At 45.1% G+C, this 50822-nt stretch carries 50 protein-coding genes and 1 pseudogene; 25 read left to right on the top strand and 26 right to left on the bottom strand.

Annotated elements, in window-relative coordinates; all coding sequences use genetic code 11:
* Nucleotides 1-36 precede the first annotated feature (36 nt).
* The 6 genes from AAA952_RS16690 to AAA952_RS16665 form a co-directional block, all read right to left on the bottom strand.
* The gene (locus tag AAA952_RS16690; RefSeq protein ID WP_338258623.1) at nucleotides 37-327 is read right to left on the bottom strand and encodes a hypothetical protein; all 291 of its coding nucleotides are present in this window, start codon (nucleotides 325-327) and stop codon (nucleotides 37-39) included.
* Entirely contained in the window at nucleotides 320-637 is a 318-nt protein-coding gene (locus AAA952_RS16685) for a hypothetical protein (RefSeq protein WP_338258621.1), read from the bottom strand. Before AAA952_RS16685 ends, AAA952_RS16690 begins: the two co-directional genes overlap by 8 nt.
* Nucleotides 638-645: 8 nt before the next feature.
* On the bottom strand, nucleotides 646-1095 hold the full coding sequence (locus AAA952_RS16680) for a hypothetical protein (RefSeq protein WP_338258619.1): 450 nt from the start codon (nucleotides 1093-1095) through the stop codon (nucleotides 646-648).
* A gap of 148 nt (nucleotides 1096-1243) precedes the next feature.
* Nucleotides 1244-1597 carry a hypothetical protein gene (locus tag AAA952_RS16675; protein WP_338258617.1) on the bottom strand — a complete coding sequence of 118 codons (354 nt, stop codon included), beginning with the start codon at nucleotides 1595-1597 and terminating at the stop codon, nucleotides 1244-1246.
* Between the two features lie 192 nt (nucleotides 1598-1789).
* Complete coding sequence (locus AAA952_RS16670; protein ID WP_338258615.1) at nucleotides 1790-2410, bottom strand: hypothetical protein; 621 nt, start codon at nucleotides 2408-2410, stop codon at nucleotides 1790-1792.
* A gap of 672 nt (nucleotides 2411-3082) precedes the next feature.
* A complete protein-coding gene (locus AAA952_RS16665) occupies nucleotides 3083-4561 on the bottom strand; it encodes a DEAD/DEAH box helicase family protein (RefSeq protein ID WP_338258613.1) in 1479 nt (492 codons plus the stop codon).
* A gap of 1174 nt (nucleotides 4562-5735) precedes the next feature.
* Here AAA952_RS16665 and AAA952_RS16660 point away from each other — a divergent pair.
* The 5 genes from AAA952_RS16660 to AAA952_RS16640 all read left to right on the top strand — a co-directional run bounded on the left by AAA952_RS16660 (nucleotide 5736) and on the right by AAA952_RS16640 (nucleotide 9978).
* Nucleotides 5736-6455: a T4 family baseplate hub assembly chaperone gene (locus AAA952_RS16660; RefSeq protein WP_338258611.1), complete on the top strand. Its 720-nt coding sequence runs from the start codon at nucleotides 5736-5738 to the stop codon at nucleotides 6453-6455.
* Nucleotides 6452-7306: a hypothetical protein gene (locus AAA952_RS16655; protein ID WP_338258609.1), complete on the top strand. Its 855-nt coding sequence runs from the start codon at nucleotides 6452-6454 to the stop codon at nucleotides 7304-7306. Before AAA952_RS16660 ends, AAA952_RS16655 begins: the two co-directional genes overlap by 4 nt.
* Before the next feature lie 203 nt (nucleotides 7307-7509).
* On the top strand, nucleotides 7510-8121 hold the full coding sequence (locus AAA952_RS16650; protein ID WP_338258607.1) for a recombinase family protein: 612 nt from the start codon (nucleotides 7510-7512) through the stop codon (nucleotides 8119-8121).
* Nucleotides 8122-8329: 208 nt separating this feature from the next.
* Complete coding sequence (locus tag AAA952_RS16645) at nucleotides 8330-9433, top strand: hypothetical protein (RefSeq protein WP_338258605.1); 1104 nt, start codon at nucleotides 8330-8332, stop codon at nucleotides 9431-9433.
* Nucleotides 9434-9441: 8 nt separating this feature from the next.
* Nucleotides 9442-9978, top strand: a complete 537-nt coding sequence (locus AAA952_RS16640; protein WP_338258603.1) for a hypothetical protein — start codon at nucleotides 9442-9444, stop codon at nucleotides 9976-9978.
* A 117-nt stretch (nucleotides 9979-10095) separates the two neighbouring features.
* On the opposite strand, the gene AAA952_RS16635 is transcribed toward AAA952_RS16640, so the two are convergent.
* Together AAA952_RS16635 and AAA952_RS16630 are read right to left on the bottom strand one after the other, a co-directional pair.
* Nucleotides 10096-11613, bottom strand: coding sequence for a recombinase family protein (locus AAA952_RS16635; protein WP_338258601.1), 1518 nt, complete (start codon nucleotides 11611-11613; stop codon nucleotides 10096-10098).
* A gap of 1 nt (nucleotide 11614) precedes the next feature.
* On the bottom strand, nucleotides 11615-11785 hold the full coding sequence (locus AAA952_RS16630) for a hypothetical protein (protein WP_338258598.1): 171 nt from the start codon (nucleotides 11783-11785) through the stop codon (nucleotides 11615-11617).
* Between the two features lie 186 nt (nucleotides 11786-11971).
* Here AAA952_RS16630 and AAA952_RS16625 point away from each other — a divergent pair.
* The 3 genes and pseudogenes from AAA952_RS16625 to AAA952_RS16615 all read left to right on the top strand — a co-directional run.
* Nucleotides 11972-13315: pseudogene (locus AAA952_RS16625) on the top strand (YifB family Mg chelatase-like AAA ATPase); the annotation flags it as partial.
* A 112-nt stretch (nucleotides 13316-13427) separates the two neighbouring features.
* Nucleotides 13428-14324, top strand: coding sequence for an acyltransferase (locus AAA952_RS16620; protein WP_212600634.1), 897 nt, complete (start codon nucleotides 13428-13430; stop codon nucleotides 14322-14324).
* 13 nt (nucleotides 14325-14337) lie between these two features.
* Nucleotides 14338-15282 (top strand): acyltransferase, encoded by a 945-nt coding sequence (locus AAA952_RS16615; RefSeq protein WP_113941621.1) that lies wholly within the window; start codon nucleotides 14338-14340, stop codon nucleotides 15280-15282.
* Between the two features lie 7 nt (nucleotides 15283-15289).
* On the opposite strand, the gene AAA952_RS16610 is transcribed toward AAA952_RS16615, so the two are convergent.
* Complete coding sequence (locus AAA952_RS16610; RefSeq protein ID WP_263178932.1) at nucleotides 15290-15754, bottom strand: DUF523 domain-containing protein; 465 nt, start codon at nucleotides 15752-15754, stop codon at nucleotides 15290-15292.
* A 329-nt stretch (nucleotides 15755-16083) separates the two neighbouring features.
* On the opposite strand from AAA952_RS16610, the gene AAA952_RS16605 reads away from it, so the two are divergent.
* The 6 genes from AAA952_RS16605 to AAA952_RS16580 all read left to right on the top strand — a co-directional run bounded on the left by AAA952_RS16605 (nucleotide 16084) and on the right by AAA952_RS16580 (nucleotide 28003).
* A complete protein-coding gene (locus AAA952_RS16605; protein ID WP_006084449.1) occupies nucleotides 16084-16851 on the top strand; it encodes a GntR family transcriptional regulator in 768 nt (255 codons plus the stop codon).
* Nucleotides 16852-16903: 52 nt separating this feature from the next.
* The gene (prpB, locus tag AAA952_RS16600; protein ID WP_107946297.1) at nucleotides 16904-17782 is read left to right on the top strand and encodes a methylisocitrate lyase; all 879 of its coding nucleotides are present in this window, start codon (nucleotides 16904-16906) and stop codon (nucleotides 17780-17782) included.
* 167 nt (nucleotides 17783-17949) lie between these two features.
* Nucleotides 17950-19077 carry a bifunctional 2-methylcitrate synthase/citrate synthase gene (gene prpC / locus AAA952_RS16595; RefSeq protein WP_338258591.1) on the top strand — a complete coding sequence of 376 codons (1128 nt, stop codon included), beginning with the start codon at nucleotides 17950-17952 and terminating at the stop codon, nucleotides 19075-19077.
* A gap of 80 nt (nucleotides 19078-19157) precedes the next feature.
* On the top strand, nucleotides 19158-21761 hold the full coding sequence (gene acnD / locus AAA952_RS16590; protein ID WP_338258589.1) for a Fe/S-dependent 2-methylisocitrate dehydratase AcnD: 2604 nt from the start codon (nucleotides 19158-19160) through the stop codon (nucleotides 21759-21761).
* A 139-nt stretch (nucleotides 21762-21900) separates the two neighbouring features.
* On the top strand, nucleotides 21901-23106 hold the full coding sequence (gene prpF / locus AAA952_RS16585) for a 2-methylaconitate cis-trans isomerase PrpF (RefSeq protein ID WP_338258587.1): 1206 nt from the start codon (nucleotides 21901-21903) through the stop codon (nucleotides 23104-23106).
* A gap of 370 nt (nucleotides 23107-23476) precedes the next feature.
* Nucleotides 23477-28003, top strand: a complete 4527-nt coding sequence (locus AAA952_RS16580) for an EAL domain-containing protein (RefSeq protein WP_338258585.1) — start codon at nucleotides 23477-23479, stop codon at nucleotides 28001-28003.
* Between the two features lie 85 nt (nucleotides 28004-28088).
* Here AAA952_RS16580 and AAA952_RS16575 read toward each other — a convergent pair whose 3' ends face one another.
* Nucleotides 28089-29180, bottom strand: coding sequence for a branched-chain amino acid aminotransferase (locus tag AAA952_RS16575; protein WP_287480105.1), 1092 nt, complete (start codon nucleotides 29178-29180; stop codon nucleotides 28089-28091).
* Between the two features lie 229 nt (nucleotides 29181-29409).
* On the opposite strand from AAA952_RS16575, the gene AAA952_RS16570 reads away from it, so the two are divergent.
* On the top strand, nucleotides 29410-29682 hold the full coding sequence (locus AAA952_RS16570; protein ID WP_287480103.1) for a Rho-binding antiterminator: 273 nt from the start codon (nucleotides 29410-29412) through the stop codon (nucleotides 29680-29682).
* 13 nt (nucleotides 29683-29695) lie between these two features.
* Nucleotides 29696-30037: a hypothetical protein gene (locus AAA952_RS16565; protein ID WP_219251781.1), complete on the top strand. Its 342-nt coding sequence runs from the start codon at nucleotides 29696-29698 to the stop codon at nucleotides 30035-30037.
* 162 nt (nucleotides 30038-30199) lie between these two features.
* Here the strand turns inward: AAA952_RS16565 and AAA952_RS16560 are convergent, their stop codons facing one another.
* Nucleotides 30200-30553, bottom strand: coding sequence for a RidA family protein (locus tag AAA952_RS16560; protein ID WP_173248029.1), 354 nt, complete (start codon nucleotides 30551-30553; stop codon nucleotides 30200-30202).
* Between the two features lie 81 nt (nucleotides 30554-30634).
* Nucleotides 30635-32128 (bottom strand): Na+/H+ antiporter NhaC family protein, encoded by a 1494-nt coding sequence (locus AAA952_RS16555; RefSeq protein WP_338258581.1) that lies wholly within the window; start codon nucleotides 32126-32128, stop codon nucleotides 30635-30637.
* A 179-nt stretch (nucleotides 32129-32307) separates the two neighbouring features.
* Here AAA952_RS16555 and AAA952_RS16550 point away from each other — a divergent pair, with 179 nt between their 5' ends.
* On the top strand, nucleotides 32308-32529 hold the full coding sequence (locus AAA952_RS16550) for a cell division protein ZapB (protein ID WP_006083484.1): 222 nt from the start codon (nucleotides 32308-32310) through the stop codon (nucleotides 32527-32529).
* On the opposite strand, the gene AAA952_RS16545 is transcribed toward AAA952_RS16550, so the two are convergent.
* The 7 genes from AAA952_RS16545 to AAA952_RS16515 all read right to left on the bottom strand — a co-directional run bounded on the left by AAA952_RS16545 (nucleotide 32526) and on the right by AAA952_RS16515 (nucleotide 38122).
* Nucleotides 32526-32738, bottom strand: a complete 213-nt coding sequence (locus AAA952_RS16545) for a DUF1107 domain-containing protein (RefSeq protein WP_006083486.1) — start codon at nucleotides 32736-32738, stop codon at nucleotides 32526-32528. The two genes, AAA952_RS16550 and AAA952_RS16545, sit on opposite strands and share 4 nt — an antisense overlap.
* Nucleotides 32739-33243: 505 nt before the next feature.
* Entirely contained in the window at nucleotides 33244-33852 is a 609-nt protein-coding gene (locus AAA952_RS16540) for a thiol:disulfide interchange protein DsbA/DsbL (protein ID WP_113941610.1), read from the bottom strand.
* Between the two features lie 129 nt (nucleotides 33853-33981).
* Complete coding sequence (locus AAA952_RS16535; protein ID WP_113941609.1) at nucleotides 33982-35004, bottom strand: serine/threonine protein kinase; 1023 nt, start codon at nucleotides 35002-35004, stop codon at nucleotides 33982-33984.
* Nucleotides 35005-35006: 2 nt separating this feature from the next.
* Nucleotides 35007-35339, bottom strand: a complete 333-nt coding sequence (locus tag AAA952_RS16530; protein ID WP_173913160.1) for a DUF3630 family protein — start codon at nucleotides 35337-35339, stop codon at nucleotides 35007-35009.
* 13 nt (nucleotides 35340-35352) lie between these two features.
* On the bottom strand, nucleotides 35353-36807 hold the full coding sequence (locus AAA952_RS16525; RefSeq protein WP_263178894.1) for a protein adenylyltransferase SelO: 1455 nt from the start codon (nucleotides 36805-36807) through the stop codon (nucleotides 35353-35355).
* A gap of 9 nt (nucleotides 36808-36816) precedes the next feature.
* Nucleotides 36817-37128: a hypothetical protein gene (locus AAA952_RS16520; RefSeq protein ID WP_113941607.1), complete on the bottom strand. Its 312-nt coding sequence runs from the start codon at nucleotides 37126-37128 to the stop codon at nucleotides 36817-36819.
* Between the two features lie 157 nt (nucleotides 37129-37285).
* Nucleotides 37286-38122 carry a hypothetical protein gene (locus AAA952_RS16515; protein WP_113941606.1) on the bottom strand — a complete coding sequence of 279 codons (837 nt, stop codon included), beginning with the start codon at nucleotides 38120-38122 and terminating at the stop codon, nucleotides 37286-37288.
* A 273-nt stretch (nucleotides 38123-38395) separates the two neighbouring features.
* On the opposite strand from AAA952_RS16515, the gene AAA952_RS16510 reads away from it, so the two are divergent.
* From AAA952_RS16510 to AAA952_RS16495, 4 genes are all read left to right on the top strand, one after another.
* Nucleotides 38396-38755: a DsrE/DsrF/TusD sulfur relay family protein gene (locus AAA952_RS16510; RefSeq protein ID WP_006083495.1), complete on the top strand. Its 360-nt coding sequence runs from the start codon at nucleotides 38396-38398 to the stop codon at nucleotides 38753-38755.
* 147 nt (nucleotides 38756-38902) lie between these two features.
* Complete coding sequence (locus AAA952_RS16505) at nucleotides 38903-39301, top strand: nitrous oxide-stimulated promoter family protein (protein WP_071940633.1); 399 nt, start codon at nucleotides 38903-38905, stop codon at nucleotides 39299-39301.
* 57 nt (nucleotides 39302-39358) lie between these two features.
* Entirely contained in the window at nucleotides 39359-40273 is a 915-nt protein-coding gene (locus AAA952_RS16500) for a hypothetical protein (protein WP_287480085.1), read from the top strand.
* 152 nt (nucleotides 40274-40425) lie between these two features.
* Nucleotides 40426-41010 carry a YSC84-related protein gene (locus AAA952_RS16495; RefSeq protein ID WP_105250489.1) on the top strand — a complete coding sequence of 195 codons (585 nt, stop codon included), beginning with the start codon at nucleotides 40426-40428 and terminating at the stop codon, nucleotides 41008-41010.
* Between the two features lie 147 nt (nucleotides 41011-41157).
* On the opposite strand, the gene AAA952_RS16490 is transcribed toward AAA952_RS16495, so the two are convergent.
* From AAA952_RS16490 to AAA952_RS16460, 7 genes are all read right to left on the bottom strand, one after another.
* Nucleotides 41158-42012 carry a universal stress protein gene (locus AAA952_RS16490; RefSeq protein WP_338258564.1) on the bottom strand — a complete coding sequence of 285 codons (855 nt, stop codon included), beginning with the start codon at nucleotides 42010-42012 and terminating at the stop codon, nucleotides 41158-41160.
* Nucleotides 42013-42043: 31 nt separating this feature from the next.
* Nucleotides 42044-43534, bottom strand: coding sequence for a SulP family inorganic anion transporter (locus tag AAA952_RS16485; RefSeq protein WP_338258562.1), 1491 nt, complete (start codon nucleotides 43532-43534; stop codon nucleotides 42044-42046).
* Nucleotides 43535-43990: 456 nt separating this feature from the next.
* On the bottom strand, nucleotides 43991-45241 hold the full coding sequence (gene arsJ / locus AAA952_RS16480) for an organoarsenical effux MFS transporter ArsJ (RefSeq protein ID WP_338258559.1): 1251 nt from the start codon (nucleotides 45239-45241) through the stop codon (nucleotides 43991-43993).
* A gap of 5 nt (nucleotides 45242-45246) precedes the next feature.
* The gene (locus AAA952_RS16475) at nucleotides 45247-46257 is read right to left on the bottom strand and encodes an ArsJ-associated glyceraldehyde-3-phosphate dehydrogenase (RefSeq protein WP_338258557.1); all 1011 of its coding nucleotides are present in this window, start codon (nucleotides 46255-46257) and stop codon (nucleotides 45247-45249) included.
* 64 nt (nucleotides 46258-46321) lie between these two features.
* Nucleotides 46322-46435: a thioredoxin family protein gene (locus AAA952_RS16470; RefSeq protein ID WP_113941470.1), complete on the bottom strand. Its 114-nt coding sequence runs from the start codon at nucleotides 46433-46435 to the stop codon at nucleotides 46322-46324.
* A gap of 11 nt (nucleotides 46436-46446) precedes the next feature.
* Nucleotides 46447-47445 (bottom strand): permease, encoded by a 999-nt coding sequence (locus AAA952_RS16465; protein ID WP_338258555.1) that lies wholly within the window; start codon nucleotides 47443-47445, stop codon nucleotides 46447-46449.
* Between the two features lie 90 nt (nucleotides 47446-47535).
* A complete protein-coding gene (locus AAA952_RS16460; RefSeq protein WP_105250495.1) occupies nucleotides 47536-47883 on the bottom strand; it encodes a metalloregulator ArsR/SmtB family transcription factor in 348 nt (115 codons plus the stop codon).
* 357 nt (nucleotides 47884-48240) lie between these two features.
* On the opposite strand from AAA952_RS16460, the gene AAA952_RS16455 reads away from it, so the two are divergent.
* The 4 genes from AAA952_RS16455 (at nucleotide 48241) to arsH (ending at nucleotide 50766) form a co-directional block, all read left to right on the top strand.
* On the top strand, nucleotides 48241-49524 hold the full coding sequence (locus AAA952_RS16455; protein WP_338258551.1) for an arsenic transporter: 1284 nt from the start codon (nucleotides 48241-48243) through the stop codon (nucleotides 49522-49524).
* A 78-nt stretch (nucleotides 49525-49602) separates the two neighbouring features.
* Complete coding sequence (locus AAA952_RS22405; protein ID WP_445190388.1) at nucleotides 49603-49746, top strand: hypothetical protein; 144 nt, start codon at nucleotides 49603-49605, stop codon at nucleotides 49744-49746.
* A 34-nt stretch (nucleotides 49747-49780) separates the two neighbouring features.
* Entirely contained in the window at nucleotides 49781-50047 is a 267-nt protein-coding gene (locus tag AAA952_RS22400; RefSeq protein ID WP_445190387.1) for an ArsC/Spx/MgsR family protein, read from the top strand.
* Nucleotides 50044-50766: an arsenical resistance protein ArsH gene (gene arsH / locus AAA952_RS16445; protein WP_338258549.1), complete on the top strand. Its 723-nt coding sequence runs from the start codon at nucleotides 50044-50046 to the stop codon at nucleotides 50764-50766. Before AAA952_RS22400 ends, arsH begins: the two co-directional genes overlap by 4 nt.
* Nucleotides 50767-50822 lie beyond the last annotated feature (56 nt).

Below are 50822 nucleotides of genomic sequence, written 5' to 3'. Positions count from 1 at the left end.
TTAGCACTAAAAAACACTAATCCGCCATGGCTTGCGTTATTGAATGATTGAACGATTTTCATATATATCCCTTTTCCCTAATCTTGCTGCTTCTAGTTCTTGTTCTCGTCTTGCTGCTATAGCGATTTTAACCAACTCGTCTTTGATAATAATCATTATTTCATCGTGGGATAAGCCCGTTAGTGTATTCAGATTTGCGCGTCCACCTTGCTCTAATACCGTTAATAAACACGGTAGTCGTGAGGATTGGCCTTTAATATCTTGTCGGGATAGATAGCAAGCTGATACAAACTCTCTAATGCTGTTCTCTAAGTTAATGTTAACCATTTACTACCTCGAATAATTTAATCTGTTTTAATCGTCTGGCTTCGTTTTTTGCTTCGATTTCGATTCTAAGATTGGTATAAGCATTGATGACAAGTGTTTTCAATTCAGCTGATACGATAGCCATTTTACTAAAACCTTCTTCATTGTCGGGCTGATAGGATATCAATACACTGTCATCTTTAGAGGTAATGGATAAACCATTTTCGGTTAGTAAACAAAACGATAATTGTCTTTGTCTGGTAACACTCTCAACCGTATTGATACCGAGTTGTTTAGCGATTGATCGAATGAAATTAATTGATGATTGCATATGTTCCCTTATAGTACAGTCGCTAAATCAGCAGCATGTTGTTGTTCGATTTTGGTATACATCGATACCAACTTCTCTTTGTATTTATCGAACTCTGGTAAGTCAGCACAAAATTTATAAAATTTACCTAATAGGATTGGCTTAGTAGTAAAAAACTCTAGTGGTGGTGTTGATTTACCATTGAAGAAAACACCTAGTTTTTTGTGGGCATCTAATACCAGTTGATAGTCACAAGGTGCTGTGCGTTCACCGATTGGTCTAGCGATTTCCTTTGCTGCAAACTTTTCACGTTCGATCGATCCAGTCAGCCCTAATAAATCTTTATCTACGAGGTACTTGTCCATTTGAGATAAAACTTTTTTCTCGGTATAAAGTTGTAACTTTCTTGCTCTAATGCGATCGCCGTTTTCAATGTGATATTGTTTAAAATACTCACTGCGGTCTTTGGTAGTTGACATATAATTTCCTGTTTTTATTTTTTTATTATGTTGAGTAATAGTACGGCAATGGTTAAAACGATAAACGATAAGATACCCATATAAACTCCTTTAAATTGCGCTAGGCCTAGACCTTTTATGATATGGTCTAGGTCTAGCGCTTGTTTAATTAACAATCTAACGAGCTTTCGTCGCGCTCATGGATTTCTTCAATCAGCGTTTTGTTAATCGAAATCAGCGTTTTTAGTTGGTTAGATTGGATCAACATCAGGTTAATAAAGTCATCTTGACGTTTATGCATATCTGATAATTTATTTGCTTGCTCAGTGATTTGATACCGTTGATGAGATACTACTTTGTACAAGTTTTTGATCTCTTCTTTTGCAATACGAGCATCAAACATTAGCGATACGATTTGTTCTGATTCACCGCCCATAAACTCTAATGGGATATCAGCTTGTGATTGTTCTGCTGTACCGATAGCAGCTAGGTTAATTTCTTCAATCTTGTTTAATAATGACATTTTATTAATTCCTTGTTGTTTGTTTTGGTTGTGTGGGAGATTGTTCCTCCCACTCATACATGTATTTAGGTAGGTGTTAAATCCAGTTTATTAATTGGTTAAAACCAATTTAGTAAAAGGTCGATATAATCGTGTAGTACCAGTACCAACAATCCCACGCTAGGACAAGTCAGCATTATGTATCGGGTTAATTTACTCATATCGATTACCTGTATTTGGTCGTGCGCCACCCCTGTTTGACTTAATACTAAAATCTATAGCAGTCGGTTGTTTTAGAGTGGTTAAATCAATTGGCATTTCATGGTACTCAACTTTTGACCTAACTCTTAATGCTGTGCCGGTAGGTAAGGTCACTCTTATCATTTTAAAAACAAACCCATCTTGTTCTTTATCTAGAAAAAAGTAAGATTCGATTGCGTTAGTAATGATAGACCCACACAACACGGTTTTTGATTTGCTAATATTATATTTCCTAAATGATGTACTCAGTGTTTCAACTCGTTTTTTTAATGCTGCTGATGTATTGGGGCTTGCATCGGGATTGTTTATTTGCAACAGATGATGGTAAATTTGATTAAATTTCTGATTACGCAATACAACACTAATACCTCTGGACTCGGTGTTGGTGTTGTCGGTTAACCTGATTTGAGCACCAGCAATTACTTTAGCAATGTATTGGACTGTTTGGTTGCTTTCGGTTACTACATCATGCGGTTGGTCGTTGATATTTTCTGTAATAGTGGTTTCGTAATAATCGGATTGTTCAGATAGATATCTAAGTGTATCGATTACGATTTGTTCTAATGGTTTCATTTTCTAAATTCCTTTTGTTTATATAAGGTATTTAGTAGGTGTTGGAGAACGGTTCTCCCACAAAGGTGATAGGTTGCTGGTGGTAATAGTAAGTATGCGGGTGCTGGTGGTGATCCTTATGGTAAAAACGGATTCAGCACAGTTCCCGACTATCAATAGCAATTATCGTCGGTTCCCGACTCACAAATAATCGGATTGATTTTCAATAATAGTATTGATCAACAAGTTGGTGAGCCGTAGGCGAGCAGTGGCGCAGCCACCCATCAATAGTAATCATCCTATTGATAGCAATGATAGGTGGCTACGCCACGATGCTTCGCATCCTCTGATTTTCAATAATACTATTAATAAACAAGTTGGTGAGCCGTAGGCGAGCAGTGGCGCAGCCACCCATCAATAGTAATCATCCTATTGATAGCAATGATAGGTGGCTGCGCCACGATGCTACGCATCCTCTGATTAATTAATTTGTTATCATAATATCAACTTCTTATAACCCCCTTTATAGATCTTGATTTTATGATAAGGATCATTACTATTATTTGTGAGTCGGGAACCGACGATAATTGCTATTATTGGTTAGTTACTGTCGCTGAATCCGTTTTTAACGCAAACCATCCAATAACAAAAATGGATACCAAATTAATGATATCCCTTTTGATCCTTTAATACTTAAACTTTAAAGCAATAATCTTTAGGAAGACGCTTAAAGTTTAGCGCTGATATCAATTTAACCATATGACTTGGTTCTAAATCGTTTGGTTTAAATCCATTATCATTCGTAAACCGTTTGATCAAACTTGCTGATTTTTGATTAGATGTACCCGCTTTAACAAGTAACGCAACTACAGGACAACCTTTGCCTAATTTGTTTGTATTACCAGTTGGAGCACCACCAGCAGTAACAACAGCAGTAACAGCCAATGACCAATCAATAAAACCATTTTCAAATCGATCATTCAAAAACTCTGCACATCTTTGGTCTGGAACAAAGAAAGTTAACTCGCCTGTGTAATCTGGATTGCGGATAGCAGTACGTGTCACTGTTTGGTATACAACATCAAACACATTTTCATAGATATAACTATCAACCAAATAATCTTCTGGTAGTCCTAAAACAGTCGCGCAATGTTTCATAAATGGGATTAACATCGGGTTTGGGTTAGCTGAATATAGTATTGCTGCTTGAGTCTGGTCTTTATAGCAATTTAAACCATGTGATTTTACACTTATCAATTTAAAATGTTTATCCGATGTAACGGTATTATGATGTCTATTGTTAGTTGCAATGATAATACCATCATTTGAGTTTGATTTAACAACATCAAGCATCGAACCAAAGTGTTCATCTAATGCGTCTTTGCTTATAAAATCACGTTCACCTTCAAATTTAAGTAAAGGTACAATACGTACTCTTTGCTTCATAGCATTACCACGGATATTAAGTCTACTTGGGTGTAGGTTTGCTAAATCATAACCACATAATTTAGTAAAATAAGCTATTGCATTACTCTTTTTAAGGTTTGCGCCCATTAAGTGTATATGCTCAAAATTAGCAAAAACATTAGTATCCACATAATAAAGATAACTAAAATAATCGTATTCACCAGCAGGTTGAGTTCTCACATATCCAAAGCATTGATTATTAGCAGATGCCTTGAGCATATCAATCTTTTCTGATGAATACTCTACAGATCCTTCTTCCCTTTGTTTGATTATTTTATTAATTTCATCATCGGTTTTGTCCAGCAACTCAACTAGCAATTCACTATCTGTTTTTGTGGTTTGGATAGAGTTGATGTTGATAATACCTGTAGGTAACTCGTCGATCACCAAGCATCTTTCACCGAACATATTACCATTAGATATCAAACACGCATGGGTAATGATAACGATACGAGTATTTTGTATTTTATTTTGATTGTTGATGATGTACTGAGTAACAGACCCACCGCATGTATCTTCATTTAATACTAGTGCATTTGATATCTGTGCTAGATATTGATTTTGTAGTTTTTTGGTTGGTACTGATATAAGGACATCTAAATCAGCTTGTTCTACTTCAATCAGTCTATTCATTAGATTGATCATTGAAAATGACTTGCCAGATCCAGCGTTATATTCGTGGATAAAAAGTTGCTTGTTATTCATTTTATTTCTCTTTTTTGTAATTATCCATTAAACCAATTGTTGCCGATGGATTAAGGATTAAGGATTAAGGATGGTCGAAAGAAGGATTTCTTTCTTATAAATCTATTTAGTAAAAACCTATTCAATAACTCGGCTTTTACTTTTGCATTTTAATAAGGCCATGACTATTACAATAATTTAAGGATTATATGCAGTCATGGCCTTACTAAAATCATATTAATTTATCATTGAGTCGATATCGTCTCGGCAAAAACAACATCAGTCTAATACCATTCTTAAAAGAGATTAAAAGAAAGTAATAGTACGGTTCCACAATGATAAATTAATATAATCTATTAAAAAAAACTCGTTACCACAACCCATTATGGTAACGAGTAAAAAAATAATGGGGAAATGAATAGTAAACCCATTATCATAAACAACTTAAACCTAACAAAAAACACAAAAATAAACAGCATAATAATAGTCACTCGTAAGCGACTATAAAAGGCAAACCAAAAATGATAAGTAAGCAATTCAAACTGACTATCATTATACTGTCTGTAAATATATTATAACACAGTTAAATCGCTGCCTAAACTAACAGGCTATATTGTGATATCCCCTGTTGCCAAGGGCATCACATATAAACAAGATATTGTCCATTAAACTAATATCACAATATAGTCTCATACCACATAACAATAACCCCTGTTGCCAAGGGCATCGTTTGCAAGGAATTTTGATAACAATGTCCGTATTATCGTTATGTGGTCTGTTTAGTTTAGTGCAAGGCGTCGATATCAAGCGGAGGACTCAACATCAAGCAAAGGGATTGGCAATGGTAATTGGCTTCCCCATACATGTATTTAGCAATGGTCTAAAACCGTGTTTTTGGTGTGTTGATCAAACTATTGCTTAAAATCATAGATTGCGAAGCAATTACGAGCGTAGCGAGTTTAATCAATAACTTAACTGACAATAGCGTAGAAATAGAGTTCTTATAATATATATAATACCTTTATTTCTACGCTCACTTATTGACCAGTATAAAACCAACCTATGATACTCGCTACGCTCGTAATATCGCTGCGCTCAATCACCCTATAGTATACGCCACCAGCAACCCTATCACAGTGTTAAACAATGGTTATCCAACTCTCTAAATACCTTTATAAACAAAAGGAATTTAGAGATGTCGAAATTTAAAAAAGAAGATTTACTATCACTCGCACCAACCAAATCAGTAACTTTATCAGATAACCGCATTGTCCAAATCAGAGGTCTATGTGTTAAAGAGATCAAAATCATGCTCGGGGATAACTCATTTAACGAAACTATGGTTGAGGTAATACAAAGCTGTGTTTTATCTGAGATCGATATCAGCAAGTTACCGACATTTGATATTGAGTTACTTTATCTAGCGATTTGGCGGTTAAGTAAATCAAGTGCAATCGTACCCGTATCATTCCGTTGTACTAACGAGATTGGCGACGAGCAATGCAACCACTTAGTACATACAGAAATCAACCTAGACCACGTTAAGCTGACAGACATACCCAGTACCAATATCGCTATCAATGGTGCACTAACAATCAAGATGCGATTTCCAACAATCTTAGAGCTAGATTTTTTTGATATCGAAAAACCAAGTGATGTATTTGATTTGGTATTACGTTGTATTGAATCAGTCGCAATGAATGGTGAAACTATGGTGGTTGGTACTGATATCGAACCAAGTGAATTGGCCGAGGTGATGGATTATATTGATGAAACTGGCATGATTAAATTGATTGAGTTTGTTACCAACCTACCGACCAATAAGATTGATTTGGCGGTTAAGTGTGATAAATGCGGTCATACCGAACCAATGCGGTTATCTGGTCTAAATGAGATCATCGGGTGGGTTGAATGAACCTAAACCTAAACTATGTATCTAGGTCAGGTACAACCTCAGATGATGAAACACCAGACCTAGCTAGATTTATGAGAAAGGTCGAAACCAGTGATTTAGCTAGGTCAAATATGTTCTTAGTCCGATTCGTAAACTTAAACAACGGATTAAACGAAGATAGTGTTGTATCGCCATTACTACCAAAGACCATTACAGACGGTCTATCCTTTAATCGAATAAAGGATATTAGCTACAACCAAATCCAAAAACACTTGAGCCCTAGAGTCAAAAGTATAATGGGCGCGAGTACACCACTACTTTTAAACACTCTGAGTGGTGCTGGTGGATTGCTAAGTGGTTTCTTTGGCGAAAGTTTTGATGTTAACCGCGACCTAGCAATGATGGTCAAATCGGTATCACTGCCCGGCACTGCGTTTGATACTCAAGTAAACCATCATGAAAGAAAACCATTTACAGAGATACGCAATAGGACTACTGATACCATCCGCATGACGTTTTATTGTTCGCCCGATTATGCTGAGCGCACTTGGTTTTTAACTTGGATGAACAGTATCCACGATCAAGAAAATGCTATTTTTGGATTTTACTCAGATTACGCCAAGCCAATAGACATTATTACTTTAGATAGAGCAGGTGTTAAATCCAGTACGGTTAATTGTGTCGGGTGTTTTCCAATAAGAGTCGGGGAGATACAGATGGGATACGAGCAAAATAACGAGATTAGTTCGTTTGAGGTAGAGTTTGCAATATCGACAATGAATCACGTTGCAACAAAAGGCAGTCCTAACATGGTCAACTCGATCGAGTCCTTTTACAACAAATCTAGATCAACCATCAAATCGATTATCTAAATACCTATGCCGATAAGAGGGCATTAAGCAAAAAAGCCAACTGTTAATTCAGTTGGCTTTTTTTTATCCAAAATTTCAATATGAATAGACTATCACCTAAACATAGTACGGTTTGGCACATCAAATTACTATGATATAGATGTTTACACCACTTAAATCATAGTTTATTATTCATAGTAGTCTAATCATAGTAAGGTGAAGTAATGATACGAGTTTACATGCGAGCGAGCACAGACGATCAAGATGCTGACCGTGCAAAGCAATCAATTAAGGATTTCCTAAAGACAAAAGGTTGTGCTGTTGCTGGTTGGTATACTGAAAACATATCAGGCACTAAATTAGATAGACCCGAGTTAAGCAGGCTGATAAATGATAGTGAATCTGGTGATATCCTTTTTGTCGAAAAACTGGATAGGCTTACACGTTTACCCTATGAGCAATGGGAATCTCTAAAAGCAAAGTTAAGGGACAAAGGGCTAGTGGTTGTTGTACAAGACCAGCCTATGACCCACAGTGCTTTTAGTGAATTAGATAATGACTCGTTTACAGCAAAAATCCTTACCGCCTTTATACTCGACCTGAGTGCATCACAGGCGCGTGATGATTATGAAACAAGGCGTGTCCGTGCAGCACAGGGCATTGAGAAAGCAAAGGAACAGGGAAAGTATAAAGGCCGTAGTCGAGACTATGTTAAACGCGAGGCAATCAAAAAACTGTTGTTAGCTGGTGATACCTATTCGAGCATTCAGCAAGTTATCGGGTGCTCACCGTACTTAGTCCAGCAAGTTAGTCGTGAGTTAAAGCAAGCTGAATGAAATCAATGGGGATTACCTGTACCTTATAACCACCAAAGCCATTTTGGGACACAGCAAACTTTGCCAAATTGGGATGAGTAAAAATAAACCAAATTAATCAGAAGTAGAATCCTCACAAACTCCAATTGTACTGAATAACTTTTATACCTTTGTTCATATATTTTATATATGATTATGCTTTGAAATAAGAAGCGCGAGATATTATTGGATGAGTGCAGGCTTAGTAACTTTCTTCAAATACACAGAGCTTGGTTTTTATCGTTATGGAAATGATGGCTATAATGAACCATTAGCGATGAATGACATGCTTTCGTCATTGCATGATTGGTTTCAAGATAGAATTTCACTGGAAGATACTCTTCTTTGGGACGACGAAACTGCTGGTTATTCTCACCGAAAAAAGGTGTATCTAAAAGCTATCGAGAAAGATGATGAAACAGGCGAGTACATTATTGTGCTCTGGCGAGCTGTAGGCAGTGGTGACGGTGTTTACGGCATCAAGGCTAACGCGAGATTAGACGATAATACTCTCTATGATGCAAATAATGCTGCTGACGGTGAGCGCGTTATTTGGGGTGAAGCTTCGTACTATTGGTTTATTCCATCAAGAAATCTCTTTGCATCAATCCGTTTTCCAAACTCCATTGCTGATACACTGCTAATGAATAATTTTTTCCGAGATTTCTTGTGGTTCCATTCTGATATCAGAGTAAAGCAACGAGAAGTTAAAGAAGGAAAACGAGGTTCATTCACTACAGTCACTTTCCCAGCTCAAGGTGAAGGTGAGACTGGTAATCTATGGTTACGTATCAGCTCTAAGCAGTACACCAAACTTACTACTAGTGCTGATTTAGGTGCGATTGCACGCAACATAACTCATTTCGTTAAACGCGAGGTCATATCGGCACGAGTAGAGAATCAGCAAGATTGGACACGTTTATTCCGTGGACAGCCATTTGTTTCTGGTGAAGTGACGAAAGACACTCGCAAAGTCGAAGTCAGTATTGAAGCAAAGCCAACAGCCGCAGAGCTACAACTCATTTTCCAACAGTACAATGATGATTATAACGGCGCTCTAGATGGTTGGCGTAATCTTGGCTTTAAAAAAGAAGGCGTTGGTGGCATTTGCTGGTTGGATAGTTTTGTTGTAAAAAGCGTACTACCAATTGATGACACTACTGGTGGTGGAGTGGACGAAACTGGACACTATACAGCCAGACGATTATTTACAGCTCTCCAATTCAAACGAGATGCCCTACTTGCCCCGTTTGGTGTTGAAGTTGATCAACGAGAAGAAAATGCGGTTAACTAGGAAGTAAAATGAAGATATCAAGCAAGCGAGTCATTGCTTGGCATGCGCTGGTGATAGCGATTGTGTCGTATATTAGCTATAGCTTTAGATTGGATGTGACATTTAAAGATGTAGAGCCTTTAATCTCCATCTTGCAAACCACGTCCGCTATGATTTTCACCATTATGGGGATTTGGATTGCATATGTGTATCCAAATGCAGTGTTGCGAATCGTCCAGCCGTCTAAAGTAACCGCTATTTTTTCGTCAGAAGACTTAGAAAGAGTGAGACTTTTAGTTGGTGTTGTTATTTTATCAGCTTGTATTTTAGCAATGTTGTTAATTGGTATCACTGCTAAAGCATTTGTAGCTAAAACAAGTCTATTTCTTGTGAATAAAGCCTTTTTCACAGGACTAAGTTTATGGTGGCTTCTTGCCATCACCTATGCTCAGCTCTTTTGTATCTACGCAGTGATTGCATCAAGTGTTAACTTCATCATAGATTTGAAAAACCTAAAATCAAAACAACAACTATCAGAAAAGCTTGACGGAAAAAAAAGAGAATAACTTTTCATATCAATAACTAACCATATAAAGACAGCCATTGTGCTGTCTTATTAATTTTGGTAATCCCGTGTACCACTAATCCAACGTTGATCAACGTACTTTTTTATTGAACGTTGATTAGTCGCTAAAATCGTCAAATTCACTATCTTTTGCCAATGCCAGTATTTGCTCGGTCTTACCAAAAAAGTATATCCAAGGGTTACGCTGAGATTTCCTAGATGTGGTGACGTTTATTAGATGTCCGTTATGTTGGACTATTTTAACTTTCCAAATGTTCTTAGCTTTAGGGTATACAATAATGTGCTTAACCAACCTACGCAGTTGCATGTTGAATTGCTCGGGGTTATCGACCAATGCCACAAGTTTTTGGATATCTTCTTTTGTAGTAACGGCCATAACCAATTGAGATTTTAGATCCGATATCTCACTTTTAATCTTACTAATAGCGCTCGCAATCTCAACAACAGCGCCGGTAAAATCAGCCATGCCTAGTATCGCTGACAACTCATTTACCCGAGTTTCCTTTGTGGCAATCTGTAGAATAAGGTTGTCACTATCACCAACCTTAATTTCATCAATACTCAAATGATTGGTGGCTTTAAACACCAACTTATCTAAATCAAGCATTGCAGATTTTTGGTCACAACCACCAGATAAACTACTAACGCAAATCCATTGATTGTAATGTTTGATTGTCCCACCTACTGACCGCTTACCTACTTTCTTACTCATAGCCGATCCACATTGGCACCTTACCAAACGATACAAATGATTATGTTTGGTAATGCCACCAGCGGATTTTGTAAATTTGGATTGGAATGATTTGTACTCACTGTATGTACATAATGCAGGGTAGTAATTATCAACACTGTTTTGCGCTATAAACTTGCCGTTGTCGTCTGTAGTCCCAAATTCATAAGTACCATATAGCGCAGGGTGTCTTAAAATATCGGCTATGGTCGTGCCGCTCCATTGCTTACCACCTCGTGGAGCAAACTCAGATTTATTGAGCGCCATAGATATGCTTTTATAGCCATACCCTTGTTTACGCATTTCTATCATGGTCTTTATGGCACCAACATTTTCATTAAAAACGTACTTATCACCATCATTTTGTAACCAATAAGGTAATCGTTTTTTAATGACCAATCCCTTTAGTGCATCTTCTTTCTGTCTGTTCTTGGCGGCTTGTACTCGCTCAGATTTTTTAACACTTTCTTTATGAGCTAGGTCAGCGGAAATCGCTATTCTGATAACCGATAGCAAATCATTTAAACTATCTTTGTTCAGGGATATACCGTCTTGCAGACTTTCAATATTAACGCCCTTGCGCAAAATCTGGCGTATGATTTCTTGTGTCTTGTCGATACCTTGCCGTGACAATCTATCAAGGTTTTCTAAGATGATATAATCACCTTCTTTGATGCTACCGTTTTCAATAGCAATCAACATAGCGCTTAAATCGGGACGTTCTTTACCTGAGTAACCAGATATGCCAAGGTCGCGGAATCCCTTGTCTGATAACTCGATTTGATGCTTAGTACACCACTCCCGAGCCGCAGTTAATTGCCTATTCAAGCTATCGCCATTAATCTGTTCTTTCGTACTAAATCGGATATATGAATAGGCAGTCATCTTAATCTTCTGTGTGTTTAGTCATATTGGTGTGTGCGTTTATAATCTGGTCTATTTCAGATTCATCACTTTCTTCCACCAATTTAGGCTTAGGTTTAGGTTTTTTAGGTTTAGCACTTGCATGTACTCGTGCGTTTTTGATTAGCTCTAGCTCTTCACATATTTCAGTCATGTTTAATCTCAGTTTGTTGTTATCAGTGCATCAAAATATACTTTGTTATCAATATGTAACAATGCATCTAATGCACTTTGAAAGCACGTATAGTACCCGTTTAATAAACCGACTAAAACCAGCTTTATGTCCTTGTTCGTCAAAATCGATCAAAGACCTTTAACATATAAATGAGTTGTAAACTAACTACGGTATAGTACCGTCAATCTCGCGCCAGCTGATTTACCTAAACAAGGTGGCCGCTACGACTTACCCATAGCCGTGGGCATATTGGCGGCTTCGGAACAGATTCCCATTAACAGTTTAAAAAATATCGAGTTTGTCGGCGAGCTGGCACTGTCAGGGCACATACGTTACTGCCAAGGGTTATTGCCCGCGATTATCGCTGCAAAGCGCCAAGACCATACCTTGGTCTTACCGCTAGATAACCGCCACGATGCAGAGCTAGTCGGCTATCCCAAAGTGTTATTTGGTTCGCATCTGCAAAGTCTAGCCGCGTATTTACAAGGGCAAAACCAACTGCCCACACTGGCGTCACAGTTAGAATGGGTAAGCCAAGAGACACCCGAGTCCCATACTTGCCTGAGCGATGTGATTGGCCAATATCAGGCCAAGCAAGCACTCGAAATTGCCGCTGCGGGTAACCACAACCTCTTGATGCTAGGCCCGCCGGGTACTGGCAAGACCATGCTTGCCAGCCGCATGATGGCGCTATTGCCCGCGCTCAATTATGAGGAAGCGTTAGAAGTGGCGGCAATTCATTCCGTTGCAGGACTCGACATTAAACCGCAGCATTTTTTACAGCGACCATTTAGGGCACCGCACCACACGAGTTCTTCAATTTCCCTCGTGGGCGGTGGCAGTATCCCAAAACCTGGGGAGATCTCCCTCGCCCATCGCGGTGTATTATTCTTGGATGAAGTGGCTGAATTTCCGCGTAAAGTCTTAGATTGCCTGCGCGAACCGATGGAAACCGGCGAAGTAGTGATTTCCCGCGCCGCCGCTAAGCTGACATTTTTAAGTCGATTCCAATTAATCGCAGCGATGAATCCTAGCCCTAGTGGCGACTTGGATAGCCATCATAGATCCAGCCCAGAACAAATCCAACGTTACCTTTCGCGGCTTTCAGGTCCGTTTCTCGATCGTTTCGACTTGACCATAGAAGTGCCCAAACTTCCCGCGGGCACCTTGACTCAAGCCGCGCCGCAGACAGAAACCAGCCAAGATATCGCCAAACGAGTGAAGCTGGCGCGTGAGCTACAACTCGCCCGTGCTGGTGTGCTCAATAGCGAACTTACAGGGAAACAATTGAAACGCTTCAGCGGGCTCAGTGATGCTGATTTAGTATTTTTGGAGCAAAGCGTGGTCAAGCTTGGCCTATCTGTTCGCAGTTTTCATCGTATACAAAGAGTCGCCCGCACGATTGCCGATCTGGAACAAGTGCCTAACACAGAACGCCGTCATCTTGCCCAAGCACTGGGTTATCGTGCTATGGATAGGTTGCTGGCACGACTATCCCAGCAATATTGAGTCAGCCACTTTACAGTGAAGATGAACAAATGCACCGACCAGCAGTGCCTAAGATTGAGCCAAACGCCTACACCGAGTAACATAGGCCTCCAATTTTTGTCAGGGGGCTCGGATGGGAATGCTGTTTTCACAGATAAAAGGCTGTATTGCATTTTTAGGTTACGTTATAAATACCGTCTTTTGGACTATCCCAATCGTGTTAATCAGTTTTATAAAACTGATACCTATCAGTCCATTAAGGACTGCGACTAGTCATGTGCTCGACTTTTGTGCCAGTGCTTGGATCAGCGTCAATGGCGTGATTGAGCGTTGCTTGCATCCCGTTAAAATAGAACTGAGTGGTGACACCGACTTTTCCACTAAAGAGTGGTATATGGTGATTGCCAACCACCAGTCTTGGGTCGATATCCTGATCCTGCAGCGGATTTTTAACCGAAAAATCCCTTTCTTAAAGTTTTTCCTCAAGCAAGAGCTGATTTTTGTGCCTGTATTAGGCCTAGCTTGGTGGGCACTCGATTTTCCTTTTATGCGTCGTTATAGCACGGCACAGTTGCGTAAGAATCCTAAGTTAAAGGGCAAAGACATTGAAATTACACGTAAAGCCTGTACTAAGTTTAAGGCTAAGCCTGTGAGTGTGATGAACTTTGTCGAAGGCACGCGCTTCAGCAAGGCTAAGCATCAAAAACAAAACTCACAGTTCCAACATTTGCTAAAACCTAAAGCGGGCGGCATGGCCTTCGCGCTATCAGCCATGGGTGAACAGATCCACAAGCTAGTCGATGTCTCCATTTACTACCCAGACGCAGTACCGAGCTATTGGGACTACCTGACAGGCAAGTTGCCAAGCGTTAAAGTACACATCAAGGTCTCCGATATTGATCCTGCAATGCGCGGTGATTATATGAATGACCGCGATTTTAAAATTGGCTTCCAAGAACAACTGAATCAACTCTGGCTCACTAAGGATCAAGTGTTAAGCCAACTCGCTAGCCAAGCGAATAAAGAATAAAGGTAACGCCACTATGTTGAATTTCCTGCCTGGTTCAGTGTTGTTTATGCTGAGCTTAAGCTTGCTGATCATTAATACCGCCGTTTGGGGCTCGCTTATCAGCATTGGCGGATTAGTGAAACTTGTGATGCCAGCACAAGGTGCGCGCAATGCGGTGACTACGGTCATGAACCGTTTTATGTGGGCTTGGGCCTGCTGCAACGGTGGCATCTTGTATTTGATCGCTAAAATTGAGTGGGATGTCAAAGGGCTCGAAGGACTCGATAAAAACAGCTGGTATTTACTGATCAGTAACCACCTCAGTGGATTCGATATCGCCGCGCAAACTTACGTGTTACGTAACCACATCCCTATGCTGAAGTTCTTCCTCAAAAAAGAACTCGCCTATGTGCCTATCATGGGCCTAGGATGTTGGGCGCTGGATATGCCATTTATGAATAGAACCAGCCCAGCAAAACTTAAAAAGAATCCAAAGCTTAAGGGCAAAGATTTAGCGACCACACGCCGCGCCTGTGCCAAGTTTAGCAATATGCCCACCTCAATCATTAACTATGTTGAAGGCAGCCGTTTTACCCAAGATAAACATCAGCGCCAAAACTCGCCTTATCAACATTTGTTACGTCCTAAAGCGGGTGGTATCGCCTTTACCTTATCAGCCATGGGCGAACAATTTACTAACCTGCTGGATATGACAATCGTCTACCCAGATGCGCCTGAAGATATTCTGTTTGGGGTGATGAATGGTAAGGTCAGTAAAATTATTGTGCGAATTAACGCCCTGCCCGTGCCTCAGGTAGATGCGGCACGTTATTTCTCTGAGTCTGAGTACCGCGTCGAATTCCAACGCTGGTTAAACCAAGTGTGGGCGGAAAAAGATCAACAAATTCATGCTTTACTCCAAACACATCAAAGTGTGAACAATAAGGCCACCAGCCCCAATCACACTCAAGCAAGCTAGCTCGTCTCTAGCTTTGCTCTAGTTCAGCAACGCATTCCGCTGCAGCGGATAACTCCAATTCATTGAATACGGTTATTCCTGCGGCACTGAGTTTTTCAGCTGTTAATCCTTGTCCCGCAATTAACTGTTTTACAAATTGACCATCGTAAATCTGCCTATTACCACAGGATGGACTGCGGGCTTTTAAAATCGCCACTTTAATCCCGTGTTGCTGCGCCAGCTTAAGCGCGAGATCGGCTCCCAGACTAAAAGCGTGGGTCACATCCTCACCTTGGGCAGTTAAGATGCGCTGTCCAATCCGCTCCGCTGGCGGTCTAGGTGTTGGCAAACCGCCTGCACATTCGGGACAAATCGCCACAATCCGCCCTTGCTCGAGCCACGTTTGCACCAGCTCGCTCTCCATCAAGTTATGGCCACCGTCGTAGCGCACCGCTTGTCCGAGTAAACAACTGCTCACTAACACTTTTTCCACTGTCATCCCCAAATGTCTCATTCCGCCAATAGCATAACGCGAAGGATAAACATGCCAAATGCATTTGGACGATTTCCCCCAAAACCATCAACATCCGCAACGAGGTTGGAAGGTTAAACCACGCCATTGTTGACAATTTAATATTTAAATATTCATAACATAAAATATTAATAACGAGATAATAAAAATAAAATGATAAAAATCAATGACAAAAACAGAAAGCCATTGAAATATAGACTTACGTCTAAGTAAACACATTGTTGACAATCCACCAAGGGAGGGCTATTTTTTACCCATTGTCGACAATCCTATTAATAGTGATGCGCTCTATGTTGAAGCAAGACACGACGTTCGTTTCTGATGACACGCAAGTTCCCCACCTGCACAAGGTCAAATCGACCTCGGCAGATAAGACGTCGACCACATTAGCCGATCAAATTTTGGTGCAGATCCAAACCAGCATCATCAAGGGCGAACTGCCTGCAGGCAGCAAGATTAACGAGCAAGCACTGGCCGAAAAATACGGCATCAGCCGCGGCCCGACCCGCGAAGCCCTGCAAACTTTAGAAAGACAACGTTTAGTGGTGCGTGCGCCCCATGTTGGTGCCCGCGTCGCCCAGCTGACGGTGAGTGAACTTAACGATTTATATCAACTACGTAGCGTACTTGAAGGCATGGCCTGCGAACTTGCCGCCAGCCGTATCACCCCAGAACAATTAGCCAAGCTAGAAGATCTGCTCGCAACACAAGAAGCGGCGCTCGCCAAGGGCGATACTTACTTCCAAGAGGAAGGCGATGTCGACTTCCACTACCAAATTATTCAAGCCAGCGGTAACAAGCATCTGCAGGAAACCTTAGTCGGCGGGCTGTATCACTTGCTGCGTATGTATCGCTACCAGTGCACTAATAAAAATCGCCCCGTGAAAGCAATTGCCGAGCACAGACGCATAGTCGAAGCAATTGCCCAGCGCGATGGTGAACTCGCCAGTTTGCTGATGCGCCGCCATATCGAACAGGGGCGTAAAAATACCGAATTACGCTTAATTGAATTGCAAGCCAATGCAGCCGCAAAAGAAACCTTAGCCAACATCAGCTAAGTTTATACGGCTCAATATGCCCACTTCCCATACAATGGAAAAGGATAAAACCATGACTCAAAGCGCAGGATTACGTTTTCGCCAAGCTCTTGCTAAGGCCAAACCGTTACAAATCGTTGGCACCACCAATGCCTATTTTGCCTTGATGGCAGAACAAACAGGCTTCCAAGCCTTGTATCTTTCTGGCGCTGGCGTTGCCAATGCTTCCTACGGTTTGCCTGACTTAGGCATGACCTCAATGAATGATGTGCTGATTGATGCTGGTCGTATCACCTCTGCCACGCAAGTGCCTTTATTGGTTGATATCGACACTGGCTGGGGCGGCGCATTCAACATTGCTCGTACCATCAAAGAATTCGAAAAAATCGGCGTCGCCGCTGTGCACATGGAAGACCAAGTGTCGCAAAAGCGTTGCGGCCACAGACCTAACAAAGCGGTGGTCAGTATCGAAGAAATGGTCGATCGCATTAAAGCCGCCGTCGATGCCCGTACCGATCCTAACTTTGTGATCATGGCGCGAACCGATGCGGTCGCCGTGGAAGGCTTAGAAGCCGGTATCGAACGCGCAAAAGCTTATATCGCCGCCGGCGCCGACATGATCTTCGCCGAAGCCTTAACTGAGCTCGATCAATATCGCCACTTCAAGGCCCAAGTCAAGGCGCCGATTTTGGCCAACATGACTGAATTTGGCCAAACTCAATTGTTCAATAAAGAAGAACTCGCCGAGGCGGGTGCCGACATGGTGCTCTATCCACTGGGTACGTTCCGTGCAGCCAACCAAGCGGCGCTGAACGTGATGCAAGCGCTGATGAATGATGGTCATCAACGTAACGTGCTCGACACTATGCAGACCCGTAAAGACTTGTATAAATACTTGGGCTACCACGCCTTTGAAGACAAGTTAGATCAACTGTTCAGCCAAGATAAATAACCGAAAAGCTGCAACCCTACAGGGTTTGGCGTTAAAACAGATTTAGCGTTAAACAAATTAAATAAAAAGTGCAGCCTTAACCAATAAATGCCGGCGAATAAGTGCTCTGAAATGAGCACTGAAATCCGCCAGCAATAACCAAACAGAGTTAACGGAAGGGAAGGATTATGTCAGAAGCTAAAAAACTAAGCGGTGCAGGATTACGTGGCCAGAGCGCAGGCGAAACCGCATTAAGCACAGTGGGCGTGTCAGGCTCGGGCCTCACGTACCGCGGTTATGATGTGAAAGATCTCGGTGAAAACGCCACCTTCGAAGAAGTCGCCTATCTCATTCTTTACGGCGAGTTGCCCACGGCAGCCCAACTTGATGCCTACAAAACCAAACTCAAAGGCCTTCGCGGTCTGCCGCAAGCCTTAAAAGAAGTGTTAGAGCGCATTCCTGCCGAAACTCATCCTATGGATGTGATGCGTACTGGTTGCTCTATGCTGGGCAATTTAGAAGCCGAGCACAACTTTAGCGAACAGAGTGAAATCACCGATCGCCTATTAGCCGCCTTCCCATCAATCATCTGTTACTGGTATCGCTTTAGTCACGATGGTGTGCGTATCGACACTGAAACCGATGACGATCAAATTGGCGCGCACTTCCTGCATTTATTACACGGTAAAGCGCCGTCTGAACTGCATGCAAAAGTGATGGACGTATCCTTGATTCTTTATGCAGAACATGAATTTAACGCATCAACCTTTACCGCGCGCGTCTGTGCTTCCACCCTGTCAGACATGCATTCGTGTGTCACTGGCGCTATCGGTTCACTGCGCGGCCCGCTGCATGGCGGCGCAAACGAAGCGGCGATGGAACTGATCCAAGACATGAAAGATGAAGCCGATGCGCGCGACATCTTAATGGGCAAGCTGGAGCGTAAAGATAAAATCATGGGCTTCGGCCATGCGATTTACCGCGAGTCTGATCCCCGTAATGCCATCATCAAAGAATGGTCAGAAAAACTGGCTGCCGCCAACGGTGACGACCGTCTATACCGGGTATCGGTTGCCTGTGAAGCCCTGATGTGGGAACAGAAAAAACTCTTCTGTAATGCAGATTTTTTCCACGCCAGCGCGTACCACTACATGGACATTCCGACTAAATTATTCACGCCAATCTTCGTGTGTTCACGGGTAACGGGCTGGGCAGCGCACGTGATGGAGCAACGTTCTAACAACCGCATCATCCGCCCAAGTGCCGATTATGTAGGCGTTGCCCCCCGTAAAGTGGTGCCAATTGCTAACCGTTAAGCAAAACTGACCACACTTGGCGCGAGATTTCACTCAACGTGATGCTCGCGCCGACTTCATTTTCCGAAATGGATGATGTTATGAGCACTGTTATGAACACCCAATATCGCAAGCCCTTACCCGGCACCAAACTCGATTACTTCGATACCCGCGAAGCCGTGGAAGCCATTGAGCCAGGCAGCTACGCCAAGCTGCCTTATACCTCGCGCGTTTTAGCTGAAAACTTAGTCCGCCGCTGCGCGCCTGCGGACTTAACCGCATCGCTAAAACAGATTATCGAATCTAAGCAAGAACTCGATTTCCCTTGGTTTCCTGCCCGTGTGGTGTGCCACGACATTTTAGGCCAAACCGCCTTAGTTGACCTTGCGGGTCTGCGTGATGCGATTGCGGCGAAAGGGGGCGACCCAGCTAAAGTGAACCCAGTGGTGCCAACTCAATTAATTGTCGATCACTCACTCGCTGTCGAATTTGGCGGTTTCGATAAAGACGCCTTTGCTAAAAACCGCGCCATCGAAGACAGACGCAACGAAGACAGATTCCACTTTATTGATTGGACGCAAAAAGCCTTTAAAAACATTGATGTTATCCCTCAGGGTAACGGCATCATGCACCAAATTAACTTAGAGCGTATGTCCCCTGTGGTGCATGCTCGCAATGGCGTGGCCTTCCCCGACACTTTAGTTGGCACCGACAGCCACACGCCACACGTTGATGCTCTGGGCGTTATCGCCATTGGTGTCGGCGGGCTAGAAGCCGAAAGCGTGATGCTGGGACGCGCATCTTATATGCGTCTGCCGGACATTATCGGTGTAGAGCTCACGGGCAGGCCGCAAGCTGGCATCACAGCGACCGATATCGTACTGGCGCTGACCGAGTTTTTACGCGCACAAAAAGTTGTGTCTTCTTACTTAGAGTTCTTCGGCGAAGGCGCCGCAGCGCTGACACTGGGCGATCGCGCCACCATTTCGAACATGACGCCTGAATTTGGCGCCACCGCAGCCATGTTCTATATCGATCAACAAACGCTGGATTATTTGACCTTAACCGGCCGCGAAGCCGAGCAAGTCAAACTGGTTGAAACCTATGCAAAAACTGCAGGTTTGTGGAGCGATGACTTAAAACAGGCCGAATATCCACGCGTACTGCATTTTGATTTATCTTCGGTGGTGCGCACCATTGCAGGACCATCAAACCCACATGCACGGGTGCCAACATCAGAATTGGCTCAGCGCGGCATTAGCGGTGTGGTCGAAAACGAACCCGGCTTAATGCCAGATGGCGCTGTGATCATCGCCGCCATCACTAGCTGTACCAACACCAGCAACCCACGCAACGTGATTGCCGCGGGTCTGATTGCCCGTAACGCTAACGCCAAAGGCTTGAGCCGTAAACCTTGGGTCAAAACCTCACTGGCCCCTGGCTCTAAAGCAGTGCAGTTATACTTGGAAGACGCCAATCTTTTGCCCGAACTGGAACAGCTTGGCTTTGGGATCGTCGGCTTTGCCTGCACGACGTGTAACGGTATGAGCGGCGCACTGGATCCTGTGATTCAAAAAGAAGTCATCGACCGCGACTTGTACGCCACCGCGGTATTATCGGGTAACCGTAACTTCGATGGCCGTATTCATCCCTATGCCAAACAAGCCTTCTTGGCCTCGCCGCCATTGGTGGTGGCCTACGCGATTGCCGGCACCATACGTTTCGATATCGAAAAGGATGTGCTGGGAGTAGATAAGGACGGCAATCCCGTCAAACTTATCGACATTTGGCCATCGGATGAAGAAATCGATGCCGTGATCGCTAAAAGTGTTAAACCCGAGCAGTTCCGTAAAGTGTACGAACCTATGTTCGATTTAGCCGTCGATTACGGTGAGCAAATTAGCCCGCTGTACGATTGGCGTCCGCAATCTACTTATATTCGCCGCCCTCCTTATTGGGAAGGCGCGTTGGCGGGTGAACGCACGCTCAAAGGCATGCGCCCGTTAGCAGTACTGGGTGACAACATCACCACAGATCATTTATCTCCATCGAACGCCATTATGATGGACAGTGCCGCCGGCGAATACCTGCACAAGATGGGCTTGCCAGAAGAAGATTTTAACTCTTATGCCACCCATCGCGGCGATCACTTAACCGCCCAGCGCGCGACCTTTGCCAATCCTAAGCTTAAAAACGAAATGGCGCTGGTTGATGGCAAAGTGCAACAAGGTTCACTGACGCGTATCGAGCCCGAAGGCCAGGTCACCCGCATGTGGGAAGCGATTGAAACCTATATGGAACGTAAGCAGCCGCTGATCATCATAGCAGGCGCAGACTACGGCCAAGGTTCGTCCCGCGACTGGGCAGCCAAAGGCGTGCGTTTAGCAGGTGTAGAGGCCATTGTTGCCGAAGGTTTCGAGCGTATTCATCGCACTAACTTAGTGGGTATGGGCGTGCTGCCGCTGGAATTTAAAGCCGGCGACAACCGCGCGACTTATGCCATCGACGGCACCGAAGTGTTCGATGTCCTCGGCACGCCAGCGCCACGAGCAGATTTGACCGTCGTCATCACCCGTAAAAACGGTGAGCGCATCGAAGTGCCGGTGACGTGTCGTCTCGATACCGCCGAAGAAGTGTCTATCTACGAGGCGGGCGGCGTATTGCAACGCTTCGCACAGGACTTTCTTGAATCAAATCAGGCTTGAGTCGAGATTTGAATCGACGCCCGTGTCTGGTTAGAGACGACTCTTAAATATCAGCTAGCGAAACCGAGCGCCAGCGACTTCACCATTAAGTTACTGGCGCTCATTTGGACTCCATTGGGAGTCCTTTTGGAGTTAATGAATGAATGCTTCAACAATCCACGCGCCACAAATCAAAGTCGCCGCGACTTATATGCGCGGCGGCACCAGCAAGGGCGTGTTTTTCCGTCTGCAGGATTTACCTAAGGCCGCACAAGTTGCAGGTGCCGCCCGTGATGCCTTGTTACTGCGAGTGATAGGCAGCCCAGACGCTTACGGTAAACAAATCGATGGCATGGGCGGAGCAACCTCGAGCACCAGCAAAACTGTAATCCTCTCCCCTAGCACCCAAACCGATCACGATGTCGATTACCTCTTCGGCCAAGTGGCGATCGATAAACCTTTTGTCGATTGGAGCGGTAACTGTGGCAACTTAACCGCTGCTGTCGGTGCCTTTGCCATCAGCAATGGCTTAATTGATACGGCCCGTATTCCACACAATGGCGTCTGCACAGTCCGAATATGGCAAGCCAACATAGGCAAAACGATTATCGCCCATGTGCCAATCACCAAGGGTGAAGTGCAAGAAACCGGTGATTTTGAGCTCGATGGTGTGACCTTTCCCGCCGCCGAAGTGCAAATCGAATTTATGAACCCAGCTGCGGACGAGGATGGCGGCGGTGGCAGCATGTTCCCTACGGGTAATGTTGTAGATGTGCTAGAAGTGCCTGGCATTGGCAGCTTTAACGCCACCATGATCAACGCGGGCATTCCCACCATTTTTATCAACGCAGAAGACTTAGGCTACACAGGCACTGAGCTACAGAATGATATTAATAGCGACAATGCCGCCCTGGCTAAATTTGAAACCATTCGCGCCTATGGCGCCGTGCGTATGGGCTTGATTTCGCATATTGATGAAGCAGTTGCACGCCAACACACGCCTAAGATCGCCTTTGTCGCTAAACCTAAAGCCTATGTGTCATCGAGCGGTAAAACCGTCAATGCTGATGAAATTGACCTACTGGTACGCGCCTTGTCTATGGGCAAACTGCACCACGCTATGATGGGCACGGCTGCCGTTGCGATTGGTACAGCGGCGGCAATTCCCGGCACCTTAGTCAACTTAGCCGCAGGCGGAGACACCAAAGACAAAATAGATGCGGTACGTTTCGGTCATCCCTCTGGCACCTTGCGTGTTGGTGCTGAAGCAAACTTAGTGAATGGAGAATGGACGGTCGTCAAAGCCATTATGAGCCGCAGCGCCCGCGTACTGATGGAAGGTTTTGTGCGGGTGCCCGCTGCGTAGTTTTATCTAAGTAAACTGTTCAACCAAAGACCTTGCTTCTCCCCCTTCCGGCAAGGTCTTTTTTCTATTCTCGCCCATCATTTTAATCTGCTTCACCCGTATTTGTCTTAGCATGATATGTTGACATACCTGAAACAATGCTAAGATCCTTTAGCAAAAACGCCAGAATACAAACTCGTCATAAAAAGAATATTGGCAGTGAAACGGTACAGTTAATATATTGCATGATCTATTACAGAATCGCGCCCATCGATTTTGGTTATTTTTAAACCAAGTCAGCAATTTAAGTCGCATTTTTACAGCAAAATGGCATGTAAGGTCTAGGCTAAGAACTAAACTAAATAGAAACCTAATCAGGATGGGTCCGTTTTTGGTAGGGGAAAATTTGAGTCAACTAATCCACAAGCTAATGTTTAGTACGCTTTTTATCCTAAGTTTGTGGGGGATCTCGTGCAATGGATTAGCTCAACCATTGAGCGCGGCTTCTACACAGCTCAAATTTGAACATATTCGCAGTGAAGATGGCCTTACCCAAAATACGATTACTAGCCTGTTTATGGATAATGCAGGTATGTTATGGATTGGCACTCAAGATGGTTTGCATGCTTATAACGGTCACAGCTTCAATATTTTCCCCCATTCACCCAATGATCCGAGGAGTATTTCTGAGAGCTATGTCTCTGACATTATTCAAGACTCAGAAGGTAATATCTGGGTTTCGACTTTCAGCCAAGGGGTAAATCGACTCGATTTGAGCAAAGGGACCTTTGAACACTTTGGACAAGAACAAGGGCTTACCGATCCACGCACAACCAAACTCAGCGTTGTAGGCAATACACTCTGGATTGGTACTAAAGCAGGACTATTTTCCCTATCGACCAAAACCAAACGCATTACCCAAGTGAACTTAGGTAATAGTGTTCAACCCCACATCACCAGCTTAGCCAATGTTGAAGACACTTACCTGCTGGCAGGAACACAAGATAGCGGCACCTTTGCTGTCAGTGCCAATACTATTACTCGCTTAAATGTCCCGCAGAATCTCACTGCACATCAAATTAGGGCACATTCCGCTAATGCGATCACCTTAGCTCTGGGTGGGCAATTATGGCATTACAACTTGGCGTCACAACAGGGCGAAATCCTCTGGCAGACAGACGATAATGTGCCTTACATTAAAGATTTTATCCAAACTGAGCAGGGTGACTTTTGGGTTGTTGGGCCAGAAGCCGGTCTTATTCAACTCGAGAGAAACGATAAGGCATTTACTGCGACCTACCACAGGTATGATCCTAAGCGTACCAACAGTATTAGTGAAAATAACATACTGAGCTTACTGCAAGATCCCTTTGGCAATTTATGGTTAGGTGCCAGTTATTCTGGTCTAGATAAAATTAATACCCGTCGTCAGTATTTTCAGCATATTTACGAATCCACCCCTAACCTGTCGCAACAAAGTAATAACATTCGCACCTTGTTCCGCAGCCAAGATAATGCGCTATGGATAGGCACCGAAGGTGCTGGGCTTAAACGCATGTTAGCCAATGGAAAATATGAACACTACACGGATCTCTTTGCTAACGCCTTAGGGATGCATCAACGCAACTTGAATCTTATCCTGCGAGATATAGACCAAGACAAAAATGGCGTGCTTTGGTTTGCCACTAACTATGGGTTAGGTCGACTGGCGCTAGATGGCCACTTCCAGTTACTCAAGGTGACAGAACGCACTGATCAAGGCTCAGAAACCAATTATATCCGTAGTTTAGATATTGATGAGCAAGGTCACCTCTGGGTGGCAACAACCAATGCCCTCTACCGTAAGGCGATAAATACCGATGAATTTACTTTTATCTCATTGGCACATATTGATAATTTCTATCCGGCACAAAACCAGTTTTTAATCCTCAGAACACACAAAGACACGCTATGGATAGGTACTCTCGATGGCCTACTTAAACTGGATATGAAAACAGGCACAGGTAAATCCTACTTCCATCAATCCTCAGACAAAAACAGCCTGATCAACAACCGTGTCCGCGATATTTTAGTCACAAAGTCGGGCGAGGTATGGTTTGCCACCCATGGTGGGATCAGCAAGTTACCGTCCCAAGAGACTGATGCAGGTTTTAGCCACTATACCCGCAATCAGGGATTACCAAGTGATACCATCTATGCCTTACTCGAGGATCAAGAACACAACATTTGGTTTAGTAGTAATGCGGGGATAGGAAAGCTCAATCCTAAAACCAATCGTGTCATCATATTTAACGAACAAGAAGGGCTACAAGCACTGGAGTTTAACGGTGGCGTAAAACTTGAAGACAGCGATGGCGATCTCTGGTTTGGTGGCATTAATGGCATAAATCGTTTCAATCCAAAGTCAATTCCAGATCAACGACCCGATGTTAAAGTCGCACTCACTGGCTATAGTATTGCGGGTAAAGGGCACACTATTCTCGATTTAAGTCATCCACCTAGCATAGTAATGGACTATAGCGATCAGCTGATCAGTTTTGAGGTGACCTCATTGGATTTCAGCTATACGGGTAAAAACCGCTTCAGCTATTTTCTTGAGGGATTTGATAACGAGTGGCATGAGCTCCCCACAGGTAATGAAATCACCTTCACCAATATTAATCCTGGTCACTACCAACTGCATGTTCGCCATGGGCTGCAATACAACACTCAAGGTGACTACGCCCTGTCTGTCGATCTTCATGTACAAGCGCCCTTCTATCGAACTCAGTTCGCCTATGCCCTCTACAGTTTGCTCTCTCTATGGCTGTTGGCTTGGATCATTATCTGGCGTAAAAGAAAACGTCAGCAACAGCGCGAATTTGAAACCAGTATCCGCGCCTCAGAGGAGCGACTCAAACTTGCACTTTGGGCCTCTGGCGATGGCATGTGGGACTGGAACATACCAGAAAATCGCGTCTATCGTACCAATATGGATTCTTCAGTCCCCCATTGGAATAGCAGCAATATAGCCCATGAGAGCATGCACTCAGAGGATAGGGAAAGATTCAAATTTGAGCTTAACGAACACCTTCAAGGTCGTTCGCCTTTCTTCGAAGCAGAGTACCGAGTCGAACGTTCCCCCGGTAATTGGGTATGGATTTTAGACCGCGGTAAAGTGGTGGAAAAAGATAGCCTAGATAATCCAATCCGCATGACAGGGACCAACCGTAACATTACCTCGCGCAAACTGATTGAAAACGAGTTAGTACTGTCATCACAAGTGCTCAACAGTATGAACGAAGCCGTTGTAGTGGGAGGATTAAACTATCGAATTCGTTCGGTCAACCCAGCATTTTGTGCCATTACAGGGTACACAGAACGCCAAATAACCGACAGGCACTTCATTCACTTAGCCTTTAGCCGCCAACAGCGGGAGTTGTTCAATACGATTGAACAACAGCTACTGCGTCACAAACATTGGGTCGGAGAACTGTGGATCCGCAATAAACAACGTCAGGCCATTTTAGTCTGGCTTGAAATCAACCAAGTGATCGATATCAAAGGCGAAACCAGTCACTTCGTTGCAGTATTTACTGACATCACAGAGCGGAAAAAAGCCGAAGAAGATCTGCGTTTCCTCGCCAGCTTCGACACATTAACTGGCTTACCGAACCGAACCTTATTTCAAGACAGGCTCAATCACGCGATTACTCAAGCGCACAGAGCGAATAATATCGTTGCCTTGCTGTTCTTAGACCTCGACCGCTTTAAACATATCAACGACTCTATGGGTCATCATGTCGGGGATTTGTTACTGAAAGCCGTGGCAAGACGACTGCAAAATGCAGTGCGTGATGGCGATACTGTCGCACGCTTAGGTGGCGATGAATTTACTATTATTTTAGAAGGTGTTGCGAAAACAAAAGCCGCAACCCTGATCTCAGAAAAAGTGCTCAGAGCATTCCAAACGCCCTTCCTATTGGACGATAAAACGCTGACCATTTCGACCTCAATTGGTATCAGCTTATACCCTAACGATGCGGACAATGCCGACTCACTGATTAAATTTGCCGATACCGCCATGTACCACGCAAAATCATCAGGTCGAAATAACTTTCAGTTTTATACCTCTAAGTTGAATGAAATCGCCACCCGTCATGTACAACTCGAAAGTGGTTTAAAGGAAGCTATCCAACGCAAAGAACTAAGCTTGGTTTATCAACCTAAATTCTGTTTACGAGATGGTTCACTCACAGGACTGGAAGCACTTTTACGTTGGTATCACACTGAACTTGGTCCTATTTCACCTGTGGAATTTATTCCACTCGCGGAAGAAACGGGTATCATCACTCAAATTGGCCACTGGGTGATCAACCACGCCTGCCAGCAATTAGCCGAATGGAATAGCTTAGGATTTAACGGGATCACTATTGCCGTCAACCTATCGGCTCGCCAACTGAAGGCGGACATTATCTCCACCATCGAAGTCGCTTTAGCCGTATCAGGTCTCCCGGCTCAATCTCTTGAGCTTGAGCTTACTGAATCAATGATCATGGGCAATCCGCAAGAGTCGGTCAGCATCCTATCTAAACTCAAGGCCCTAGGATTGACCATAGCCGTGGATGATTTTGGTACGGGTTATTCGAGCCTAAGCTATCTCAAACGCTTCCCGATAGACACACTCAAAATCGATCGAGAATTTGTCAGAGACATCACCAACGATCCCGACGATGCCGCCATCACCAGCGCCATTATTGCCCTCGCTCACAGCTTAGAACTGAATGTCGTCGCCGAAGGCGTAGAGACCCAAGAACAACTCAACTTCTTGGCGATGCAGGGTTGCGATCAAGTACAAGGTTTCTTACTCAGTAAACCCTTAAGTGCTGCAGACTTTTTAACTTTACTCAAGAATCACTCTAAGCAACAGCCGATTTGATTTGAGGCGAAGCCTACCAATGTCATTGCAAAATTCAGCCAATAAAAAAGGCTCCTAGGAGCCTTTAAACATCATCACAAATTCCTTACTTTGCTAAACGTTCAACACGCTTAACCCAGCCTTCAGGACCTTTAATATGGCCCTTTTGGATTTCGGTATACAGTTTATAGATGCGCTGAACATGCTCGCCCACTTCACCATTACCGACAGTGACAACATGGCCATCTTCAAAAATGTAGGAGCCTACAGCAGAAACCACGGCCGCCGTCCCAAAACCACCAGCCTCGACAATTTCACCAGATTCAATATCAGCGATAAATTTATCAAGCATGACAGTCTCTTGGCGCACTTCACAACCGAGCATCTCACCCAATTCCATAATGGATTGCGAGGTGATCGACTTCAAAATAGTATCTGTGAAGGTTGGAATAATCACAGTGCCATCTTTCAGAATGTGGAAATGGTTCATCGCGCCCGCTTCTTCAATCTGTTGATTGGTCGAATCGAGATATAGCACTTGCGATGCACCAAAGGCTGCCGCCGCTTTACCCGCACGCAACGAAGCCGCATAGTTACCCGCGGCTTTTGAGGCGCCAGTGCCACCCGATACTGCACGATGGAAAGTTTTGCTGATCAGTAAGCGTATGCCTTTGTTCACGCCAGCCGCGTAATAAGCGCCACTTGGGCTTAACACAACACAGAAGGTATAACGCGAACTTGGGCTCACAGAGAGGCGGTCTTCGGTCGCAAAAATAAAAGGACGAATATACAGACACGCGCCTTCTTGCATCGGGAACCACAGGCGATCGACATCGATCAACGCATTGATCGCATCCATCTGCATTTGTTCATCGATATTGGGAATACAGACGATATCGGCGGAGCGATTCATCCGCTCGGCATTCTTATTAATACGGAAAGTATAAATCTCGCCGTCTTCATGCATAAAGGCTTTAGCGCCTTCGAAGATCGACTGGCCATAATGCAACGCCATTGCACCCGGTGCCATTTCAAATGGTCCATAAGGAACGATGCGCGGATCGCACCATTGTCCATCATGATAATCCATCAAAAACATATGATCGGTTCTGAGGCTACCAAAGCCCACATTCCCCTCGGGCTTGAATTGCTCAGTACGGCGCTCAGACGCAGGTTTTAAATTGTAAGTTATTTCCATCGCATACCACCTTGATTACTGAACAAGCAGACTAGGGAGCGACAGGAATAAAGTCAAGAGGGGCGCGCATATCTAAAGGTCTAAGCAAATAAAAAACTCGCTAACACGCTTGGTTCAACTTTTCATACTGCCTCAGAGACAGGATAAAACAATCCGCATTGGGTCACACATAATGCCAATGGCAAGTATTTTTGCCACAATAGGGTCGAACTCCCAATGAGATGATCCAATGTCAGATTATAAAATGATCCCCTGCGCCCACTACGACTATCTCGAACTCGCCTGCCTGCGTGGTTATCAACTCAACATTGAGCTTATTGATGGCACCCAGTGCCAAGGTCAAGCCATCACCACGCAGACAAGAGCCGACAAAACTGAGTGGCTTATCATCCAACTACAACAAACTAAACAATCCCTTAGACTCGACCATATCGCCGCCATCACGCCCCTCGAGCCTAATGCTGAATTTAGCCGAGTACTCATTGCGGCCAAGCAACCCTAGCAAAGGATATAACATGGCAACTATGATTTTATCGGTTGAAATCGGTCACTGGATCGGTGGGCATAACGGCCAATACCCCCATCTCATTGAATTTGATATGGCACATCTGGATAGACCCTTTCAGGTCAGTGAAGGTTGGGGGCATGGTTTAGGAGGCTCCGCTTACTCACTCGCACAATTTGTCGAAACGCCTTATTTCCTCAAACTCAAAACCGAGGCTCCTTGGGCGTTTGCCATTATCGAACAAGGCTTAGCCCAACAAGATATTGAGACTATCGCCACCGCACTCTCAGAACAATATGGGGATCATCCGCCGCTTGTCCCTGCACATTTAATGGAATACTTATTAGGTTAAAGCAAAAGGGTTTTGTTAGAAGAGAGTGGACCTGCTGAACAATACAGGTTTAGTTAGCGAGGTGTATTTCGGAAAAGCTTCACCGAGTCATGACACTCGGTGACAGGATTCGAAATAGGGATCGAAACAGGCTTCTAAACGGGACGAAAAATAGCTTAGCGCTTAAACCGCAACCGCCGCAATCACTGAGACTTCAACCAAATATTCTGGCTCGGCAATAGCGGCTTGCACACAAGCACGGGCTGGCGCATGACCTTTAGGCACCCAAGCATCCCATACCGCATTCATCGCATCATAATCACCCATATCTTTCAGATAAATAGTCGCTGACAGTAAATGCTCACGCGAACTTCCCGCCTGCGCTAACAAGGTATCGACCTCCTCAAGCATAGTGACAGTTTGCTCGGTGATACCTTGATACTTGTCCTTCGCCACTTGACCACACAGATACACAGTACCTTGGTGGATCACTATACTGCTCATGCGGGTACCTACATCTAAACGGGTAATACTCATATTGATAATCTCTTAAATCATATGCACTTAAATAAATGGCTCAGCAAGAACCGAATCGACCATTTTAGCGATAAACTGGCTTTATGTCTGCGCTACGAATCTGGGCAAAGGTGAATAAAAACGTGCCATCAAGGCAAATAATCCTAGGCTACAGCTCACCACGGCCAGCCACACTAACGGCGTCGCCACGGCTAAATTGACTAATTGAAATCCGACTAAGGCTGCGCATGCCGCGATCAAAGCAAAGGGCAACTGAGTCACCACATGGTCATGGGGAGCGCAACCAGAGCTGGTCGCACTGAGCACGCTGGTATCTGAAATGGGCGAGCAGTGGTCGCCAAATACCGACCCCGCCATCACAGCGCTCAGTACAGGTAACAACAAATGAGGATCTAAGTTATGGGCAATCTCTGCGCCAATAGGGATCATAATTGCAAATGTTCCCCAGCTTGAACCCGTCGCAAAAGCCATTATCGCGCAGAGTAAAAACATTCCCGCTACCAGCAGGTGCGGAGAAAGATAAGCCTTAGCCCAAGCAGCCAACAATTTAGCGACGCCAAGATCTTGGATCACAGCGCCAATCATCCAAGTGCAGAGTAAAATCGCAATGGCGAAGGCGATCATGCGAACTCCGTGGCTCAAATCCCCCACTAACGCCGTTAAACGTCGCCCAGACAAGCCTAACATGGCAAGAGTGACTAAGGTTGCCAACAAACAAGCATCGCGCATAGAAGCGCCAATATCAGCCTTAGCAAGCCAAAGTGACACATCCCAAGAAGAGACCTGCTGAGCCCCCGACCACAAAGTTAATCCCACTGAAGCAGACAGCAGAGTCAGCATAGGGATTGCGAGCAGCCAAGGATTTCCCTTAACCTCGACCGTATTGGAAGATTCCACAGCAGTAGCAGCAACAAAAGAGCGAAAGCCCACGCCATACCAAGCGACGAGCACGGACAAGCCTAAGGTCACTATGGCGTAAAAGTTAAATAAGGCCACCTCAATAAAAGCTTCCAGCGGCGACACGGGCAAAAAGCTGATCCCCGCGATAAGCGCCATCACATAGGGGCCCCAACTGGAGAAAGGCAATAGCGCGCATAAAGGCGAAGCATTGGAATCAACTAAATAGGCGAGCTGCTCATGGCGAATACCATAACGCTGGCTGAGCGGCTGACACACATGGCCGACAGCAAGACAACTGAAAATCCCATCGATAAACACTAACCAACCAAGAAATACGACCCCAAGACGCGCCTGACGTTCAGTACGAATACGGCTATACAGCCAATCACCAAACTGACCCACGGCACCGCCACGTGCCAACAATTGCGTCATGCTACCGAGCAGCAACATGGCGAACAGCACATTGAGATGCCACGCTTGCCAAGCACCTTGGGCATAAAATTGTTTTACACCGATATCAAGCAAATACAACCCAGTTTGCAGAGGATCAAATTGTGCGATTAATAGGGCACCAGAGACAATACCTACACCTAACGCCACCAGCGTGCGGCGTAAAAATAGGGCTAAGGTTAAGGTCAACAGTAGCGGGAGTATGGCGAGCAAACTAGGCGACATGGACCATTCCGATAAAAAATAAAACCAAGAATACTAACGAGTTAATAACAAATGCAAAAAAACTTAATTTAGAACCCAGTAATAGGGTGTTTTTTAACCAAACGGCAAGAATCGCTATTCCTTAAGTTCTAGGCACTGCTAGAATCACAGTCCCATCCAGAAACCATAGGACTCTCCAGATGAGCCTTGAATTACTGTCCAAACTGGAAACCAAAATCCAGGCTGCACTCGAAACTATCGAGCTTCTAAAAATGGAGCTTGAAGAAGAGAAGCAAAAAGCGTCTACGCTGAGTGAGCACAATCAACAATTGAATGCGCAAAACCAGCAACTACAAGAAGAACTCACTTCTTGGAACGAAAAAGTGACTGGCCTTGTTGGCTTGTTAAACAGCGAAATCTAAACTGCATTAGTTTGATGATGCTGCGCTTCGATCAGTTCGTTCAATTCTAAAATAGCCTGCTTCACTTTTGGCAGGCTTTTTCTTGGCAGTAAAAACCGTCCCTTCTCAAATTCCAATCGTCCTAAATCTTTAACCCAAATAACACCAGTGAGAAAAATACGCGCGTGCTTAACGATAAGCTTAGGTGCGTAGACAGGAAAAACTCTCATATGACCACCTACAAGCATTCTTGTTGTTATTGATTACAGTTGTTTGACAGAAGCTTTGCCACTTGAGTTTCATCGTTAGAGTGGTATTTTTCATCTTTTATCGCCAAAAATACTTAATCGTTTGATTTAGTTAAACTATGAATATGTCACCCTGTGAGCAAAAAAGAAGAACGCCATAATAATGTCACTTGCCAATTTTTTGACACTCTGCTAAATTATTAGCGTTACTCAGGGTAAAAATGAGTCCTCTGGCTCAAGTCCGTACTTTCTTTTACAAGAAGTACGGTTTTTTTTGCCCATTTTTTGCCTCGTCTTTATTCCATAAGTTCAAACGACTAGCCTACAGAGGCCTAACTCAGTACGTTAAGCTCCCTATCAAAGCGCTATTTGCCTTGTTGTTGCCAACCGCCCCAATAAAAAAGAGCCCTTAGGCTCTCTTTAACATGCAATCGATACAGCATTATCATCCGCTCATATGACAGCAGTGCGGGTAACGCCTATCGAATTATTTTCTTGCTAGGTAGAAAGCAATTTCTAACAGCTCGTCGTAGGATTTGATTGCTCCTGTTTCAACACGGTACTTACCGTTAACAACCAGAGCAGGTACACCCGTCAGCTTAGCGTTTTCAGTATCACGCTTCATCTTTGCCATTTGCGCCTTTACCATGAAAGACTCTGCAGCCGCATCGAAGGTTTTACCATCGACACCGTTAGCAATAAACACAGCACGAACATCATCGCGATTAGTAAAATGCTGTTTCTTCTCATGAATAGCAGAGAATAACGCCGCATCCATTTTCTCATCGACGTTTAACTGATGTGCGACTGCAAATGCGCGTGACATTTCAACCCCCATCTCTTTGCCGATAAAATCAACGTGTGCTTGGTTAAACGCAACGCCTTCTGGCTTATCGGTGAGAATTTTTGGCACTACGGTTTTAGAGAAAGTAAAACAATGCGGACAATAGAAAGAGAAAAACTCAGTAATCTCAGGCTTCGCTGTTGCTGGGCCATCGTTAATCACTGTGTAATGCACGCCTTCTTGGTATTCCACAGCCGATACTGCCAGTGGCGCCAGTAACAGAGCCGCGGCCATGAGTAATACTTTTTTCATGAAAATTCCTTAAATCATTTTGATAAATGGGCTGGAGACTAACATATTCCATTTTTTGAGTGTAACTCAAGCTTAAGAGTTCAATCTAATGTCACAAGATACGTCTGTGAAATCATATTTTGCTCAATGCTAATACGGCACTAGGCTCAGTGGTGGTTCGCTAAGGGCAAATAATTGCTCTTTGAACGCCAAAATCTGCTGTTCCCAATACTTTTCATCCCCAAACCAAGGGAAGTTCATCGGGAAGGCCGGATCGTCCCAGCGACGGCCAATCCACGCGTTGTAATGCACCATACGCAGCGCCCGCAGCGGTTCAATCAAGGCTAACTGTCTTGTATCAAACTCACAAAATTCTTCATAGGCTTCGAGTAAGATCTCAAGCTGCATCAGTTGCTGCGCTCTATCCCCGGTTAGCATCATCCATAAATCTTGAATCGCCGGTCCCATGCGAGCATCGTCTAAATCGACGAATCCGGGACCGTCTGGCGTCCACAAAATATTGCCTGGGTGTAAATCGCCGTGCAAACGAATGGCCGCAAAATCTTGGCGATCCCAAATCGCATTCGCCTTTGCCAACACTTGCTCTACTACGGTAAAGAACGGCAAGCGTAGGCTATTAGGCACCAGATTAGATTGCTTTAACCACGCGAGCGGCTCGGCGCCTAAAATCTGCGGATTCAGCGGTTCACGTTCAGCAAATACCGTTTGCGCCGCGTACTGGTGTATCCGACCGATGAACCGACCCACTAATTCCAGCTGCTCTAAATTATCGACTTCGAAGGCGCGACCACCCAAGGAAGGAAACAGGGTAAATCGATAACCTTGGTACTTGTGTAACGTATGGCCTTCGATAATTACAGGTACGGCAATCGGGATATCTTCTGCCGCGAGTGCGAGCGCATAATCATGTTCCTCTTGGATCTGCGCATCGCTCCAACGATCTGGGCGATAGAACTTCACCACATAACGCAGCCCTTCATCGCTACGGAACTGATACACGCGGTTCTCGTAACTGTTCAGCGCGAGTAAGCCCGTTTCCGGGTACACGCCCAGACTTTCGATCGCATCTAAGATCAAATCCGGTGTTAGGGCTTGAAAATGGAACTCAGCGCCGCTAGAACTCGTGGCCGGTGGCGTCATATTCTGACTCATATTCAGTTCACTCTTAGGTGAGGTTGCAGCAAAGTGGCTAAGTATTCCAGCACCTCAAAATCGGCTTCTCGTTCGGTCGAGAGCCAGCAAATGTTGCCGTAAAACTCATAATTGAGCCATAACTGGCTGCCTTCAAATTCTAATAACCATTGATGCCTGTCGGCGCCCCACTGACGCTCGCGCACAGTGCAATCGAGCGCCGCAGCTAAAGGTTCGGCAAAGTCGGCGAAACGATCAAAATCGATATCCGCACTGACCGCTAAACTTAAGGCACTTTTATCTAAGCTAATGGTATCTAAGCTCATGGCTTTTAGGTGCGTGCTTGGTAATTTCATGCTTGTTATCCCATCAACTACTACATGACATGATCAAACCTTGGCCCCAGTCCGGTGGACGCTTGGCCAAGTCTTCATGCTCTGCGTGTTCGGCAAAGGGCTGAGTTAAGATTTTTTGCAGCAAATGCAGCGGCGCAAGATTACCCTCTTCCACTGCGATTATCGCCTCTTGGGCTAAATAGTTACGTAAAATATATTTGGGATTCACACTATTGCGCTCAGTTTGCCACGCAGGGATATCAGCCACTGCGCCCAATCGCTGTTGATAAGCTTGATACCATGCATCAAACTGGCTGACATCAATAAAGTCATCCCGCAGCGCACTGTGTTTGCTGGTTGGATCTAACTTGCCTAATTGACGCCAAGTTTGAGTGTAATCGAGTTGATTTTTCTCCATCAGCACAGTAAATCGACCTATAAGTTCGAGATCCTGTTTGTCTTGCTCCACCGACGAAACATCAACTGCAGATAGACCTAGTTTTGCCCGCATCAAGCGCAAATAAGGCTGCACTAGCGCCTCTTGGTATTGATTAAGAATGGCAATTAAGTCATCGGATGGGATCACAGGTGTGAGCGCCTGCGCTAAACGTTGCAAGTTCCACAAACCGACGCCCGGCTGCTGACCAAAGGCATAGCGACCTTCGGGATCCGAATGATTACAGATAAAGTCTTCTTGGAATGTATCGAGGAACGCAAAGGGACCGAAGTCAAAACTGTCACCCAGAATCGACATATTGTCTGTGTTCATCACGCCATGGGCAAAACCGACCGCCTGCCAGTGGGCAATCATCTTAGCAGTATCTTGCACTACCTGTAAAAACCACGCTTTATAACCTGCGGCATCACAACTCAAATGGGGATAATGCTGAGTAATAGTGAAGTTGAGTAATTGAGTCAGCTTATCGGCACGACCGCGCTCACTGTGGCAGAAAAACTCGAAATGACCGAAACGAATATGGCTACGGGCTAAACGTACGGTAATGGCTGCAGTTTCTTGGCTCTCACGCCATACGGGCAAGTCAGAGCCAATCACAGCCAAGGCGCGGGTCGTCGGCACCTGCAGATGATGCAGCGCCTCAGAGACTAAAAACTCGCGCACCGCGGAGCGCATCACAGCACGGCCATCACCACGGCGTGAATAAGGCGTCGGACCACCGCCTTTAAGGGCGACATCCCATGCGCCATTTGGACCAATCGCTTCACCTAAAATGATCGAACGTCCATCCCCTAAGCGCGGCGTGTAACCGCCAAATTGGTGGCCGCTATACACTTGAGCATAGTAGGTCGCGCCATCGACGGCAGCATTGCCAGATAAGCCCAATAACAGCTCATCGGTGGGTTGGCTTAAGCCTATCAATTGGGCGGCGTCATTACTCCATGCCAGCCATTCAGGCTTAGTTATCCCTTGTGGATATACTTGCGAGTAAAACTCAGGCAGCTGAGTAAAAAAATCCTGTTTAAACTTCATCTTGTCCACCTATTGGCTCATGGTCTTGCAAACCAGCACCGATTTATCGTCGAACTCGCATAGGTGCCCACATTGATAAGATCCAAGGCCAAAACCACTCACGCCAGAACGACTTAGACGTTGCATACCATGAGCCTTGCTCTGGCATTGCTCTAAAGTATCGTAGTAACCATTAATATCTTCGGCCTGCAAAGGTGTCACCGGAATGGCACTCACATCGGGATAATAAAATAGGGTCCATTCTGGGGTTTTAGTACAGCCACTGAGTAGCAATAATCCAAGCCCGAATAAGACATTCGGTAAGGCATAGCTTAGTTTCATTTTTCCCCTACTTAAGCCCATAAAATAGGCCCATAAAAAAAGCGAACCTTAGTTCGCCTTTTGCGCATTCAGTTAGCAGGGATTCTACACTGCTTAGACGAGGGAAATAACCGCTTTTCGACTAAGGGCTTACCCTCTAAGCGCTCCCTACAACATATCAAGCCGTGGTTGCTTTAGTCTGTGCTTTCTCAATCCGGTTGATTCGGCCCTCAAAGCCAGTGACAGTGCCATCGCTCAGCCCAAGCTCGAGTGCTTTACGACAGATGACAATGGCGGCATCGAAGGCTTGAGTATCATTTAGCAAGGTGGCTAAATGCAGGAAACCGGAAGATTTAAGCTCAGTATCTTTGCCTTGCTCGGCGCTAGCCGCTTGGAACAGTGCAATATACTCTTCCGCTAATTGAGCACCATAGTTGAGGTAATCCGCCGATTTACGCTGTTTGTAGCATTCAGCTATCATATTTTGCAGCGCGGTATAGCGAGCACTGGCTGACGTCGCTCCTTGATACTCCTCAAAGGCCCGAACTAAAGTCACATTCGCCCAAGCCCCTGGCGCAGCTACCTCAGAACGTGTGTTCGATACTGGCTCTGCTTCAGTCTTAACATCATCTTGTTCATCTGCAGGCGTGGCGCCTAAAATGATCACCGCCTCTTCATTATGGGCCGCAGGTATATCAACTTCGATGATATCTGTGTCTAGCGCCACCGAAATGCTCGGAGGGCTTTCGGTCTCACGGGGCATTAATTCGGCTTCAACTTCGATAACGGGCTCTACTTCAGCCACGCCAGTATCCTCAACCCTTTTAACTGGCTCAGGTTCTACACGCTCGGGCTCAGCAGCGGAGAAAATAGGTGCCTCTTCGGTGGGAACTACAGGTTTTACCGAGGTCGACTTGGGTTTCATCGCCTCTTGTTCTTCTTTCGCCAATCGCTGCGCGCGAAGGAATAAAAACACCCCGACAGCAATCAGTATAAATACGACTAAGATCTTCATTCTTGTTCACCTTTGATGGCTGCTTCTCATCAGAAGCCGTGTCAATGGGTTTGCCAACGTCCATCAGGACAGTGTCCATGGCAACCGAGTCTAGCTAAAAATTGAGCAGAGATTAACCGCTATTAAAGTCCATTGTGTCGGTGCAAATCAAGTATTTATGCCTTTTTATACGATCTTGCGCTCAAATAGTTATAGCCAATTGCGCTAGACTGGCACAATCGAGTTCCCTAATCCCCCCATCCACCTGCTTATAACAAACATAAGGAAAACCTGATGCAAAGTATTCTTATCGTGGCCCATGCCAGTCCCTACGGAACAGAAAAGCTATTTAATAGCTTACGCATCGCATTAGCCCTGAAGGATCAGGACGAGCAAGCGGTCGATCTTAAACTTTTTCTCATGTCAGATGCCGTGTTTGGCGCACTCAAAAATCAAACCACACCTGACTTAAGCTACAACCTGCAGCAGATGTTTGAAATTCTCTCGGCACAGCAAGTTCCGATTCTACTTTGCAAGACCTGCGCTCAAGCACGAGGCGTCACAGCGGAAATGATTATCGAAGGTGCGCACATAGGCACACTGCAAGATTTAACTCGCTGGACACTGGCCGCCGACAAAGTGATGCATATCTAAGATTTATTTTTAGGTGTGACATTGTGGATAGCTGGATTGTTTAAAGCCCTATTTTGTGCGCACCTTCATAAATTGGCGCTTTCGTTTTGTCAGCGCCAATTTCACTGCCTATGATGGGATATCCGAGTGACAAGCTAAGGTATTCCAATGGGCACAGCCACACTGCTTACGGGCAAACTCCTGTACGAACACCAAACCATTGCCGCAATGGTGACAATTTATTGCAAGGCGAAACACCAAGGCCAAGACGCAACGAGCCTATGTGCAGATTGCATTGAGTTATTGGATTATGCCGCAACACGGCTAGATCGCTGCCCCTACGGACAAAACAAACCCACCTGTAATAAATGCCCAGTGCATTGCTACAAACCCGCGCAGAAACAAATCGTCAAAGAGATCATGATCTTTTCTGGTCCACGGATGTTATTACCGCATCCCGTTCGTGCAATCAAACACTTACTCGCGGAACGCATCCCTGTTCCCAGCGTTGTGCCCGAAGCGGCTTCAAATCGTCATCAGCGCATAGCAAGCCAACAGAAAAACTAACGGCGATACTTTTACCGAGCCGATTTCCCTGATATAACAGGGCTCGAGGTATCGCATATGAACGAGTTTCATAGTTTTTTCACTCAAGCTTACTGGTGGTTATCATTATTTGGAGGCGTACATTGCCTCGCGTTAGCTATTTATATTCGCTATTTCTATCACCCAGACGCTAACCAAAAACTCCTCGCCGCTTTCTTAAGTCTTATTGCTCTATACTTCCTCACGGGTATGTTAAACCGCGATAACAGTCCAATTCCCATTCATATCCTATTCAATCTGATTAACCCTATCTATTTTTTGCTCATGCCTTTGCTCTATCTCTATTGCAAACGCAGTTTAGCACCAACCAATAAACCGCTAGGGTTTTCAAAGCATTACTGGCCATCTGCATTAACATTAGTTTTCGCCATTTTAGATATTGCCCTAAGATTAACTGCGCATCCCATTAACGAGTGGCAACCCATAGCTCTGATGCTTAAAGAAATGAGTATCAGCCAATGGGGCGCTCTACTCCCAGCGCTGTTATCTGTACAAACCTGTTTTTACTTTATCGCGCTGTGGATGTTGTTTCGTCGACATAAACGCAATCAAAGAGATGTCACTCAAACCCAAGAGGCGCTCGGCACCATTCGGTTTCGTTGGCTGATAAGCTTGACCTTGGCCATGTTGTTGAATTGGTTAATCCGCGTATTTGTGGTGATTTTGCCTTTCTATCTTGGTGATAATCTATCGCTACTTTCCCACGCATTGCCAAGGCTGACCTTACTACTGAGCATGTATATGCTGGCGGTATATGGGCTAAAGCAAATCACCCGCTCTGCCTACTTAAAAGGCCGCATGGCCGAACCAGAGCTAGAGCAACGCCCACTCGTCATTGAAAATGTTCTCACCCCAGAGGAGTATGAATTTTTGCATCAAATTCAGCAGGACGATGCAGAAAAAAACCAAGGTTCTTCGCCACCTAAGAACTAATTGGCGAAACTGCACTCCAATCATCACCACCAATATCACTCCAACCATTAAGTCGAACACTGAACCTAAGCTGACACATATGTCACTTTTGGCTGTCATTTGTGTCGATAAAGGCTAGTCTGGAACAACTAAAGACTTGAAGAGGCGTTACCATGAAATCATTTTTAACAGCCATTGCGGCATCAACATGCCTTATTGTGAGCCTATTTGCTGCCCCAACTGTACATGCAGATGAAAGCTACGATCAGGCAGTAGTCAATTTCCAAAAAGCGAAAGAAACCAGTAAATTTTTCGACACAGCCTATGGCTATGCTTTATTCCCAACTGTGGGTAAAGGCGGAATTGGGATCGGTGCAGCCTATGGCAAAGGCCGAGTCTACCAAGGCGGTGCCTATATGGGTGATTCGAGTCTGACTCAATTATCCATCGGTTTTCAATTAGGTGGACAAGCCTACAGCGAGATCATCTTTTTTAAAGATGCCAAAGCCTATGAAGCCTTCACGAGCGGCAGTTTCGAGTTTGACGCCCAAGCGTCGGCAGTTGCCATCAACATGGGAGCAAGCGCTCAAGCAGGAACCACAGGCAACTCAGCAGGCGCAGGCCAATCGGGTGGTAATCGCTCAGCAAGCGGCTCTTATATCAACGGTATGGCAGTATTTACCGCAGCAAAAGGCGGCTTAATGTTTGAAGCCGCTCTTGCGGGTCAAGCCTTTAGTTTTGAGCCTAAAGCTAACTAAGACGAGCCATTCGGCTGTGATATCAAACGGCGAGCCTAAATGCTCGCCGTTTTTTCTTAAATGATTACCTCAAGCTTCTGACTCAGATGTTCTAACTAAAACCAAGTCATTAGAATTGAGCGAAATAAGTTGAAATGCATATTTAACTTAGCGAAGTAATAACAAGGGGATATGGCTTTTACTGATCATCCTTGTGGTATTACTACCCACAAAAAACTCCCGAATACGCGAATGACCATAGGCGCCCATCACCATAAGATCGATTTGATGCTCAAGTTGATAGATCTCAAGGGCCGTTTGCACTTCTCCCTGACAAAAGGCGGTAACCACATTGAAATCCGCCGCAATCAAAGATTCGGCCACCAACGCCAGTTCAGCTGTCGCCAGCGATTGATCATCAGACACCATCACTAAATGACATTCGAGCCCTTTCAAGAGCGGACTCGTTAGCACTTGATTAAGGGCTTTTTTCGCAGTAATGCTGCCATCATAGGCGATCATAAATCGCTTCGGTGCAGTAAACTCGTCCATCACCACTAAAATAGGCTGCTTAAGCGTGCGAATGACATTTTCTAAATGGCTGCCAATGGCCTGCGCTTGGTCTTGATGCTGCTCCCCTTGGCGCCCCATCACCACCAGTCTGGCCTGGGATTCTTGCTCTAACAGGGTTTCGACTAAATCGCCATGACGCTGCAAGGTTACAACCACGACTGCGGGTTGTGCCTCCACGATGCGCGTTTGCGCATCTTGCAACATATACTTACCCTGCTCGAGTGCCAGCTTGCCTCGGCGCGCTTCGAGCTCAACCATTTCATTGAGCAAGTGCTCCCGTGTACCTAGGCCAATATTTCCTGACAGATTTGACTCTATTGGATAGGCTGACTTATCCAATACATGTAATAGGGTTACTGGGGCATCCAGTTGCTGAGCGGCCCAGCTACTGGCGTCACATACGGCGAATGTCACTTTTGAACCGTCGATACAGGCAATCACATTTGTCATCGTATTTTCCTTTTACTGTGTTGCTAAGGGCTTAGTGACCAGACATCACGTTTTCAACGTCTTCAGGCTTATCGTGCACCCCAAATTTATCGACTATGGTTGCACTGGCTTGGTTAAGGCCAATCAACTCCACTTCAGTTCCCTCGCGACGGAATTTAATCACTACCTTGTCTAGGGCCGATACCGCAGTAATATCCCAGAAATGCGCTTGAGATAAGTCGATAGTCACCTTATCAACCACTTCCCTAAAATCAAATGAATTACTGAACTTATCTGCCGAGGCAAAAAAGACTTGCCCAATAACTTGATAATGGCGACCTGCGTCGGCAGCAGCCGTTACACTCTCAACCACCATAAAACGGCCCACTTTATTAGCAAAGAACAGGGACGCGAGTAATACCCCCACAAATACTCCCATAGCTAAGTTATGGGTAGCGACCACCACAGCAACGGTCGCCACCATCACAAGGTTGGTTGATATTGGATGATGCTTAAGATTACGAATTGAATCCCAAGAGAAAGTACCGATAGACACCATGATCATCACGGCAACCAGTGCCGCCATAGGGATGAGCTTTAACCATTCGCCGAGGAATACAATCAATATGAGTAGAAATACCCCCGCTGAAAAGGTCGATAACCGTCCGCGACCACCCGATTTAACGTTGATGATCGACTGACCAATCATAGCGCAACCAGCCATACCGCCCATTAAACCCGCGCCGATATTGGCAATACCTTGGCCCTTACACTCGCGATTCTTATCGCTTTGGGTATCGGTTAAATCATCGACTATGGTGGCAGTCATCATAGATTCCAGCAAACCCACCACGGCAAGGCCGGCCGAATAAGGGAAGATGATCATCAGAGTTTCAAGGGTCAATGGCACTTCAGGCCAGAGGAAAATAGGCAAAGTATCAGGTAGTTGCCCCATGTCACCGACAGTACGAATATCTAACCCCATATAAACCGCAAAAAGTGTTAATCCGACAATACACACGAGAGGCGAAGGTACGGATTTACCAATCACAGGGATGAGTGGGAATAAGTAAATGATACCAAGGCCTGCAATCGTCATCGCATATACATGCCAAGTCACATTAGTCAGCTCGGGCAACTGGGCCATAAAAATCAGAATCGCCAGTGCATTCACAAAGCCCGTCACCACAGAGCGAGAGACGAAACGCATCAAGCTTCCTAGCTTTAAGTAACCCGCGGCAATTTGCAGCACACCAGTTAATAGGGTCGCCGCGAGTAAATACTCGAGGCCGTGTTCCTTCACTAAGGTCACCATCAACAGCGCCATAGCACCCGTTGCGGCAGAGATCATACCAGGACGGCCGCCTGTAAACGCGATGACCACTGCGATACAGAATGAAGCATACAGGCCGACTTTAGGATCGACGCCTGCAATAATAGAAAAGGCAATCGCCTCAGGGACTAACGCCAGTGCAACCACAATACCGGCTAACAGATCTCCGCGTATGTTGGAGAACCACTCTTTTTTCATGGTTTGTATCATGTCACTCACTCTGATTGAAATTTAATCATATCTTCCAATAGCTAATATCAACACTTGACTCAAATGTCAGCGCATAGCCAATGAGGTACTTATGCGTCAAGGTGACGAAATGCAATTGGGATTATGGGGTACAGCAAAACAACTACCGAGTCGGTAGCGACTAAGGACGGATCTTAACGATCCAAAAAGGAAGGATTAAACTAATGCGGCTTAATGCTCATCACCGAAAAATAACCTCACTTATATGAGCCAACTCAAATTTGACTGCATTAAAAATAGTAGTGCTATTGGGAATAGCGACATAATGACGTGTATAAAACAGGCCGGAGTATAGAGAGTTGTTTGCTCAAAATCAAAAAACTTCAGTTAACATCAGAGTGATTAAAATACCCACCATACTTTGGTGGGCATTGAATAAAAACAACCGCAACAACTCAGGGGTAACATAGGTAAGTATTAAGCACCATCTGATATCGCTTTATGCCGAGGCAGTTTGATTGAGATAAGTGCTGCGAGCGCAATAAATGCCGCCGATATCCACAGACAAGCCGCCATGCCATACACTTGATACACCCAGCCAGACAACACAGTCCCGATCAAACGCCCCATAGCATTAGCCATGTAGTAAAAACCCACATCTAACGATACGCCATCTTCATCCGCATAACTGACGATAAGATAGCTGTGTAATGAAGAGTTGATCGCGAATAAGGCGCCAAACAGCATCAATCCCCAAATCAGTATATTCGCAGCATGGAAGTCATAACTTATCGCCAGCGCAATGCCTGCCGGCACTATGCTCAATATCGCCGCCCAACCTAAGGCGCTACGTCCATCGGGAACCTTGTTTTGGCTCGCCGACTTTGTCCCCGTCAAGCGAGGTGCGAAGCCTTGCACTATGCCATAACCTATCACCCAGAGTGCGAGAAAACCGCCGACATACCAATGATCCCAACCAAAGGTTGAGGCCAAATAAACGGGTAAAGCCACCACAAACCACACATCCCGCGCACCAAATAAAAACATGCGTGCGGCAGAAAGCGTGTTTACCGCCGGACTCTTAGAGAAAATTTCCGTGAACTTAGGTTTGTTTTTGGCTTTACCTAAATCGCGCTGCAAACTTAACAGACTAAAAATCCACACCAGCAATAGGACAATTGCCATACCTAACACGGCCAGCTGGAATCCAAACAGGGTCAGCAAGGCACCGCCCAAGAAGAACCCCGCGCCCTTTAGCGCATTTTTGGAGCCAGTGAGCATGGCAACCCACTTATACAGCTCACCCTGAGCATCATTGGGCACCAACAACTTGATACTGCTTTTAGCGCTCATTTTATTGAGATCTTTAGCAATACCCGACAAGGCCTGCGCCGCCATCACCCAAGCAACCGTAAGCATACTGCTAGGCACAAGCAGCATGCTAAGGGCGACAATCTGCATATATAGGCCTACATTCATGGTCTTATTTAAGCCTAAACGCGCCCCGAGCCAGCCGCCGACTAAGTTCGTTACCACCCCAAAGATTTCATAGAAGAGGAATAGCATGGCAATTTGTAGCGGGCTATAACCTAAGCCATGAAAATAGAGCACCACTAACATACGTAATGCGCCATCGGTGAGCGTGAATGCCCAATAGTTGCCTGTAACCACCAGATACTGGCGGATCTCGGGTGATATGTTAGACAAGAACCCTGTCAGCTTAGCCATAAAGCTTATGCCTTATCCATCAGACCGACCATGCGGGCCAGTTCGACGGTGCGATTGGCATAACCCCACTCGTTGTCATACCAAGCGTAGAGTTTGACCTGAGTGCCATTGATAATCATGGTCGATAGCGCATCGATAATGCTCGAACGCGGATCGGTTTTATAATCGACCGAGACTAATGGACGTTCCTCATAACCTAAAATGCCTTTTAGCGGTCCGTCTGCCGCTTCTTTTAACAGGCGATTGACCTCAGCTTCGGTCGTTTTGCGACTCACCTCGAACACACAATCGGTTAATGAGGCGTTCGCTAATGGCACCCGCACCGCATGGCCGTTAAGCTTACCTTTGAGTTCAGGGAAAATATGGGTAATGGCCGTCGCTGAGCCTGTTGTTGTGGGGATAAGGCTTAAACCACAGGCCCGCGCACGGCGGAGATCTTTATGCGGCGCATCTAAAATCGTTTGAGTATTGGTAATATCATGAATGGTTGTCATGGAACCATGCACTATACCGAGGTTTTCGTGGATCACTTTGACGATTGGCGCCAAACAGTTAGTGGTACAGGAGGCCGCAGTCACAATCGGATGAATGGCTTTGTCATAGAGTTGATGATTCACCCCCATGACAACGTTTAACACGCCCTCTTCTTTAACGGGCGCTGTGACCACAACGCGTTTAACGCCTTGATCTAAATAAGCTTGCAGCACTGCTTTGGTTTTCATCTTACCCGAGGCTTCAATCACAACATCACAACCGGACCAATCGGTTTCCCCGATGGTTTTATTGCGAGTACAGCTAATACGCTTACCATCGATAATGATGTCATTACCCTCGGCATTAGCCTCGTACTGCCAGCGACCATGCACAGAGTCGAATGTGAGCAAATGGGCTAAGGTCGCCGCATCCCCAGCGGGATCATTAATCTGCACAAACTCAACCTCTTCCCAGCCCCAAGCAGCGCGTAATGCTAAACGTCCCATACGGCCAAAGCCATTTATCCCGATTTTGATTGTCATACCTGCATCCTTCACACTCAGTTTTATATTAGGTGTTTTATATTATTTGTTTAAGATTACAGCGTTATCTCTTCGATATAGCCGCGTTGATGCCCTTCTCGTTGGCAATGGCGGTAATAATCTCAGCGGTTTTAGTGCATTTAGCGCATCCACTACCTAATTCTTTGATATTTAACACTTTTATAATTCTCACGGAATGGGACCTATAGCGTTAAAGATCCAACCGATTAAGGTGAATGAAATCAATAAAATAGCAAAAACGATGGCCAGCAAACGCCATTGCATCACCTGCTTGAGCAAAATGAACTCGGGAAAACTGGCGGCAACCGTAGACATACAAAATGCCAATGTCGTCCCTACGGGCAAGCCATTAGTGATAAGGCTCTCCATGATAGGAATAACCCCAGTCGCATTGGAATACAGAGGAATACCAATCAATACCGCCGCAGGAACCGACCACCATTGACCATCGCCTAAGTGGGCTTCGATCCAACCGTCAGGCACAAATCCATGGAGTGCGGCGCCAAGCCCAACCCCAATAATGACCCATTTCCACACTCGGCCAAAAATCTCTAGGGTCTCGCCTTTCGCAAATTCATGCCGTTCCGTTAACGTCATGGATGTTGATGTCATACCCTCGCTATTATCGTGACTTGCTTGCGCCTGACCTTGCTCGAGTGCTTTGGCGGCAAAGGACTGCAGCCAACGCTCAGCGCGGATCGTGTCCAAAAATGCCCCCGCCAACATACCCACTGACATGCCGACCAGCACGTATATCACAGTAAACTTCCAGCCCAACAGACTCACAAGCAACAGAACGGCGACTTCATTAATTAACGGCGAAGTGATCAGAAATGCCATAGTGATCCCAACGGGGATCCCCGCGGAAGTGAAACCTAAAAAAACCGGAATACTCGAACATGAGCAGAATGGGGTAACAGCGCCAAAACCCGATCCCATAAAGTAACCGACAAAACGATTTTTACCCGCCAAGTAATCCCGAACCCGCTCGACATTGAGCGAGGCCCGCACCAAAGCGATGCCATAAATCATCAGCAACAGGAGCGCAAAAATCTTAGTGGTATCTTCAATAAAAAAATGGATGGCGTCGGCGAGCTTAGTATTGGGCTCTAAACCCATCAAATCAAAAGTTAACCAGCTCGCTAAATCTGAAAATATTTGCAGCATTGTTACGCCACCTTAATATTAAGCAAAACTTTAGACACGTAAACATATGAAAAAACGTATATTTGAGGTTAAATTTTTGCTGCTAGCCCTCTAGCAGCAAGCTTTAGCACGGTCAGGACGCCCGCCCATCTTGCACAAATTACGCATATTTTCTTCAAGGAATACAGTGTTTTGGTTGGTAACTTCACTCAACACTAACTGACTCCATTCGGGTAAGTCATTATTGATACGATAGAAAATCCATTGCCCCTGACGGCGATCAACTAATAAACCGCATTTACGTAATTGGGCCAAATGTCGCGAAATCTTAGGCTGAGTCTCTTGCAATGCCTCGGTCAATTCACAGACACAGAGCTCCCCCTCTTGCTGGATCAACATCATGCAACGCAAGCGGGTTTCATCGGCTAAACATTTAAAAAACTGGGTTGGATTAATCATTGATGCCCTTAGACTGAACTAGTACAAACATTTTGATCCTTTTGTTAACTTTCCTAAAGGTTCATTCAAACAGCAAGCTGTGAGCGGTAAGAAACAACACTCGTTTTTCATGGCTATGGATCTTTTGGAAAGACCTTGTACAATATATACGAATTTTCATATATGTAAATATCCGTATATAAGATCACTTTAAGTTTCACGCATTAGTCAAAATGGTGTTTGAGTATAGTGTTCAACACTAAGATACATACGAAAATTCACATATAAAAAATCATTCAAACCCACCGACAATATAGTTAGGTGAGGGCATTATTTTATGATTACGGGTAGACAGTCTCTGCCCTTTTAGGAGCTTGTATGTGGTTAGCAGGGGCAATTTTTGTTCTCACCATAGTGTTAGTAATTTGGCAACCTAAGGGGTTAGGCATAGGTTGGAGTGCTACCTTGGGCGCCGTATTGGCCCTACTACTGGGTGTGGTGCACTTAGGGGATATTCCTGTGGTATGGAATATTGTCTGGAATGCGACCGCCACCTTTATTGCCGTGATCGTCATCAGTTTATTATTAGATGAGTCGGGATTTTTCGAATGGGCCGCGCTGCATGTGGCCCGTTGGGGCAAAGGTCGTGGGCGTTTACTCTTTACTTACATAGTATTACTCGGCGCGACTGTTGCCGCATTGTTTGCCAATGATGGCGCGGCGCTGATCCTCACCCCCATAGTGATTGCTATGTTACTGGCTCTGGGCTTTAGCGCCGGAGCAACCTTAGCCTTTGTAATGGCGGCGGGTTTTATTGCCGATACCGCAAGTTTGCCGTTAATTGTCTCTAACCTAGTCAATATTGTTTCAGCGGACTTCTTCAACATAGGTTTTAACGAATACGCCTCTGTGATGGTGCCCGTCGATATTGCTGCTATTAGTGCCACCTTAGTCATGCTGCATCTGTTTTTCCGCAAAGATATTCCCGCGACCTACGACTTGCAAAAACTACGCGAACCTAAGGCCGCCATTCGCGACCTCAACACCTTTAAAACCGGTTGGGGCGTATTAGTCTTACTCTTGGTGGGCTTTTTTGGCTTAGAACCGCTCGGTGTGCCCGTGAGTTTAGTGGCTGCCGTGGGTGCCCTGATCCTGTTTGTTGTCGCGAAAAAAGGCCAAGCCATAGATACCACTAAGGTACTTCGCGGCGCGCCATGGCAGATAGTGATCTTTTCACTCGGCATGTATTTGGTTGTTTATGGTCTTCGCAACGCAGGCTTAACCGATTACCTATCGAGCGTATTAAATAGCTTGGCAGAACAAGGGCTTTGGGCTGCCACTATGGGCACGGGCTTCTTGGTCGCGTTTTTATCGTCCCTCATGAACAACATGCCAACGGTGTTAATTGGCGCCCTCTCGATAGACGGTAGCAATGCGACCGGCGTGATTAAAGAAGCCATGATTTACGCTAACGTGATTGGTAGCGATTTGGGTCCTAAAATCACCCCCATCGGCAGTTTAGCAACCCTGCTATGGCTGCATGTACTGGCGCAGAAAAATATTAATATTACCTGGGGTTATTATTTCCGCGTCGGCATAGTGATGACGCTACCTGTGCTATTTGTCACCCTAGCGGCACTGGCGCTGCGCCTCTCCTTCTAATCTTCGTCCATGGGCACTAGAGCATCTGTTTAGTGCCTATGGATAAATTTATAAGCGATTATTTATCAGAGACATGTTATGACTAATATGATTGATGACAGCATTAAGATTTACCACAATCCAGCCTGTGGCACATCGCGCAACACTTTAGCATTGATCCGTAATAGTGGAGTCGAACCCCAAATCATCCACTACTTAGAAAACGCCGCCCTCCCGCGATGAATTACTTAAGTTAATTAATGAGATGAAAATCTCTGTGCGTTCATTGCTACGTAACAATGTTGAACCATTTGAACGACTAGGACTTTCTGAAGACACATTTAATGATGAAGAACTGGTTAACTTCATGCTGACTTATCCCATTTTAATTAACCGTCCTATCGTCGTTACGCCGCGAGGCACAAAACTCTGTCGCCCGTCTGAGACTGTGCTTGATATTTTGACCAAAGCACAACAAGGCCCTTTCACCAAAGAAGATGGCGAAATCATCATTAATGAACAGGGACAAAGAGTTCGCACATGAAACCACTAAACCACGATATGCCAGCGCTCAAACAAGAATTAATGGTTAATAACATGGATATGGACTGTTTTAATCTAACTCCTCTAACCCATCCGCCTAGAATACTGATGCTTTATGGCTCAGTACGAGAACGCTCCTATAGCCGACTGACGACGGAAGAAGCCACTCGACTATTAACACACATGGGCGCAGAGGTGCATATTTTTAACCCTTCTGGACTCCCACTTCCTGATGATGCGCCTGACAGTCATCCCAAAGTCATGGAACTAAGAGAAATGGTACGTTGGTGCGAAGGTATGGTGTGGTGTTCACCAGAACGCCACGGTGCGATGACCAGTATTATGAAAGCTCAAATCGATTGGATCCCTTTGGCTGAAGGTGCAGTCCGGCCTTCACAAGGTAAGACATTAGCAATAATGCAGGTGAGTGGTGGTTCACAGTCCTTCAACACACTAAACCAAATGCGTATATTGGGACGATGGATGCGCATGTTCACCATACCCAACCAGTCTTCAATCGCAAAAGCTTGGTTAGAGTTTGACGAGGCAGGCCGAATGAAACCTTCGCCTTACTACGATCGCGTAGTTGATGTTATGGAGGAATTGATGAAATTCACTTTACTCCTGAGGGGCAATGTTGATTTCCTCACGAACCGATATAGCGAACGCAAAGAAAGCGCTTCAGAGCTATCAACCCGAGTAAATCAAAAAGAAATATAGATTAAACACTAAAAGTATTCTCGACTATGGAGCAAAAGATTAGCCCTGCGCCAACT

This window comes from Shewanella sp. M-Br, from assembly GCF_036245925.1.
Classification (GTDB): Bacteria; Pseudomonadota; Gammaproteobacteria; order Enterobacterales; family Shewanellaceae; genus Shewanella; species Shewanella oncorhynchi.
This window is presented reverse-complemented; position numbering and strand designations above follow the sequence as displayed.

Bases quoted from the DNA above. Each gene is read 5' to 3' on its own strand.
- AAA952_RS16690 (WP_338258623.1), bottom strand. From the start codon at position 327: ATGGTTAACATTAACTTAGAGAACAGCATTAGAGAGTTTGTATCAGCT.
- AAA952_RS16685 (WP_338258621.1), bottom strand. From the start codon at position 637: ATGCAATCATCAATTAATTTCATTCGATCAATCGCTAAACAACTCGGT.
- AAA952_RS16680 (WP_338258619.1), bottom strand. From the start codon at position 1,095: ATGTCAACTACCAAAGACCGCAGTGAGTATTTTAAACAATATCACATT.
- AAA952_RS16675 (WP_338258617.1), bottom strand. From the start codon at position 1,597: ATGTCATTATTAAACAAGATTGAAGAAATTAACCTAGCTGCTATCGGT.
- AAA952_RS16670 (WP_338258615.1), bottom strand. From the start codon at position 2,410: ATGAAACCATTAGAACAAATCGTAATCGATACACTTAGATATCTATCT.
- AAA952_RS16665 (WP_338258613.1), bottom strand. From the start codon at position 4,561: ATGAATAACAAGCAACTTTTTATCCACGAATATAACGCTGGATCTGGC.
- AAA952_RS16660 (WP_338258611.1), top strand. From the start codon at position 5,736: ATGTCGAAATTTAAAAAAGAAGATTTACTATCACTCGCACCAACCAAA.
- AAA952_RS16655 (WP_338258609.1), top strand. From the start codon at position 6,452: ATGAACCTAAACCTAAACTATGTATCTAGGTCAGGTACAACCTCAGAT.
- AAA952_RS16650 (WP_338258607.1), top strand. From the start codon at position 7,510: ATGATACGAGTTTACATGCGAGCGAGCACAGACGATCAAGATGCTGAC.
- AAA952_RS16645 (WP_338258605.1), top strand. From the start codon at position 8,330: ATGAGTGCAGGCTTAGTAACTTTCTTCAAATACACAGAGCTTGGTTTT.
- AAA952_RS16640 (WP_338258603.1), top strand. From the start codon at position 9,442: ATGAAGATATCAAGCAAGCGAGTCATTGCTTGGCATGCGCTGGTGATA.
- AAA952_RS16635 (WP_338258601.1), bottom strand. From the start codon at position 11,613: ATGACTGCCTATTCATATATCCGATTTAGTACGAAAGAACAGATTAAT.
- AAA952_RS16630 (WP_338258598.1), bottom strand. From the start codon at position 11,785: ATGACTGAAATATGTGAAGAGCTAGAGCTAATCAAAAACGCACGAGTA.
- AAA952_RS16620 (WP_212600634.1), top strand. From the start codon at position 13,428: ATGGGAATGCTGTTTTCACAGATAAAAGGCTGTATTGCATTTTTAGGT.
- AAA952_RS16615 (WP_113941621.1), top strand. From the start codon at position 14,338: ATGTTGAATTTCCTGCCTGGTTCAGTGTTGTTTATGCTGAGCTTAAGC.
- AAA952_RS16605 (WP_006084449.1), top strand. From the start codon at position 16,084: ATGTTGAAGCAAGACACGACGTTCGTTTCTGATGACACGCAAGTTCCC.
- prpB (WP_107946297.1), top strand. From the start codon at position 16,904: ATGACTCAAAGCGCAGGATTACGTTTTCGCCAAGCTCTTGCTAAGGCC.
- prpC (WP_338258591.1), top strand. From the start codon at position 17,950: ATGTCAGAAGCTAAAAAACTAAGCGGTGCAGGATTACGTGGCCAGAGC.
- acnD (WP_338258589.1), top strand. From the start codon at position 19,158: ATGAGCACTGTTATGAACACCCAATATCGCAAGCCCTTACCCGGCACC.
- prpF (WP_338258587.1), top strand. From the start codon at position 21,901: ATGAATGCTTCAACAATCCACGCGCCACAAATCAAAGTCGCCGCGACT.
- AAA952_RS16575 (WP_287480105.1), bottom strand. From the start codon at position 29,180: ATGGAAATAACTTACAATTTAAAACCTGCGTCTGAGCGCCGTACTGAG.
- AAA952_RS16570 (WP_287480103.1), top strand. From the start codon at position 29,410: ATGTCAGATTATAAAATGATCCCCTGCGCCCACTACGACTATCTCGAA.
- AAA952_RS16565 (WP_219251781.1), top strand. From the start codon at position 29,696: ATGGCAACTATGATTTTATCGGTTGAAATCGGTCACTGGATCGGTGGG.
- AAA952_RS16560 (WP_173248029.1), bottom strand. From the start codon at position 30,553: ATGAGTATTACCCGTTTAGATGTAGGTACCCGCATGAGCAGTATAGTG.
- AAA952_RS16555 (WP_338258581.1), bottom strand. From the start codon at position 32,128: ATGTCGCCTAGTTTGCTCGCCATACTCCCGCTACTGTTGACCTTAACC.
- AAA952_RS16550 (WP_006083484.1), top strand. From the start codon at position 32,308: ATGAGCCTTGAATTACTGTCCAAACTGGAAACCAAAATCCAGGCTGCA.
- AAA952_RS16545 (WP_006083486.1), bottom strand. From the start codon at position 32,738: ATGAGAGTTTTTCCTGTCTACGCACCTAAGCTTATCGTTAAGCACGCG.
- AAA952_RS16540 (WP_113941610.1), bottom strand. From the start codon at position 33,852: ATGAAAAAAGTATTACTCATGGCCGCGGCTCTGTTACTGGCGCCACTG.
- AAA952_RS16535 (WP_113941609.1), bottom strand. From the start codon at position 35,004: ATGAGTCAGAATATGACGCCACCGGCCACGAGTTCTAGCGGCGCTGAG.
- AAA952_RS16530 (WP_173913160.1), bottom strand. From the start codon at position 35,339: ATGAAATTACCAAGCACGCACCTAAAAGCCATGAGCTTAGATACCATT.
- AAA952_RS16525 (WP_263178894.1), bottom strand. From the start codon at position 36,807: ATGAAGTTTAAACAGGATTTTTTTACTCAGCTGCCTGAGTTTTACTCG.
- AAA952_RS16520 (WP_113941607.1), bottom strand. From the start codon at position 37,128: ATGAAACTAAGCTATGCCTTACCGAATGTCTTATTCGGGCTTGGATTA.
- AAA952_RS16515 (WP_113941606.1), bottom strand. From the start codon at position 38,122: ATGAAGATCTTAGTCGTATTTATACTGATTGCTGTCGGGGTGTTTTTA.
- AAA952_RS16510 (WP_006083495.1), top strand. From the start codon at position 38,396: ATGCAAAGTATTCTTATCGTGGCCCATGCCAGTCCCTACGGAACAGAA.
- AAA952_RS16505 (WP_071940633.1), top strand. From the start codon at position 38,903: ATGGGCACAGCCACACTGCTTACGGGCAAACTCCTGTACGAACACCAA.
- AAA952_RS16500 (WP_287480085.1), top strand. From the start codon at position 39,359: ATGAACGAGTTTCATAGTTTTTTCACTCAAGCTTACTGGTGGTTATCA.
- AAA952_RS16495 (WP_105250489.1), top strand. From the start codon at position 40,426: ATGAAATCATTTTTAACAGCCATTGCGGCATCAACATGCCTTATTGTG.
- AAA952_RS16490 (WP_338258564.1), bottom strand. From the start codon at position 42,012: ATGACAAATGTGATTGCCTGTATCGACGGTTCAAAAGTGACATTCGCC.
- AAA952_RS16485 (WP_338258562.1), bottom strand. From the start codon at position 43,534: ATGATACAAACCATGAAAAAAGAGTGGTTCTCCAACATACGCGGAGAT.
- arsJ (WP_338258559.1), bottom strand. From the start codon at position 45,241: ATGGCTAAGCTGACAGGGTTCTTGTCTAACATATCACCCGAGATCCGC.
- AAA952_RS16475 (WP_338258557.1), bottom strand. From the start codon at position 46,257: ATGACAATCAAAATCGGGATAAATGGCTTTGGCCGTATGGGACGTTTA.
- AAA952_RS16465 (WP_338258555.1), bottom strand. From the start codon at position 47,445: ATGCTGCAAATATTTTCAGATTTAGCGAGCTGGTTAACTTTTGATTTG.
- AAA952_RS16460 (WP_105250495.1), bottom strand. From the start codon at position 47,883: ATGATTAATCCAACCCAGTTTTTTAAATGTTTAGCCGATGAAACCCGC.
- AAA952_RS16455 (WP_338258551.1), top strand. From the start codon at position 48,241: ATGTGGTTAGCAGGGGCAATTTTTGTTCTCACCATAGTGTTAGTAATT.
- AAA952_RS22405 (WP_445190388.1), top strand. From the start codon at position 49,603: ATGACTAATATGATTGATGACAGCATTAAGATTTACCACAATCCAGCC.
- arsH (WP_338258549.1), top strand. From the start codon at position 50,044: ATGAAACCACTAAACCACGATATGCCAGCGCTCAAACAAGAATTAATG.